Origin of the sequence: Rhizobium sp. R635, from assembly GCF_002211285.1 — a bacterium.
GTDB lineage: Bacteria > Pseudomonadota > Alphaproteobacteria > Rhizobiales > Rhizobiaceae > Rhizobium.
This window is the reverse complement of sequence record NZ_LOKX01000004.1, coordinates 54951-112145: the sequence shown is the minus strand read 5'-3', so window position 1 is coordinate 112145 and position 57195 is coordinate 54951. Positions and strand designations below refer to the sequence as shown.

Annotated in this window: 52 protein-coding genes (2 of these 52 running past the window's edge); 24 read left to right on the top strand and 28 right to left on the bottom strand. The window is 62.0% G+C overall.

The features are described from left to right. Nucleotides 1–536, bottom strand: the 5' portion of a protein-coding gene (locus ATY78_RS05470) for a DnaJ family molecular chaperone (protein WP_088681324.1). It extends 172 nt beyond the left edge of the window; only the first 536 of its 708 coding nucleotides appear in the window; it begins with the start codon at nt 534–536; the stop codon falls past the left edge of the window. A 392-nt stretch (nt 537–928) separates the two neighbouring features. On the opposite strand from ATY78_RS05470, the gene ATY78_RS05465 reads away from it, so the two are divergent. From ATY78_RS05465 to ATY78_RS05455, 3 genes are all read left to right on the top strand, one after another. Beyond that, nucleotides 929–2140, top strand: coding sequence for a pyrophosphate--fructose-6-phosphate 1-phosphotransferase (locus tag ATY78_RS05465; protein WP_088681323.1), 1212 nt, complete (start codon nt 929–931; stop codon nt 2138–2140). 57 nt (nt 2141–2197) lie between these two features. Beyond that, nucleotides 2198–2833, top strand: a complete 636-nt coding sequence (locus tag ATY78_RS05460) for a LysE family translocator (protein ID WP_088681322.1) — start codon at nt 2198–2200, stop codon at nt 2831–2833. A 145-nt stretch (nt 2834–2978) separates the two neighbouring features. Continuing rightward, the gene (locus tag ATY78_RS05455; RefSeq protein ID WP_088681321.1) at nt 2979–3920 is read left to right on the top strand and encodes a lytic transglycosylase domain-containing protein; all 942 of its coding nucleotides are present in this window, start codon (nt 2979–2981) and stop codon (nt 3918–3920) included. A 38-nt stretch (nt 3921–3958) separates the two neighbouring features. Here ATY78_RS05455 and ATY78_RS05450 read toward each other — a convergent pair whose 3' ends face one another. Beyond that, nucleotides 3959–5386, bottom strand: a complete 1428-nt coding sequence (locus tag ATY78_RS05450) for a serine hydrolase (protein WP_088681320.1) — start codon at nt 5384–5386, stop codon at nt 3959–3961. Nucleotides 5387–5576: 190 nt separating this feature from the next. On the opposite strand from ATY78_RS05450, the gene ATY78_RS05445 reads away from it, so the two are divergent. The 5 genes from ATY78_RS05445 (at nt 5577) to ATY78_RS05425 (ending at nt 10755) form a co-directional block, all read left to right on the top strand. Further along, nucleotides 5577–6821 (top strand): DUF3419 family protein, encoded by a 1245-nt coding sequence (locus ATY78_RS05445; RefSeq protein ID WP_088681319.1) that lies wholly within the window; start codon nt 5577–5579, stop codon nt 6819–6821. Next, nucleotides 6818–7492, top strand: a complete 675-nt coding sequence (locus tag ATY78_RS05440) for a class I SAM-dependent methyltransferase (protein ID WP_088681318.1) — start codon at nt 6818–6820, stop codon at nt 7490–7492. The genes ATY78_RS05445 and ATY78_RS05440 overlap by 4 nt, the downstream gene beginning before the upstream one ends. Nucleotides 7493–7619: 127 nt before the next feature. Then, nucleotides 7620–8417 carry a GH25 family lysozyme gene (locus ATY78_RS05435; RefSeq protein ID WP_088681317.1) on the top strand — a complete coding sequence of 266 codons (798 nt, stop codon included), beginning with the start codon at nt 7620–7622 and terminating at the stop codon, nt 8415–8417. 81 nt (nt 8418–8498) lie between these two features. Continuing rightward, on the top strand, nt 8499–9719 hold the full coding sequence (locus tag ATY78_RS05430; protein WP_088681316.1) for a lytic murein transglycosylase: 1221 nt from the start codon (nt 8499–8501) through the stop codon (nt 9717–9719). Nucleotides 9720–9849: 130 nt separating this feature from the next. Further along, complete coding sequence (locus ATY78_RS05425; protein WP_088681315.1) at nt 9850–10755, top strand: DMT family transporter; 906 nt, start codon at nt 9850–9852, stop codon at nt 10753–10755. A gap of 460 nt (nt 10756–11215) precedes the next feature. Here ATY78_RS05425 and metF read toward each other — a convergent pair whose 3' ends face one another. The 4 genes from metF to ATY78_RS05405 all read right to left on the bottom strand — a co-directional run bounded on the left by metF (nt 11216) and on the right by ATY78_RS05405 (nt 15797). Continuing rightward, entirely contained in the window at nt 11216–12118 is a 903-nt protein-coding gene (gene metF / locus ATY78_RS05420) for a methylenetetrahydrofolate reductase [NAD(P)H] (protein ID WP_088681314.1), read from the bottom strand. A gap of 1 nt (nt 12119) precedes the next feature. Then, complete coding sequence (locus tag ATY78_RS05415) at nt 12120–13145, bottom strand: metalloregulator ArsR/SmtB family transcription factor (protein ID WP_088681410.1); 1026 nt, start codon at nt 13143–13145, stop codon at nt 12120–12122. Nucleotides 13146–13308: 163 nt separating this feature from the next. Next, entirely contained in the window at nt 13309–14958 is a 1650-nt protein-coding gene (gene ettA / locus ATY78_RS05410; RefSeq protein WP_088681313.1) for an energy-dependent translational throttle protein EttA, read from the bottom strand. Between the two features lie 98 nt (nt 14959–15056). Then, on the bottom strand, nt 15057–15797 hold the full coding sequence (locus ATY78_RS05405) for a ribonuclease (protein WP_088681312.1): 741 nt from the start codon (nt 15795–15797) through the stop codon (nt 15057–15059). 158 nt (nt 15798–15955) lie between these two features. Here ATY78_RS05405 and ATY78_RS05400 point away from each other — a divergent pair, with 158 nt between their 5' ends. The 4 genes from ATY78_RS05400 to ATY78_RS05385 are packed head-to-tail and all read left to right on the top strand — an operon-like array spanning nt 15956 to nt 20749. Beyond that, nucleotides 15956–16921 carry an alpha/beta hydrolase gene (locus ATY78_RS05400; RefSeq protein WP_088681311.1) on the top strand — a complete coding sequence of 322 codons (966 nt, stop codon included), beginning with the start codon at nt 15956–15958 and terminating at the stop codon, nt 16919–16921. Next, the gene (locus ATY78_RS05395; RefSeq protein ID WP_088681310.1) at nt 16918–17874 is read left to right on the top strand and encodes a DMT family transporter; all 957 of its coding nucleotides are present in this window, start codon (nt 16918–16920) and stop codon (nt 17872–17874) included. The genes ATY78_RS05400 and ATY78_RS05395 overlap by 4 nt, the downstream gene beginning before the upstream one ends. Before the next feature lie 17 nt (nt 17875–17891). Further along, nucleotides 17892–19094, top strand: a complete 1203-nt coding sequence (locus ATY78_RS05390; RefSeq protein ID WP_088681309.1) for a CaiB/BaiF CoA-transferase family protein — start codon at nt 17892–17894, stop codon at nt 19092–19094. Then, nucleotides 19091–20749: a thiamine pyrophosphate-binding protein gene (locus tag ATY78_RS05385; protein ID WP_088681308.1), complete on the top strand. Its 1659-nt coding sequence runs from the start codon at nt 19091–19093 to the stop codon at nt 20747–20749. Before ATY78_RS05390 ends, ATY78_RS05385 begins: the two co-directional genes overlap by 4 nt. 40 nt (nt 20750–20789) lie before the next feature. Here ATY78_RS05385 and ATY78_RS05380 read toward each other — a convergent pair whose 3' ends face one another. From ATY78_RS05380 to ATY78_RS05370, 3 genes are all read right to left on the bottom strand, one after another. After that, the gene (locus ATY78_RS05380; RefSeq protein WP_088681307.1) at nt 20790–21134 is read right to left on the bottom strand and encodes a RidA family protein; all 345 of its coding nucleotides are present in this window, start codon (nt 21132–21134) and stop codon (nt 20790–20792) included. A 73-nt stretch (nt 21135–21207) separates the two neighbouring features. Next, complete coding sequence (locus ATY78_RS05375) at nt 21208–21546, bottom strand: TIGR01244 family sulfur transferase (protein WP_088681306.1); 339 nt, start codon at nt 21544–21546, stop codon at nt 21208–21210. A gap of 72 nt (nt 21547–21618) precedes the next feature. Next, the gene (locus ATY78_RS05370; protein ID WP_088681305.1) at nt 21619–22458 is read right to left on the bottom strand and encodes an aldose 1-epimerase family protein; all 840 of its coding nucleotides are present in this window, start codon (nt 22456–22458) and stop codon (nt 21619–21621) included. Nucleotides 22459–22713: 255 nt separating this feature from the next. Between ATY78_RS05370 and ATY78_RS05365 the strand changes: the two genes are divergently transcribed. The 4 genes from ATY78_RS05365 to ATY78_RS05350 all read left to right on the top strand — a co-directional run bounded on the left by ATY78_RS05365 (nt 22714) and on the right by ATY78_RS05350 (nt 26867). Further along, nucleotides 22714–24114: a L,D-transpeptidase gene (locus ATY78_RS05365; RefSeq protein ID WP_088681304.1), complete on the top strand. Its 1401-nt coding sequence runs from the start codon at nt 22714–22716 to the stop codon at nt 24112–24114. Nucleotides 24115–24280: 166 nt separating this feature from the next. Continuing rightward, nucleotides 24281–25249, top strand: coding sequence for an aliphatic sulfonate ABC transporter substrate-binding protein (locus ATY78_RS05360; RefSeq protein WP_245313490.1), 969 nt, complete (start codon nt 24281–24283; stop codon nt 25247–25249). A gap of 21 nt (nt 25250–25270) precedes the next feature. Then, nucleotides 25271–26110 (top strand): ABC transporter permease, encoded by an 840-nt coding sequence (locus tag ATY78_RS05355; protein WP_088681302.1) that lies wholly within the window; start codon nt 25271–25273, stop codon nt 26108–26110. Nucleotide 26111: 1 nt separating this feature from the next. Next, complete coding sequence (locus tag ATY78_RS05350; protein WP_088681301.1) at nt 26112–26867, top strand: ABC transporter ATP-binding protein; 756 nt, start codon at nt 26112–26114, stop codon at nt 26865–26867. A gap of 59 nt (nt 26868–26926) precedes the next feature. On the opposite strand, the gene ATY78_RS05345 is transcribed toward ATY78_RS05350, so the two are convergent. The 6 genes from ATY78_RS05345 to ATY78_RS05310 all read right to left on the bottom strand — a co-directional run bounded on the left by ATY78_RS05345 (nt 26927) and on the right by ATY78_RS05310 (nt 34823). Beyond that, nucleotides 26927–27625 carry a ParA family protein gene (locus tag ATY78_RS05345; protein ID WP_088681300.1) on the bottom strand — a complete coding sequence of 233 codons (699 nt, stop codon included), beginning with the start codon at nt 27623–27625 and terminating at the stop codon, nt 26927–26929. A gap of 501 nt (nt 27626–28126) precedes the next feature. Next, nucleotides 28127–29278, bottom strand: a complete 1152-nt coding sequence (locus tag ATY78_RS05330; protein WP_088681299.1) for an iron-containing alcohol dehydrogenase — start codon at nt 29276–29278, stop codon at nt 28127–28129. After that, complete coding sequence (locus ATY78_RS05325; RefSeq protein WP_088681298.1) at nt 29275–30660, bottom strand: aldehyde dehydrogenase family protein; 1386 nt, start codon at nt 30658–30660, stop codon at nt 29275–29277. Before ATY78_RS05325 ends, ATY78_RS05330 begins: the two co-directional genes overlap by 4 nt. Nucleotides 30661–30860: 200 nt before the next feature. Next, nucleotides 30861–32228 (bottom strand): glutamine synthetase family protein, encoded by a 1368-nt coding sequence (locus ATY78_RS05320; RefSeq protein WP_088681297.1) that lies wholly within the window; start codon nt 32226–32228, stop codon nt 30861–30863. A 147-nt stretch (nt 32229–32375) separates the two neighbouring features. Then, entirely contained in the window at nt 32376–33932 is a 1557-nt protein-coding gene (locus tag ATY78_RS05315) for an amino acid permease (RefSeq protein WP_190237396.1), read from the bottom strand. Nucleotides 33933–34052: 120 nt separating this feature from the next. Next, the gene (locus ATY78_RS05310; protein ID WP_088681295.1) at nt 34053–34823 is read right to left on the bottom strand and encodes an N-formylglutamate amidohydrolase; all 771 of its coding nucleotides are present in this window, start codon (nt 34821–34823) and stop codon (nt 34053–34055) included. A gap of 176 nt (nt 34824–34999) precedes the next feature. Here ATY78_RS05310 and ATY78_RS05305 point away from each other — a divergent pair, with 176 nt between their 5' ends. From ATY78_RS05305 to ATY78_RS05285, 5 genes are all read left to right on the top strand, one after another. Then, entirely contained in the window at nt 35000–35872 is an 873-nt protein-coding gene (locus tag ATY78_RS05305) for a MurR/RpiR family transcriptional regulator (RefSeq protein WP_088681409.1), read from the top strand. A gap of 187 nt (nt 35873–36059) precedes the next feature. Continuing rightward, nucleotides 36060–37163, top strand: coding sequence for an ABC transporter substrate-binding protein (locus ATY78_RS05300; RefSeq protein ID WP_088681294.1), 1104 nt, complete (start codon nt 36060–36062; stop codon nt 37161–37163). Nucleotides 37164–37234: 71 nt separating this feature from the next. Further along, nucleotides 37235–38128, top strand: a complete 894-nt coding sequence (locus tag ATY78_RS05295; protein WP_088681293.1) for an ABC transporter permease subunit — start codon at nt 37235–37237, stop codon at nt 38126–38128. Then, the gene (locus ATY78_RS05290; protein ID WP_088673195.1) at nt 38125–38913 is read left to right on the top strand and encodes an ABC transporter permease; all 789 of its coding nucleotides are present in this window, start codon (nt 38125–38127) and stop codon (nt 38911–38913) included. Before ATY78_RS05295 ends, ATY78_RS05290 begins: the two co-directional genes overlap by 4 nt. Nucleotides 38914–38925: 12 nt before the next feature. Then, nucleotides 38926–39987, top strand: a complete 1062-nt coding sequence (locus ATY78_RS05285; protein WP_088681292.1) for an ABC transporter ATP-binding protein — start codon at nt 38926–38928, stop codon at nt 39985–39987. A 350-nt stretch (nt 39988–40337) separates the two neighbouring features. Here ATY78_RS05285 and ATY78_RS05275 read toward each other — a convergent pair whose 3' ends face one another. The 5 genes from ATY78_RS05275 to ATY78_RS05255 all read right to left on the bottom strand — a co-directional run bounded on the left by ATY78_RS05275 (nt 40338) and on the right by ATY78_RS05255 (nt 45712). Then, the gene (locus ATY78_RS05275; RefSeq protein WP_088681290.1) at nt 40338–41339 is read right to left on the bottom strand and encodes an ABC transporter ATP-binding protein; all 1002 of its coding nucleotides are present in this window, start codon (nt 41337–41339) and stop codon (nt 40338–40340) included. A 10-nt stretch (nt 41340–41349) separates the two neighbouring features. Continuing rightward, entirely contained in the window at nt 41350–42411 is a 1062-nt protein-coding gene (locus ATY78_RS05270) for a Gfo/Idh/MocA family oxidoreductase (protein ID WP_088681289.1), read from the bottom strand. Then, nucleotides 42408–43247 (bottom strand): carbohydrate ABC transporter permease, encoded by an 840-nt coding sequence (locus ATY78_RS05265; protein ID WP_064694741.1) that lies wholly within the window; start codon nt 43245–43247, stop codon nt 42408–42410. Before ATY78_RS05265 ends, ATY78_RS05270 begins: the two co-directional genes overlap by 4 nt. Nucleotides 43248–43256: 9 nt before the next feature. Then, on the bottom strand, nt 43257–44204 hold the full coding sequence (locus tag ATY78_RS05260; protein ID WP_088681288.1) for a sugar ABC transporter permease: 948 nt from the start codon (nt 44202–44204) through the stop codon (nt 43257–43259). 248 nt (nt 44205–44452) lie between these two features. Then, nucleotides 44453–45712 (bottom strand): ABC transporter substrate-binding protein, encoded by a 1260-nt coding sequence (locus ATY78_RS05255; protein WP_088681287.1) that lies wholly within the window; start codon nt 45710–45712, stop codon nt 44453–44455. A gap of 523 nt (nt 45713–46235) precedes the next feature. On the opposite strand from ATY78_RS05255, the gene ATY78_RS05250 reads away from it, so the two are divergent. Further along, nucleotides 46236–47117, top strand: a complete 882-nt coding sequence (locus ATY78_RS05250) for an N-acetylglucosamine kinase (protein WP_088681286.1) — start codon at nt 46236–46238, stop codon at nt 47115–47117. Further along, entirely contained in the window at nt 47114–47878 is a 765-nt protein-coding gene (locus ATY78_RS05245; protein WP_088681285.1) for a GntR family transcriptional regulator, read from the top strand. Before ATY78_RS05250 ends, ATY78_RS05245 begins: the two co-directional genes overlap by 4 nt. Before the next feature lie 3 nt (nt 47879–47881). Here the strand turns inward: ATY78_RS05245 and ATY78_RS05240 are convergent, their stop codons facing one another. The 3 genes from ATY78_RS05240 to metH form a co-directional block, all read right to left on the bottom strand. After that, nucleotides 47882–48283: a type II toxin-antitoxin system VapC family toxin gene (locus ATY78_RS05240; protein ID WP_088681284.1), complete on the bottom strand. Its 402-nt coding sequence runs from the start codon at nt 48281–48283 to the stop codon at nt 47882–47884. Continuing rightward, nucleotides 48280–48513 (bottom strand): type II toxin-antitoxin system prevent-host-death family antitoxin, encoded by a 234-nt coding sequence (locus ATY78_RS05235; RefSeq protein WP_088681283.1) that lies wholly within the window; start codon nt 48511–48513, stop codon nt 48280–48282. The genes ATY78_RS05240 and ATY78_RS05235 overlap by 4 nt, the downstream gene beginning before the upstream one ends. Before the next feature lie 180 nt (nt 48514–48693). Continuing rightward, the gene (metH, locus tag ATY78_RS05230; protein WP_088681282.1) at nt 48694–52467 is read right to left on the bottom strand and encodes a methionine synthase; all 3774 of its coding nucleotides are present in this window, start codon (nt 52465–52467) and stop codon (nt 48694–48696) included. Nucleotides 52468–52728: 261 nt separating this feature from the next. On the opposite strand from metH, the gene ATY78_RS05225 reads away from it, so the two are divergent. Beyond that, a complete protein-coding gene (locus ATY78_RS05225; RefSeq protein ID WP_088681281.1) occupies nt 52729–53988 on the top strand; it encodes an AGE family epimerase/isomerase in 1260 nt (419 codons plus the stop codon). A 43-nt stretch (nt 53989–54031) separates the two neighbouring features. Here the strand turns inward: ATY78_RS05225 and ATY78_RS05220 are convergent, their stop codons facing one another. The 5 genes from ATY78_RS05220 to ATY78_RS05190 all read right to left on the bottom strand — a co-directional run. Then, on the bottom strand, nt 54032–54622 hold the full coding sequence (locus ATY78_RS05220; RefSeq protein ID WP_088681280.1) for a DUF2799 domain-containing protein: 591 nt from the start codon (nt 54620–54622) through the stop codon (nt 54032–54034). Nucleotides 54623–54773: 151 nt separating this feature from the next. Beyond that, the gene (locus ATY78_RS05215; RefSeq protein ID WP_088681279.1) at nt 54774–55397 is read right to left on the bottom strand and encodes a DUF2799 domain-containing protein; all 624 of its coding nucleotides are present in this window, start codon (nt 55395–55397) and stop codon (nt 54774–54776) included. A 133-nt stretch (nt 55398–55530) separates the two neighbouring features. After that, nucleotides 55531–56025, bottom strand: a complete 495-nt coding sequence (locus ATY78_RS05210; RefSeq protein ID WP_088681278.1) for a heme-degrading domain-containing protein — start codon at nt 56023–56025, stop codon at nt 55531–55533. Between the two features lie 360 nt (nt 56026–56385). After that, nucleotides 56386–56997 (bottom strand): flavin reductase family protein, encoded by a 612-nt coding sequence (locus tag ATY78_RS05195; protein ID WP_088681277.1) that lies wholly within the window; start codon nt 56995–56997, stop codon nt 56386–56388. A gap of 3 nt (nt 56998–57000) precedes the next feature. Further along, nucleotides 57001–57195, bottom strand: partial view of an aspartate/glutamate racemase family protein gene (locus ATY78_RS05190; protein ID WP_088681276.1) — the final stretch only. The gene runs 549 nt beyond the window's last position; only the last 195 of its 744 coding nucleotides appear in the window; its start codon lies beyond the right edge, outside the window; its stop codon occupies nt 57001–57003.

Genomic DNA, 57195 nt, shown 5'->3' with positions numbered 1-57195 from the left:
GAGGGCGAAACGCCGAGCACCTTATAAGGGTCGCCGCCGGACGAGACGTGGCGGGCGGCGATCTGCTCGAAGCGGGTCTCGCTCATCTGGAAGATCTCGGCGATATGGCTGAGGAAGTTCAGTTCCTTCTCGTGGATCAGCCCATCGGCCTTGGCGATGTGGAAGAGACCGTCGAGTACGTCTTCCAGCACCGGGCAATTGGCCGCGCAAGTGACGCAGAGCGTCGAGAGCCGCTCGGCATAGGCTTCATAGCCGGCGACGTCCTGGCGGGCGAGATTATAGAGCCGGGCGACGTTCTTCGCCTGATCCTCGGGAAATTCGAAGATTTCGCGGAAGGCTTCGACCTCTTTCTCGCTGACGATGCCGTCGGCTTTGGCCATCTTGGCCGAAAGCGCGATGATCGCCACGGAGAAAGCCACCTTGCGCCGGGTCTCGGGATCGCCTTCGAAAACCGTCCGGATAGCCTCGACCACCGCGGAGAGCGCATTGCCCGCGGTATTGCCAATGGCATTCAACAGTTTTTCCCAGAAGGACATCGAAAATCTCTCGCACGCTTGTCAAGTATGAGCAATCAGCTTGACCAAAGAATCGTAGCCTTTGCAAGGCGGCTATTGGTCGTAGGATCGAAAACAGTTTTCACGATTCGGTAATTATTGCAGCGCAGCAGGCGCTCGATCCGTTTCGCCCGATCGTCCGGGAGAGGATTGCCCGCACCAATCCTCCCTCAACGCCTAACCGCCGATTTCCACAAACTGTTCCCGATGAGCAGATCGCGCTTGAAACGATTATATCGACGCTTCGCGCCACCTTTGCCGTTCAACCCGGCAGAAAGGCGCATTTTTCGTAAATTCTTTACTTTACAGGGCCCTTTCCCTGCCGCATCCATGCGTTAGCTAACGCTGCCGCACTGAACACCATAGGAGGGATCATGGCCAAACAGAAAGTCGCAATGCTGACCGCCGGAGGCCTGGCGCCCTGTCTTTCCTCCGCCGTCGGCGGCCTCATCGAACGTTACAGCGACATCGCGCCCGAGATCGATATCGTCGCCTACAAGTCCGGCTACCAGGGCGTGCTGCTCGGCGACCGTATCGAGATCACCCGCGACATGCGCGAAAAGGCGCCGCTCCTGCACCGCTACGGCGGCTCGCCGATCGGCAACAGCCGCGTCAAGCTCACCAACGCCGCCGACTGCGTCAAGCGCGGCCTGGTCAAGGAAGGCGACAACCCGCTGAGGGTCGCCGCCGAGCGCCTTGCCGATGACGGCATCACCATTCTCCACACGATCGGCGGCGACGACACCAACACCACCGCCGCCGACCTTGCCGCCTATCTCGCCGCCAACGGCTACAATCTCACTGTCGTCGGCCTGCCGAAGACCGTCGACAACGACGTCGTGCCGATCCGCCAGTCGCTCGGCGCCTGGACGGCCGCCGAAGTCGGCGCGCATTTCTTCGACAATGTCAGCAACGAGCAGACGGCCGCACCGCGCACCCTCGTCATCCACGAGGTCATGGGCCGCCATTGCGGCTGGCTGACGGCGGCCACCGCCCGCGCCTATCTCCAGCGCACCAGCCGCAATCAGTATGTCGACGGCCTGATGATGGACGCGCATCTGAAGAGCATCGACGCCGTCTATCTGCCTGAAATGGCCTTCGACCTCGACGCCGAGGCCGCCCGCCTGAAGGACATCATGGACCGCACCGGCCACGCCACCGTCTTCGTCTCGGAAGGCGCCTGCCTCGACGCCATCGTCGCCGAGCGGGAAGCCGCCGGCGAAACCGTCAAGCGCGACGCCTTCGGCCATGTGAAGATCGACACGATCAATGTCGGCGCCTGGTTCCAGAAGCAGTTCGCCAGCCTCCTGAACGCCGAGCGCTCCCTCGTGCAGAAGTCGGGCTATTTCGCCCGCTCCGCGCCTGCCAACGCCGACGACCTCAGGCTGATCCAGAGCATGGTCGATCTCGCCGTCGAAAGCGCGCTCAATAAAGTCTCCGGCGTCACCGGCCACGATGAAGCGCAGAATGGTAAATTGCGCACTATAGAATTCCCGCGCATCAAGGGCGGCAAGGCTTTTGACCTGTCTACGGCATGGTTTGCCGAAGTCATGGACAATATAGGCCAGAAATACAAAGAAGCGTGATTGACGGATCGTTAATATGATGTCTTTGCTTCTTCCTGAGGAATAGGAGGAGACACCATGTCGCTTGAAGCCTGGATCGCTTTTGCGGCCGCATCCGCCATCATGCTGGCCATACCGGGGCCGACGATACTGCTCGTCGTCTCCTATGCGCTCGGCCATGGCCGCCGGACGGCGCTTGCGACGGTCAGCGGCGTGGCGCTCGGCGACTTCACTGCGATGACCGCGTCCCTCTTCGGTCTCGGTGCGGTGCTGGCCGCCTCCGCCACCCTCTTCACCGTCTTGAAGTGGATCGGCGGCGCCTACCTGATCTGGCTGGGAATCAAGCTCTGGCGGGCTCCCGTGATCGGCGAGCCCGTCGCCGACAACGACAATCTGCCGGAGGAAAAATCGCTCAAGATCTTCCTCCACGCCTATGTCGTCACCGCCCTCAATCCGAAGAGCATCGTCTTCTTCGTCGCCTTCGTGCCGCAGTTCCTCAATCCCGCCCTGCCCTTCTTCGGGCAGATGGCGATCATGGAAGCGACCTTCCTCGTGCTGGCGATCCTCAACGCCGCCACCTACGCATTTCTCGCCCATTCCGCTCGCGGACTGATTCGCAAGGCGAGCGTCCAGCGCGCGGTAAACCGCACCGGCGGCACCCTGCTGATCGCTGCAGGCGCCGTAACGGCCGGGTATCGCCGTATTGCGGCTTAAAAAACCGGGTATCGCGCTGTTGCAGCGTGGAAATAATCCGTGGTTGCCGGAATGCAACGAATAGGTTAATGGGGTCGTCGGGTTTAAGCTTTTTAGTAACTTTTATAACGCTGCCGGGGCGGCGCGATTTCACGAAAGTGACGGAATGGTAGCGATCGGATTGTCCGGCCTGAAACGCGGTCTTGTCGTTTCCACGGTGCTCTGCTGCGGCGTGATCACCGGCTGCACGAGCGTCGAATACACCTCTCAGGCCGAACTGACAGCTGCCCAGACCGTGGTGCCGACACCGAAGCCGGGCGAAGACGCGATGCTTGCCGCGGTCCCGACCGCCGAAGGCGCGGCCGGCCAGGCAATCGCAGGCGCCATGCTTCCCCAGGCAGGCCCGTCGCTCACCGCAACGGCGATGCCGGCGGTGACCGCATCCCAGCCAGCCGATCTCACCATGCAGGCCGGCATACAGCCGGCAGCCTATGCGCAGATCCCGCTGACGCCGGAGATGACGGCGATCCAGTCCGTCGTGCCGACGCCGCGCCCGGGTGCGCCGGCGCAGCCGGCAACGCAACTTGCCTTTGCCGCCACGCCGCAGAACAGCGCGCTTGCAGCGCTTGCCGCAGTCGACACCACGCCGCGCTCCATGGATTACGGCTTCGACGAATCCGGGCCGATCGATCCGCCGACGGCTCCCCCGATGTTTAGCGACGACGACAAGGACGATGCGCCGACCGTCGAGAAAAGCTTCGTCACCAAGCTCATCCAGAAATATTCGAAGATCTACGAAATTCCCGAGACGCTGCTCCACCGCATCGTCCATCGCGAGAGCCGTTACAATCCGAAGGCCTACAACAAGCGCGGCTATTTCGGCCTCATGCAGATCAAATACAACACCGCCAAATCCATGGGTTATGACGGTGCGCCGGGCGGCCTCTTCGACGCCGAGACCAACATCAAATATGCCGCGAAATATCTGCGCGGCGCCTGGCTCGTCTCCGACAACAGGGAAGACGACGCCGTCCGCCTCTATGCGCGCGGCTATTACTACGACGCCAAGCGCAAGGGCATGAACGACATCGCCCAAGGCAATTACTGACAGCCACGATTGAAATACGTTGAAGCGGAAGCGCCGGCCTATGGCTGCGCTTGCGTCCGCTGCTGCGATCCGGCCTGCTGCTGCGGCGCTCCCAATGGCGGCGAGACCGCCAGGATCGCCTTGAGAAGCGGCTGCGGCTGATAGTCGAGCCAGCTCGGCGTCAGGCCGAGCCTGACGATGACCAGATTGGCGGAAGGCACGATCGCCATGCTCTGCCCGTCATGCCCGCTCAGCCAGAACGTATCCTCCGGCAGCCCGAAGGCGGCGCTCGAGCCGCCGCCTGGAGCGAGCCAGGCCTGGCCCTGCGTATACCGGCCGTTCGAGGCTGCCGTCGGCGTGCGCATGGCGCCGACGAAACCCTCCGGCAACAGCCGCCGGCCGTTCCACACGCCGTCCTGCAGCAGGAACTGCCCGAAGCGCGCCCAGTCATGCGCCGTCGCATAGAGATAGGAGCTTCCGGCGAAGGTGCCGCGCGCATCGAGTTCGAACACGGCGCTCGTCATGCCGAGCGGCGCAAACAGCGCGTCGTGCGGATAGGCGAAGGCCGCCTGGGCGTTGCCGACCCTGTCCATCCAGATGCGCGACAAGAGCACCGCCGTGCCGCTCGAATAGCGGAACCGTTTACCGGGCGCCGCCTCCATCGGCGCATTGGCCGGCAGCGATACCATGTCGGGATCGAGATAGAGCATGCGCGTCACGTCGGCGACGTCGCCATAATCCTCGTTGAAGGCAAGGCCGCTCTCCATGCCGAGCAGGTCGGAAACCTTGATGTTCCCACGCGCATCGTCCTTCCACTGCGCCAGAAGATGATCGTCGTCGAAGGAGATCTTGCCGTCGAGCATCAGCCGGCCGAGGATTGCCGCATTCACCGTCTTCGTCATCGACCAGCCGATCAGCGGCGTCTTCGCCGAAAATCCCGGACCATAGGCTTCGGCGACGATGCGGCCGTCGCGCACCGCCACGATCGCCCGCATCGCCGGACCGGCAAGCTTGGCGTCGGCCAAGAGCGCGGCGATCTTCCCGTCCGGCTGATCACCGGCGCCCTCCCCCTCCGGCCACACCGCGTCGCTCGCCTGCATCCTGGCCGGCGCATCGAAGGGCACGGCATGCGCCGCCGCCTCGAAATCGCCGTCCGGCACGCTCGTGCAGCCGAGACCACTGCGATAGAGCGCGTAACTCGGCGCGAACAGCCCCATGAAGCGCGCCGTCACGCGGTCGTTGTCGCGGTCGACGCTGACGCGCATGAGCCGCAGCAGCGGATTTCCGGGCGCCTGGACGTCGTCCTGAAGCACATCGTCCGCGTCCCGGCCGGCGATGAAGACATTGGAGCAGACGATCTTGGCGGCGTAACCGTCACCGACGCGCAGGAGTTCCGGCGGCCGGACGAAGAGCCAGCCGGCGCCGGCGATGACGAGGAGAACGAGAAGGAGAGCAAACGCCTTCAGGATACGCAGGACAGATCGCATGGCATTCCTCCATGCCGGGAGAGAAGCAGGAATCGCGCCCGCGCGAAAGGGGGCGGCGCGAAGAAGGCCCGTCATGCCGATCACTTCACCGGGAGGGCGATGTATCCGAAGAGCGGCGCCCACAGGCCGCGTCATCAAACTGTAGCAGTGGCGCGCTACACGCCCTGAACGCTAAAAAGGTGACAGACTCATGTCAGAATTTGCACCGGATGCCGGCTTCCGCAAGAACCGGAAACTCAAGGACGCCCTTCTCCGCCACAAGGCTTTTTCGAAGGATGGTTTCTCCGAGCGCCTCTTCGGTCTTCTCTTCTCCGGCCTCGTCTATCCGCAGATCTGGGAGGATCCGGATCTCGACATGCAGGCGATGGAGCTGAAGCCCAACCATCGCATCGTCACCATCGGCTCCGGCGGCTGCAACATGCTCGCCTATCTCTCCAAGGCGCCGGCCTCGATCGACGTCGTCGATCTCAACCCGCACCATATCGCGCTGAACAAGCTGAAGCTCGCCGCCTTCAAGCATCTGCCCGATCACACCGATCTCGTCCGCTTCCTGGCGATGCCGAACGAGAAATCGAACAGCCGCGCCTTCGACCGGCATCTCGCCGAAAGGCTGGACGAGGCGACCCGCAGCTATTGGAACGGCCGCAAGTTCGGCCGCCGCCGCGTCACCGTCTTCGACCGCAACATCTATGAAACCGGTCTGCTCGGCCGCTTCATCGGCGCTGCCCATCTTCTGGCCCGCCTGCACGGCGTCAAGCTGCGCGAAATGACCAAGACCCGCTCGATCCGCGAGCAGCGCCAGTTCTTCGACGAGCAGATCGCGCCGCTGTTCGAAAAGCCGGTCGTGCGCTGGATCACCGGCCGCAAGAGCTCGCTCTTCGGCCTCGGCATCCCGCCGCAGCAATATGACGAGCTGGCAAGCCTCGCCGACGATCATTCGATCGCGCCGGTCTTGAAGCATCGCCTGGAAAAGCTCGCCTGTCATTTCCCGATGCGCGATAATTATTTCGCCTGGCAGGCCTTCGGCCGCCGTTATGCCACGGCAGAGGAAGGTCCGCTGCCGACCTATCTGAAGCCGGAGCACTATGAGGTGATCCGCGCCAATGTCGACCGCGTCAACGTTCACCATGCAAGCTTCACCGAGCTTCTGGCCCGCGAGCCGGCTTCCTCGCGCGATCGCTACATCCTGCTCGACGCGCAGGACTGGATGACCGACGGGCAGCTGAACGACGTCTGGCGGGAAATCACCCGCACGGCGCGCGAAGGCGCGCGCGTGATCTTCCGCACCGCCGCCGAAAAGAGCATCATCGAAGGCCGCCTGTCTGCCTCGATCCGCGACCAGTGGGATTATTTCGAGGAAAAGTCGCGCGAGCTGACCGCGCTCGATCGCTCGGCGATCTACGGCGGCTTCCATATTTACGGGAAGAAAGCGTGAGCGAGGCCGGCGCCGAGACGGTGGGAAAGAGCGATAACCATGCCAGCCTCATGGATGGCATGTACCGCTACCAGCGCCACATCTACGACCTCACCCGCAAATATTACCTCCTCGGCCGCGACAGCACGATCCGCAATCTCGACGTGCCCGAGGGCGGCACCCTGCTCGAAGTCGGCTGCGGCACCGGGCGCAACATGGCTTTGGCGCACAGGCATTTTCCGGGCGCCAAGCTGTTCGGCCTCGACATTTCCCAGGAAATGCTGATCTCGGCCCGCAAGACCTTCGCCACCAAGGCGACCATCCCGGAATTCCGCGTCGCCGACGCCACGGCGTTCACACCGCGCGAATTCGGCGTCAGCGGCTTCGACCGCATCCTGATCTCCTATGCCCTGTCGATGATCCCGGACTGGGAGCGTGCCGTCGATGCGTCGATCGCCGCGCTCAATCCCGGCGGCCAGCTGCACATCGTCGATTTCGGCCAGCAGGAAGGCCTGCCGCGCTGGTTCCGCCGCATGCTGCAGTCCTGGCTTGCGAAGTTCCACGTCACCCCGCGCCGCGACCTGCGTGAGGTTCTGGAAGCCCAGGCCGATGAGCATAATGCGCGCCTGGTATTCGAAACCGTCGGCGGCGGTTATGCCTGGCGGGCGGCTATTATCAGCAAGCGCTCATAATTCGCTTGAAACTAACCGATTTTTTACGTTGATATGGTGAAAAGAGGGTTATTCCTCTGCTGGACTCGTTTTTCTCGAAGGTCAGGCTGTGGGGCAAAGAGATCATTCGGTTCACGACGGGATACCCATGCGCCGGCTTTTGTTTTGCGTTCTGCCTCTAGCTATCATGCTGGCCGGCTGCTCCTCCTCCGGTCAAGACTATCTCGAAACCGCATCGATAAAGCCGAAAACCCGCTTTCAGGACACCGATCCGCAGAATTTCGGCCCGAAACATCCCCAGCAGAACGCCATCCACGGCATCGATATCTCCAAATGGCAGGGCGATATCGACTGGAGCACGGTGCGGAATTCCGGCGTCGCCTTCGCCTTCATCAAGGCGACGGAAGGCAAGGACCGGCTCGATCCCCGCTTCGACGAATACTGGCGCGAGGCGCGCGCCGCCGGCATCCCGCACGCCCCCTATCATTTCTATTATTTCTGCTCCTCGGCCGACGAACAGGCCGACTGGTTCATCCGCAACGTGCCGAAGGAGGCGATGCGCCTGCCGCCGGTGCTCGATGTCGAGTGGAACGCCGAATCGAAGACCTGCCGCTATCGTCCCGACCCGGAAACGGTGCGCTCGGAAATGCAGCGTTTCATGAACCGCCTGGAAGCCTATTACGGCAAGCGCCCGATCATCTACACCTCGGTCGATTTCCATCGCGAAAATCTCGCCGGCTATTTCCAGGATTATCATTTCTGGGTCCGCTCGGTGGCAAAACACCCGGAAGTGACCTATTCCGACCGCCGCTGGGCCTTCTGGCAATATACCTCGACCGGCGTTATTCCCGGCATCAAGGGACCGACCGACATCAATGTCTTTGCCGGCAGCGCAAAGAACTGGAACAATTGGGTCGCGGCCGTTTCCAAGGATAGAAATTCTTAGTAACGTCTTCCAATCTTTCTTGCTTCCGTCACATTCCTCTGTGAAAGCGACGGGCATCCATTTGCTATAAGGACAGCATTCATGCACCGCTCGCTCGCAAGCCGCTCTGCACTCGCCCTCCTGTTTGCCCTCGCTCTCGCAGGCGGCGCAGCCGCCCAGCAGGCGCCCGCGGCCTCAGCCCCGGCGGCACCCTGCGGCGGCGATCTCTCCGCCTTCCTCCAGGGCGTCAAGGCCGATGCGGTCGCCGCAGGCGCCAGCGCCGCAGCCGCCGACGAGGCGCTGGCCGGCGCTGAAATCGATCCCAAGGTTCTGAGCCGGGATCGCGCCCAGGGCGTCTTCAAGCAGACCTTCCTCGAATTCTCCCAGCGCACCGTCAGCCAGGCCCGCCTCGACATCGGCCGCCAGAAGATGAAGCAATATGCCGACGTCTTTGCCCGCGCCGAGCAGGAGTTCGGCGTTCCCTCAGGCGTCATCACCGCCTTCTGGGCGATGGAAACCGATTTTGGCGCCGTCCAGGGCGATTTCAATACCCGCAACGCCCTGGTGACGCTGTCGCACGACTGCCGCCGCCCGGAACTCTTCCGCCCGCAGCTGATCGCCCTCATCGAGATGGTCCAGCACGGCGATCTCGACCCCGCCACCAACACCGGCGCCTGGGCCGGCGAGATCGGCCAAGTCCAGATGCTGCCGCGCGACATCATCGCCTATGGCATGGATGGCGACGGCGATGGCCATGTCCGCCTTAAGCAGAGCGGCCCGGACGCCATCCTGACGGCGGCGAAATTCATCCAGCATCTCGGCTTCGAGCGCGGCCAGCCCTGGCTGCAGGAAGTCACCCTGCCCGACAGCCTGCCCTTCGAGAAATCCGGCCTTGGCGGCACGATGAAGGCCGCCGAATGGTTCGCGCTCGGCGTCAAGCCGCGCGACGGCAACACCGCTTTCGGCGATCTCGAAGGCGACCTCGTGCTGCCGCAGGGCCGCATGGGACCGGCCTTCATCGCCTATCCGAATTTCAAGATCTATCTCGAATGGAACAAGTCGTTCATCTATACGACGTCGGCCGCCTATTTCGGAACCCGCCTTTCCGGCGCCCCGACCTATCTCAAGGGCGTACCCGAGCAGGGCCTTTCCAACGACCAGATGAAACAGCTGCAGACGAAGCTGGATTCGCTTGGCCATGATGTCGGCGAGATCGACGGCATCCTCGGTTCCGGCACGCGCGTCGCGATCCAGAAGGAACAGCAGCGCTTGGGCATGCCGGCCGACGGCTGGGCGACGCCCGCCCTCCTCAACGCCCTCTGATCGCTGCTGACAGCTTGCCGCCACCCGCTTTGCAAGAAACGGGTGGCGCGATGCGCCGCCTCAGCTAAGACTTCCAGTGAAGAATCGATGCCGTTTCGGCAGCGATTCGGTTTGCTATGGAGGACGCGGCTTGGACAGCAGAATGAATGCCTGGACCTGGGGACTGCTGGTCCTGCTCGGCCTGATCTGGGGCGGCTCCTTTTTCTTTGCCCGCATCGCCGTTGAGCACGTGCCGCCGCTGACGCTCGTCTTCCTCCGGCTGCTGCTCGCAGCGCTCGCCCTGCATGTCTATATCGCCGGCCGTCTCGACATCTATTCGATCCTCAGTGACCGCTGGCGCGAGTTCCTGATCCTCGGCATCATCAACAATGTCCTGCCGCATGCCTTGATCTTCTTCGGCCAGACCCGCATCGGCGCCGGTCTTGCGGCGATCCTGAACGCGACGACGCCGATCTGGACCGTGCTCATCGCCAATTACCTCACCTCGGACGAAAAGCTGTCTTCGGCCAAGATCGCCGGCTGCCTCGTCGGCCTCGCCGGAACGATCGTGCTGATCGGCCCCGGCATCTCCGGCGGCAGCGAAGCCCCGCTCTGGGCGCTGCTGCTGCCGGTGCTCGCCGCCGTCTCCTACGGTTTTGCCGCCACTTACGGCAAACGCTTCAAGGGCGTCCCCGCCCCCGTCACGGCCGCCGGCCAGTTGACCGCCTCCTCGCTGGTCGCGCTGCCGCTGTCGCTGCTGGCCGATCGCCCCTGGACACTGGCTGCGCCGCCGCTCGATGCGCTGCTTGCCATCCTGGCCCTGGCGCTGCTGTCGACCGCCTTCGCCTACATTCTCTATTTCAGGATCATGGCAATGGCCGGCGCCACCAACGCTTCGCTCGTCACCCTGCTGGTGCCGCCGGGCGCCATCCTTCTCGGCGTTCTCTTCCTCGGTGAAAGGCTCAGTCTCGCCGAATTCGCCGGCATGGCGCTGATCGGTTTCGGCCTCGTCATCCTTGATGGCCGCGCCTATCGCCTGCTGGTGAAGCCTGCCTGACGGCCTGGTTGCAGTTTTCCTATGTTTTCAACCTGTTGCGGGCTTGCCATGTTTTGGGCGCATAGATGAATCCACGATCGCCTGATTTAACGCCGTGTTAAAATGTGTGAAGAAAAATTTTCTTGAAATTATCGTTTTATATCAATGACTTGGGAAAACGATGTTCGACTTATCCACCGGCCATTTCGGCAGCGCAGCATAGAATCCGCTTCCCAACCGACATATTTCAGACATAATATCCGGCGGTTAACGCGAGGAGACAGACATGGGACTCACGCAATCCTTGAATGTTCTGTTGGTCAGTGCAGCGTTTGCTTTCGTCCTATCCATGCTCTTCATTTGAGCCGGGATGACGGATGCGGAACGCTGATAGTGCCTAAACTCCCCTGATCAATCCGCCAAAGAAAAAGCGCATGTCCCGCCCGACATGCGCTTTTTCACTTTTGAACGTCTGAAACGATCAGGCGGCAGCGCCCGCGCTCTTCGGCGACCGGCGGGAGAAGCCGAGATTATCGAGCACGGCGGAAACCAGCGGCGCACGGTTCATCGTGTAGAGATGGAACTCGTCGAGGCCGCGCCGGACGAGATCCTCGATCTGCTCAGCAGCGACGTCGGCCGCAACCTTCGCCCGTTCCTCGGGCTTGTCGTCGAAGCCCGCGAAGCGTTCGTCGAGGAAGGCGGGGATGACGGTGCCGCAGGCGCCGGCGAAACGCTTCAGCTGCGTCAGGTTCTGGATCGGCATGATGCCGGGCACGATCGGGATCGAGATGCCGGCGGCGCGCACCCGCTCCAGGTAGCGCTCGAAATTGTCGTTGTCGAAGAAGAATTGCGTCAGCGCGCGGTCGGCGCCGTTGTCGGCCTTGCGCTTCAGCATGTCGATATCGGCGGCGGTATCGCGGCTTTCCGGGTGCTTTTCCGGATAGGCGGAGACCGAAATCTCGAAATCGGCGATCGACTTGAGGCCGGCCACCAGTTCCGCCGCATTGGCGTAACCGCCGGGATGCGGCTGATAGGGCGCGCCGGCGCCGCCGGGTGCGTCACCGCGCAACGCCACGAAATGCTTGACGCCGACCTTGCGGAACGTATCGATCATATGATGCGTTTCTTCCTTCGTCGCACCGACGCAGGTGAGATGCGAGGCGGTGGCAAGCGGCGTCTGCGACAGGAAGCGCGTGACGGCCGACAGCGTCGGCGCCTTGGTGGTGCCGCCGGCGCCATAGGTCACCGACACGAAATCCGGCTCCCAATCCTGCAGCTTGGCGACGGTGTCCCAGAGCTGCCCTTCCATCTCTTCCGATTTCGGCGGAAAGAATTCGAAGGAGATCCCGAAGTTGCGCCCGCGTGCTTCGTTTTTCAAAGCCATGTCATACTCTCCCGGCAAATGTAGGTTCGGCGCCTTCGCTCGTCTGCGAAGCCATGAGACGCCTCGGATCACGCGCGAGCCAGACGGTGACCGTCAGCCCCTGCCCGCCCTGCTGACCCGGATGAAGATCGACGACCTGCTCGACGTCGAGCCCGGCCTTGCGCAGCCAGTCGGACATCGCCTGGTGCGAAAAGCCGAGACGGACATGGGCATGTTCGTCGCGGAGATATTCGAGCGTGTGCGGTGCGAGGTCGATGACCACGAGCCGCCCGCCCGGCCGGAGCATGCGCGCCGCTTCCGCGATCGCAATCTCCGGCTGGTCGAAGAAATGCAGCACCTGATGGATCGTCACCAGGTCGAAATCCTGCCCCTCGAACGGAAGGTTCAGGATATCGGCGTGGCGGACCGTCGCCTTGGTGATGCGTGATTTGTCGAGATTGGCGCGCGCCACGCTCAGCATATCGCGGCTGGCGTCGACGCCGATAGCCCGGCGGTAAAGCCCGGACAGGAGCTCCAGGATGCGGCCGGTGCCGGTGCCGAGATCCAGCAGTGAATCGATCGGCTGGTTGCCGAGCAGCCGGATAACGGCGGCATCGACCTCCTCGTCGGCCGCATGCAGGCGGCGAAGCTCGTCCCATTCCGCGGCGTTGCGGCTGAAATAGGCCTGCGCCCGCTCGGCCCGCTGCCGCTTGACCTGCGAAAGCCGCTCGCCGTCGCGAAGGATGGTCGGATCGTTCTCGGAGACATGTCTCAGCAGCGCCCGCACCAGCATGGCCGCCTTGCCGTCCTGCTTGAGCCGGAAATAGGCCCAGGCACCCTCCTGATAGCGTTCGATCAGTTCGGCTTCGCCGAGCAGCTTCAGGTGGCGGGAGATACGCGGTTGGGATTGGCCGAGGATTTCGGTAAGATCGGTCACCGTCAGGTCGCCGCCATCGAGAAGCGCCAGAAGACGCAGACGCGTGGGTTCGCCGGCCGCCTTCAAGACGTCCACCAGCCCATCCAGTCCCAGCTTCAAAGGTTCGCTCATCATCGGCCCAATCAAGATATAAAGATATCTTTATGTGATTTGAAAAGCGGTGGCAAGCGGCAATTCGCACTCTCCGCGAAATTGCCTACTCAAATTGCGACAGGGCCAGACATGAAAAAGCCCCGGTCGAACCGGGGCTTTCGCAAGCGGAAATGAAGCAGGATCAGCGTGTCAGGCGCTTATGGGCCTGGCTGCCCGGGTTGAGCGCGTCCGGGCCGAGGCGGCGGATCTTGTCCTGCTCGTAATCCTCGAAGTTGCCTTCGAACCATTCGACATGGCCCTCGCCTTCGAACGCCAGGATGTGCGTTGCCAGACGGTCGAGGAACATGCGGTCGTGGCTGATGATGATGGCGCAGCCGGCGAAATTCTCGAGCGCGTTTTCGAGAGCGCCCAGCGTTTCCGTATCGAGGTCGTTGGTCGGTTCGTCGAGCAGCAGAACGTTGCCGCCGGCCTTCAGCATCTTGGCGAGGTGCACGCGGTTGCGCTGGCCGCCCGAGAGATTGCCGACCTTCTGCTGCTGGTCGCCGCCCTTGAAGTTGAAGGCGCCGCAATAGGCACGCGAGTTCATGTCGAACTTGCCGAGCTTGATGATTTCGGCGCCGCCGGAGATTTCCTCCCAGACCGTCTTGTCGGCGGCCAGCGCGTCGCGGCTCTGGTCGACATAACCGAGATGCACGGTCTCACCGATGCGGACCGAACCGCTATCCGGCTTTTCCTGGCCGGTGATCATCTTGAACAGGGTCGTCTTGCCGGCGCCGTTCGGGCCGATGATGCCGACGATGCCGCCCGGCGGCAGCTTGATCGACAGGTCGTTGATCAGCGTGCGGCCCTCGAAGCCCTTGGTGATGCCTTCCAGCTCGATGACCACCTGGCCGAGACGCTCGCTGACCGGGATGATGATCTGCGCGTCGCCGGGACGCTGCTTTTCGGCGGCCTCGACCAGCTGCTCGTAGGACTTGATACGTGCCTTGGACTTTGCCTGACGGGCCTTCGGGCTGGAAGCGATCCATTCCTGCTCGCGGCTGATCGCCTTCTGGCGGGATGCTTCTTCGCGGTTTTCCTGCAGCATGCGCTTGGCCTTGGCCTGCAGGTAGGCGGAGTAGTTGCCTTCGTAGGGGATGCCGCGGCCGCGGTCGAGTTCCAGGATCCAGCCGGTGACGTTGTCCAGGAAGTAGCGGTCGTGGGTAATCATCATCACGGCGCCGGGATAGTCGCGCAGATGCTTTTCGAGCCAGGCGATGGTTTCGGCGTCCAGATGGTTGGTCGGTTCGTCGAGCAGCAGCAGGTCCGGCTGCGACAGCAGCAGGCGGCAGAGCGCGATACGACGGCGCTCACCACCGGAAAGGCTGGTGACTTCGGCATCGCGCGGCGGGCAGCGCAGGGCTTCCATCGCCATCTCGACCTGGCTTTCCAGATCCCAGAGGTTCTGGCTGTCGATGATGTCCTGGAGCTTGGCGCCCTCTTCCGCCGTCTCATCGGAATAGTTCATCATCAGCTCGTTGTAGCGATCGACGATAGCCGTCTTGGAGGCAACGCCTTCCATGACGTTCTCGAACACGGTCTTGCTGGGGTCGAGTTTCGGCTCCTGCTCGAGATAGCCGACCGTGGCACCCTCGGCGAGCCAGGCTTCGCCGGTATATTCCTTGTCCTGGCCGGCAATGATGCGCAGCACGGTGGATTTACCGGCGCCGTTCGGGCCGAGGATGCCGATCTTGGCATCGGGGTAGAAGGAAAGGTGGATATTCTCCAGGATCTTCTTGTTGCCGTAGGCCTTGTTGAGGCCGGACATGTGGTAGATGAACTGACGTGCCATACTGCGCTGCTCCGGGCGGGAAACTTCGATTGTGCCGCTATGTAGGCGAAACAGCGCCTGCGGGCAACGCCGAAACCCGGTTTACGCAGGATTTCCGGTCAGAAGCCCGCAGCGTCGACGACGCCCTCATTGCAGCCGAACGAGGTTTTTCCCGCTCCCTGGATCAGATCACCGAGCGCCGCGGTTTTTGCCGATGCCGTCCCCGCGTCCTGGGAAAGCCCGATCGTCAGCTCGCTGATCATCCTGACATTGCCGGCCCGGCGGCAGCTCATCTTGACGCGGTCGCCGGCCCCCGGGCCGAAGCTCTTATCGAAAGCCGCCTTGATCGCCTCGGCCTTGACCGTCTTGCCGATATTGGCGGCAAAGAGATCGCGCACCGCCGAGGCATTGAGCGCGGTCAGCAGATGCATGCTGACGCCGAAATAATCTTCCGCACTCATCTTCGTGCAAGTGCCGTGCTTGACCCATTCATGCCGGTCCAGGCCGGATTGCGTGCCGGGCATCGCTTTTGCGAGGGCGGCTTGCGTCTCGGACGCCAGCGTCACCGCCGGCAGCTTGTTCCAGTCGCCGTCCTTGTCCACGCTTTTCTGGTCGTCGCTCACGCCGCAGTAGTCCTGCTTCATCGGCCAGAGCCCGTGCAGCGAGAAGTTCGTCGCATCAGGACGCTCACCGGTCTGGCTCGCACATTCGGCTTTCTTCTGGTTGGTCTGGCAGAAGGCGGGCTGCCAGCTCGCAGCCAGAATGAAGCGGGTGCGCCCGCCGCCCTCCTGCGCCGTGGCGGCGCCGGCAAGAACCATCGACACGGCAAACGCCAGGGAACGCAACTGCATGCTGATCATTTCAACCCCCAAAAGAACAATACAGGAACAAATAAGCACGAAGCATGAAAGCCCGCAACCCTGAATCGCAGCAAGGCCGTAAAATTGTTATCGGATAAATCAAACGCTGATGTTGCATTTACTGGCCGATCTGGTCTCTTGCAACAGGGAGGATCCGCATGTTTTCAGATACGCAAAGGCTGGCCTTGCCGGAGGCGTCGCTCGCCTATCACCATGCCGAGGCTGCCGCGCCGGCGCGCGGCATCCTGTTGATATCGCATGGGCTCGCCGAACATTCGAAGCGCTACCGCGTCTTTGCCGAGACGATGGCCGCGCGCGGCTATCACGTCTACGCCCATGATCATCGCGGTCATGGCGAGACGACGGCGCCCGACGCGCCGATCGGCCGCTTCGCCCGGCGCGGCGGCGTCGAAAGGGTGATCGGCGACGTCATCGCCATGCGCGCCCACGCAACCTCCCGTCATCCGGGCCTGCCGGTGATCCTCTTCGGCCATTCGATGGGCGGCCTCATTGCCCTCAATGCCGCGGTCACGGCTCCGGGCGACTTCGACGCCGTCGCCGTCTGGAACTCGAATTTCGCCGTCGGGCTTGCCGGCCGCGCCGCCCAGGCAATCCTGCTGGCCGAGCGCATGCTGAAGGGCTCCGACGTGCCGAGCGGACTTCTGCCGAAACTCACCTTCGGCGCCTGGGGCAAATCGATTCCCGGCCGCCGCACCGAGTTCGACTGGCTGTCGCGTCTTCCCCATGAAGTCGACAAATATGTCGCCGATCCGCTCTGCGGCTTCGACGCCTCGGTCTCCCTCTGGCTCGACGTCTTCGAGCTGACCTTCCGCGCCCCGCAGAAGGTCCGCCTCGACCGGCTGGCGCGCGACATGCCGATCCATCTCGTTGGCGGCGGAGAGGACCCGGCAACGGAACGTGGAAAAGCCATTCTCTGGTTGTCAAACCATTTGAAAGGCCACGGCTTCTCCCGTATCAGCACCGTGATATATCAGGATATGCGGCACGAAACGCTGAACGAGATCGGCGCGGAGGCGGCAACCGCAGCTTTCGCGGACTGGTGCGACGAAACCACCGCCGGATCGCAAACGGCCAAATCCTGGGCAATAGGGATTCCATCATGAGCAGCACGACCGCCCGCCCCGCTTCGCCCACCTCCGAGGTGACGACGGGACTCGCGCTGATGTTTCTTTCGGTGATGTTCTCGCCGCTCATCGATATTTTCGCCAAGCTTGCCGTCGTCACCGTCCCCTCCGCCGAGGTCACTGCCGGCCGCTTCGTCGTGCAGGCGCTCTGCATGCTGCCGATCGTGCTATGGCGGCGCAGTTTTGCCGATTTCTCCTGGCGCCAAAGCCTGTTCCATGCCATCCGCGGCGCGATCATCACCATCTCGATGATCTCTTTCGTCACCACGCTGAAATACATGGCGGTCGCCGACGCGATTGCGATTTTCTTCGTCGAGCCGATCATGGTGACGATCCTTGGCGGCATTTTCCTGAAGGAAACCATCGGCTGGCGGCGCTATACGGCCTGCGGCGTCGGCTTCTTCGGGGCGATGCTGATCATCCAGCCGAGTTTCGAGGAGGTCGGCTACATCGCGCTCCTGCCCGTCGTCAGCGCACTCTGCATCGCAATCTTCGTCCTGATGACCCGCGTCCTCTCGCATAGGGAAGATCCCTGGGCGATGCAGTTCCAGATGGGTATCTGGGGTCTCGTCTTCTGCGCGCTCCTGCTTTTTATCGGCAACGGAAGCGGCTCCGATCTCTTCGACCCCGTCATGCCCGTGGGCAGCGCTTGGTTCTACGTCGCCGGCGTCGGCGCCATGGCCGCAATCGCCGGCATCTTTGGCGTCTATGCCTATCGCGCCGCCCCGGCCTCGACGCTGGCGCCGCTGCAATATTTCGAGATCGTCTCGGCGACGATCTTCGCCTGGCTGGTTTTCGGCGACTTCCCGAATGCGATCAAATGGCTCGGCATCGTTATCATCATGGCGTCGGGCCTCTATATCCTGTGGCGCGAGCGCCGCTTTGCTTCAAAGCCCGTATCCGATACATCTGAGGTGACGCTGGCGCCGTAGAGATTGCCGGGAGGAACATGACGGAGACCACGACCAAAAAGCCGCCGCTCGCCGGCATCAGGGTGATCGAGCTTGCCCGTGTGCTCGCCGGCCCCTGGGCGGGGCAGATGCTTGCCGATCTCGGCGCCGATGTCATCAAGGTCGAAAATCCCGACGGCGGCGACGATACGCGCCAATGGGGTCCGCCCTTCGTCGAAGGGGCGGACGGCGAAAACCTCTCGGCCGCCTATTACCACGCCGCCAATCGCGGCAAGCGCTCCATTACCGCCGACCTGAAGAGCGAGGAGGATCAGGATCTCGTCCGCCGCCTCGTCGCCACCGCCGACGTGGTGATCGAGAATTTCAAGCTCGGCGGCCTCGTCAAATACGGGCTCGATTACGACAGCCTGCGGAGGGTGAACCCGAAGCTCGTCTATTGCTCGATCACCGGCTTCGGCCAGACCGGCCCCTATGCCAGCCTCGCCGGCTACGACTACATCGTCCAGGGCATGTCCGGCTTCATGTCGATCACAGGCGAGCCGGGCGGCCAGCCGATGAAAGCGGGGGTGGCGATCGCCGATATCTTCACCGGCATCTATGCCGTCTCGGCGATCGAGGCCGCGCTGATCCACGCGCTGAAATCGGGCGAAGGCCAGTTGATCGACATGTCCCTGCTCGACGTGCAGTCGGCCGTGCTCGCCAATCAGAACATGAACTATCTGATCTCCGGCGCCGCACCCACCCGCCTGGGCAACGCCCATCCCAATATCTCGCCCTATGAGGTCGTGCCGGCAGCCGACGGTTATCTCATCCTCGCCGTCGGAAACGATGGCCAGTTCCGCCGCCTCACCACCATCCTCGGCCTGGAGACGATCGCCGATGACGAGCGTTTTTCCACCAACAAGGCCCGCGTCGCCAATCGCGGCGAGGTGCGCCGCCTCATCTCCACCGAGACGCTGAAATGGCAGAAGGCGGATCTCCTGAAGGCCTGCGAGGAGAATGCGGTTCCCGCTGGCGCGATCAACACGATCGAAGAGATGTTCGCCGATCCGCAGGTGCAGTCCCGCGGCCTGCGCATCGATCTTGCCGATGCCGCCGGCACGATCATCCCAGGTGTCCGGACGCCGATCGTTCTGTCCGAGACGCCGTTGCACTATGTCAGGCCGAGCCCGCGCCTCGGCGAACATAACGAAGAAATTCTGGCGGAACTCGAAGAGAGCGAGAGGAAGGCATCGTCATGAAGAAGAGCGGCGGGGCACTGATCGTCGAGGCGCTGAAGGCGAACGGCGTCAAACGCCTCTCCTGTGTGCCGGGAGAAAGCTTCCTCGCCGTCCTCGACGCCCTGCGCGACAGCGATATCGACGTTCTCGTCTGCCGCCAGGAAGGCGGTGCTGCGATGATGGCGGATTGCTGGGGCCGGCTGACCGGCGAACCCGGCATCTGCATGGTGACCCGCGGCCCCGGAGCCACCAATGCCTCCGCCGGCCTGCACATCGCCAAGCAGGATTCGATCCCGATGATCCTCTTCATCGGCCAGGTGCAGCGGGAGGCGCGTGAACGAGAGGCCTTCCAGGAGGTCGAGTTCCGCCGCGCCTTCACCGAATTCGCCAAATGGGTGGGCGAGATCGACGATGCCGCCCGCATTCCCGAATTCGTCACCCGCGCTTTTGCGATTGCCACATCGGGTCGCCCCGGCCCCGTCGTGCTGACGCTGCCGGAGGACATGCTGCGCGACGAGGTGGAAGCGCCGCGCGCCAGGCGCTACGCCAGCGTCGAAGCCCATCCCGGCCGCAGGCAGATCGACGATCTCTATCTGCGCCTCCTGAAGGCCGAGCGGCCGATGGTGATCCTCGGCGGCACGCGATGGGATGCCGATGCGGTTGCCGATTTCCAGGCCTTCGCCGAACGCTTCCAGCTGCCCGTCGGCTGCTCCTTCCGCCGGCAGATGCTGTTCGACCATCTCCACCCTTGTTATGCCGGCGATGTCGGGATCGGCATCAATCCCGCGCTGGCCAAGGAGATCAAGGAGAGCGACCTGCTGATCCTGCTCGGCGCCCGCATGTCCGAGATGCCGTCTTCCTCCTACACGCTGATCGATATCCCCTACCCTCAGCAATCGCTGGTCCATATCTATCCCGACGCTTCCGAGCTCGGCCGCATCTACCGTCCGGATCTTCCTATCTGCGCAGCCCCTGCCGATTTCGTCGCCGCACTCGCCGATCTGGAAGCCCCGGCCGAGCCGCACTGGGCAGAGCGCACCCGGCGCATGCACCAGGCCTATCTTTCCTGGTCGAAGCCGCCGGCGACCGGCCCGGGCGCCGTCCACATGGGACCGATCATGGAATGGCTGGAGGCCAATACCGGGCCGGACACGATCTTCACCAACGGCGCCGGCAACTACGCCACCTGGCTGCACCGCTTCCATCGTTTCCGCCGTTTCGACACGCAGGCCGCCCCGACCTCCGGCTCGATGGGTTACGGCTTGCCGGCCGCGGTGGCCGCCAAGCGGCTCTTTCCCGAGCGCGAGGTCATCTGCTTTGCCGGCGACGGCTGCTTTCTGATGCACGGCCAGGAATTCGCCACCGCCATCCGCTACGACCTGCCGCTCATCGCGATCGTCGTCAACAACGGCATGTACGGCACGATCCGCATGCATCAGGAGCGCGAATATCCCGGCCGCGTCAGCAGCACCGATCTGACCAATCCCGATTTCGCAGCCCTTGCCCGCGCCTATGGCGGCCACGGCGAAACGGTGGAAAGCACGGAGGAATTCGCCCCCGCCTTCGAGCGGGCGCGAGCGAGCGGCAAGCCGGCAATCATCGAGGTGAAGCTCGATCCGGAAGCGATCACGCCGACCCGGACGCTCTCGGAAATCGCGCAAACAAAAAGCCGGTGAGAGACTCACCGGCTTCAAGCAATCTTAAATCTGTGCGACCTTAGTCGAGCGCGGCCGTGACGATGAATTCGACCTTGTACTTCGGCGCAGCGAGCTTGGCTTCGCTGGTGGCGCGGGCCGGCGGGTTTGCCGGGTCGATCCAGGCTTCCCAGGCTGCGTTCATTTCGCCGAAATAAGCAATGTCGGAGAGATAGACGAGGGTCTGCAGGATCTTCGACTTGTTGCTGCCGGAAGCGGCAAGCAGACGGTCGACCTCGGCAAGCGCAGACTTGCACTGATCGGTGACGCTTTCGCCTTCGCCGACCTGGCCTGCGAGATAGATCGTGTTGCCGTGAATGACGGCGCCGCTCATGCGCGCGCCGACGTCGATACGCTTAATGCTCATTATAGTCTCCTTGGTGAATGAAAGGGCGCGGCGCCAAGGCGCAGCGCCGGGAAATCAGCGCCCGGAACGGGGCTCAGCTGCGGATATGATGCGTCTTCTGGTAGATCGCCGTCGAGCGGGCGCCGGAGCGGCAATAGCCGAGCATCGGCCGCGGGAATTCGTCGAGCGCATCGACCATGCCCTGCACCGCTTCCTCCGTCACGCCCATCGGTCCAACAGGCACATGGGCGATATCGAGACCGAGCTCTTTGGCGCGCGCCTCGATGGCGGAAAACGACGTCTGGTCCGGGCTTTCATGATCGGGGCGGTGGCAGACGATCGATTTGAAGCCCAGCGCCTTGATCTCATCGAGGTCTTCGAGCGTGATCTGACCCGAAACCGAATATTCATCGTCGATCTGGCGAATATCCATCGTCTTGTCTCCTCATAAATCGTGGGCTGAAGGTCTACGACGGTAGCCCGGCAAGCGTCAACAACACTTCGCTTACACGAAGGCAAAGGTCAGCGCATAGCTGCGGCTCTCGCCGGGCGCCAGCATGTTGAACTCGCCGGCCGCCTCGAGCTCGTCACGCAACACCCAGCGATGCGAAACCGGCTCGATGCCGATGATATGGGCCGGCGCCTTCTGGTTCCGCCAGATCTGCAGATAGGGCAGCGTATCGGCGCGGAAACGCACGCGCAGCGTCCTGCCGCCGATCGCGGCGATCGGACCGAGCCTGACTTCCGCAAAGCCCTCCTCCGTCGCCGGCGCATGAACGCAGAAGATGCCGCCCGGCTCTTCGCCGAAGGTCCAGGGAAAGCCGCCATTCTCCAGCATCCGGCCTTCCAGGCGCGTGCCCTCGTCCAGCCATTTGCCGCCAGTGTTCATATGATACATCAGGAAGGTCGGCACCGTCTGGTCGCTGGTGTTGACGACCCGGTCCTCGAGCCGCACCTCGCCGGTCGCTCCATCGATCCGCCACAGCCGCTCGATGCGCTGCGGCAGTCCCTCGACGGTCACGATGTCGATATCGGCGCGGCATTCGGCATTGCCGTTCTCGAATTTCGTCCACAGCACCTTGGCTGCATGGCCGGAGGCCGATCCGTGCAGCGGATAGACTTTGCCGTCGGCCCGGCCGGGGATCGGCTGGCGATGGCGGATATGGTCAGGCCCGCAGGTGAAGAGGAAACCTTCGAGCGAGTGATCGATTCGCGGATCGCCATCGTCGGGAATGGCCCGCTTCGGCGCGATATCCACGCCTTCGACGATGCATCCGCCGATATCCAGCACCGATGTTTCGTCCAGCATCAGGCGCGGCCCGCTTGCGGCGGCAAATTCGATCATCTCGGGTCTCCTTAGGGAATTATCGGCGGCGTAGGGTTAGGTTTCCCACCGCTCTTCGTCAATCGGCGCCGTTCCCGTCTTGTGTTTCTGCCGCAACCATGGATTTTGCGGAACTGACGCGGAGACGCAAACGTTTATGAGTAAAAGGAAATCTTAGTGATTTTCATATTTTGTTCAGCACGGTTTCATAAATTCCACACTAGCGTCAAAATTGACGGGTGTGTGTCTGCCCAGTCACTGTTCGAGGTGTGAGACGTGAATCGCTTTTTGAAGACGGCATTTTCCGTTGTGGCCGTGCTGGCAGCCTTTGCCGCCGCAGCGCCCGAGGCAGGCGCGCAGCAGTTCCGCGATCGGCGCCAGGGCGACATCGTGCTGGTCACGCCGAACGGCGAAATCCTCGACTATATCCCATCAGGCTTTGCCTATGCCCGCGATCGCAGCGGCAACCGCGTGCTGATCGACGCCTACGGCAATATCGTCGCCACCGAGATGCGCGCCCGCGGCTATTATCCGCCGCGCCCCGGCTCGCGCGAGGTCGATAACGGCCAATACGGCAACGATCCCTATTATGCCGATGACAACGGCTATGGCGATACGCGTTATTCCGAGCGCGGCCCCGTAACCGGCGGCATCCCGCGCGATGCGGTGATTGAGCGCCAGCCGCTCGGCGAGCAGCCCTATCCCGAGGATAACAGCATCGGCAATCCGCAGCCTGGCGACGACTATGCCTCGATCGACCCCGATCAGCAGATCCCGCCCGCCGATGCGCCGAAGGCCGCACCCGAAGAGCCCGTGATCACGCTGAAGAACAAGTCGAAGCCCGAGATCGTTGCGCTGCAGGTCTTCCTCGACCGCGCCGGCATCTCTCCCGGCGTCATCGACGGCCATATGGGCTCGAACGTCACCAAGGGGATCTATGCCTACGACCAGATGACCGGATCGAAGCTCGACCCCAACGACACCGACGCCATTCTCGAAGAGCTGCGCATGAACGGCGGCCTGCCGGTCGTCAGCTATACGATCACGCCCGCCGACGCCGCCGGCCCCTTCGTCGCAGAAATCCCGGAAGACTATTCGCATAAGGCTCTGCTGCCGTCGCTCGCCTATACCTCGACCACCGAAATGCTGGCCGAGCGTTTCCACATGGATGAAGCCTTCCTCAAGGAGATGAACCCCGGCGCCGATTTCAGCGTTCCCGGCACGGTGATCAAGGTCGTCAATCCCGGCGAAGCGAAAACAGGCGAAGTTGCCCGCATCATCGCCGACAAGGGCCGCAAGCAGGTCTTCGCCTATGACAGCGCCGGCAATCTGCTCGCAGCCTATCCGGCCTCGATCGGCTCCAACGACACGCCCTCCCCGTCCGGCACGGTGACCGTCGAGCGCGTCGCCCTCAATCCCGGCTATACCTACAACCCGAAGATCAATTTCCAACAGGGCGCCAACGACAAGATCCTCAACATCCCCCCAGGCCCGAACGGCCCGGTCGGCACCGTCTGGATGGCGCTCTCCAAGCCGACCTACGGCATCCACGGAACGCCCGAGCCTTCGAAGATCGGCCGCACCCAGAGCCACGGCTGCATCCGCCTGACCAACTGGGACGCGACCGAGCTTGCCAAGATGGTCAAGCCGGGGGTGACGGTCGAATTCGTGGATTGACGAAGACGCGGGCGGGATCGGCGCCGCCCGCCATTTGACACAACAATCTAGCGCCGCCCACGACGGCAGTTCAAATTTGCTTCTCCTCTCCCAAAGTTTGGAACCTGAGAGCACGCCAAAAGCTATTAAATCTGTAGATTTTCCTCCATAACACTTTGGAGGTCCCATGAAATCGTTTGTTCGTTTGGCGTTGAGCGCTTTGACGGGTTTGTTCGCAGTCGGGATGGCGCAGGCTGCCGATATCTCGGAAATTCGGGTGGACTGGGCGACGTACAACCCGGTCAGCCTCATCCTGAAGGATGAACGTATCCTGGAAAAGGAATTCGAAAAGGACGGAATCAAAATCACCTGGGTCCAGTCCGCCGGCTCCAACAAGGCGCTGGAATTCCTGAATGCCGGCTCCCTCGACTTCGGCTCGACCGCGGGTGCGGCGGCATTGATCGGCCGCATCAACGGCAACCCGATCAAATCCGTCTATGTCTATTCCCGTCCGGAATGGACCGCACTCGTCACGCGTAGGGATACCGGTATTGCCAAGGTCGAGGACCTCAAGGGCAAATCCATCGCCGTAACGCGCGGCACCGATCCGCATATTTTCCTGGTGCGGGCGCTTGCCGATGCTGGCCTCACGGAAAAGGATGTTTCGCTTGTTCTGCTCCAGCATGCCGACGGCCGCCTTGCGCTGAAGCGCGGCGACGTCGACGCCTGGGCCGGCCTCGATCCGATCATGGCTTCCGCCGAGATCGAAGATGGCGACGTGCTCTTTTATCGCAAGCCGGAAAACAACAGTTGGGGCGTTCTCAACGTGCGTGAGGAGTTTGCCGCTGCCCATCCCGATCTCGTCAAGCGCGTGCTTGCTTCCTACGAAAAGGCACGCGCAGAAGCCTTGAAAGATCCGGCCAAGCTCAAAGCCGCGCTCGTCACCGCCACCAAGCTGCCCGAGACCGTGATCGATCGCCAGTTGGAGCGCACGAATCTCGGCTATTCCGTGATTGGCGATGCGCAGCGCGAGACGATCGAAGCCGCAGGCCTCGCTTTGCAAAAGGCCGATGTCATCAAAGCGGATGTCGATGTTTCCAAGGCGGTATCGGCCCTGATCGATCCCAACTACGCCTCCGCCGCCCTCGGCCAGTAACGCGATAGGAAACCCATTCTCATGTCGTTGGTCGACATCGCGCTGTCATGGCGCAATACCGAAACAGCAAGGGAAACCCGGCCACGCCGGGTTTTGCCTTTCAGTCATCCGATCGTCGGCATCCTATTTCCAGTCGCGTTGTTTGCCACCTGGGAGATCCTGGTCCGCACCGGGCTGGTCGGAGGCCGTTTGATGCCCCCGCCTTCGAAAATCCTCCATACGGTCTATGCACTCGCGGCATCGGGCGATCTGACGACGCATGTCGGCGCGACGCTGCGCAGAGTAGCAATCGGATTTGCCTTCGGCTCGTTGGCTGGAACGGCGCTCGGGGCGCTGACCGGCTATTCCAGGCTGCTCGCACGCCTGCTCGACCCGACGCTGCAGGCGCTCAGAGCCATTCCGTCGATCGCCTGGGTGCCGCTGTTCATCCTGTGGTTCGGCATCTTCGAGGCCTCTAAAGTCACCTTGATCGCCGTCGGCGTCTTCTTCCCGGTCTATCTCGGGGTCTACGGCGCCGTCATCGGCGTCGACCGGCGCATCGTCGACGTCGGCCGCGTCTTCCGGCTTTCGGGGTTCGAACTCATTCGCTTGATCCTGCTGCCGGCGGTTCTTCCGGATTTTGTCCTGGCGCTGCGCGCCGGCCTCGGTCTCGGTTGGATGTTCGTCGTTGCAGCGGAGTTCATGGGCGCGTCGGAGGGCCTGGGTTATCTTCTGGTGGATGGTCAGCAGCTCGGGAAACCGGATCAGATTCTGGCTGCCATCTTGATCTTCGCCGTCGTCGGCAAAGCGACCGACAGCCTGCTCCTGATTGCAAGCACGCCGTTCCTGCGCTGGCGCGACAGCCATACGAGCGGGATCTGACATGCTCGATATAAGCTCTCTATCCAAGATCTATCCCAACGGAACGCACGCGTTGCAAGACTTTTCCCTGAATATCGGAAAGGGCGAACTGGTCGCGGTCATTGGCGGGTCGGGCTGCGGCAAAAGCACTCTACTGAGGCTGTTGTCTGGCCTGGAAGCGCCCACGCAGGGCGAAATCAGCCTCAAGGGACGGCGGCTGACGGAGCCGGACCCGCTGGTGAATATCGTTTTCCAGGAGCCTCGCCTCTTTCCCTGGCTGACGGTCGCCGACAATATCGGTTTCGGCCTGCGCCATCTCTCAGGCAGCGAACGCGACGAGCAGGTATCGGCGGCCCTGGAGAAGATCGGCCTTCGCGGCTACGAGAAACGCTGGATCAAAGAGCTGTCCGGCGGGCAGGCTCAGCGTGTGGCCTTGGCGCGCGCCCTCGTGACGAAGCCGGCCGTGCTTTTGCTGGACGAACCCTTCTCCGCGCTCGATGCGATGACGCGTGTCGAACTGCAAGATCATTTGATCGATCTCTGGCGTGTGAATGCCACGACGATGCTGCTCGTCACCCACGATATCGAAGAGGCGGCGTTTCTGGCGGATCGGGTGGTCGTGATGCGCCCCTGGCCAGGGCGCATTCTCGAAGTGGTCGATATAGGCTTGCCGCGGCAACGCAATCGCATGTCGGACGAACTGGCCTCAGTCAAAAGACGCCTGTCCGACCTTCTGGCCTACTCCCTCAATGAGGGTGGGCGCTCCGCAAGCGCCTGAAAGACGAAATGCGTCACGGGACAAACCGGACGCATTTCATTGGAGAAAGCGGAAAACTGTCAGGCTGCCGTCGCCATCCGGGCCGAGGCCGTCAGCCTGACCGGCAGCTTGCGCATCATTTCCTCGGCGAAACAGGTGGCGTTCTCACGCGCCTTGTCGAGATTGCTGACGCGTGTCGGGTCGATCGTGTGCAGCGTGCCGCCACAGTCGAAGATGTCGCGGAAAGCCGAGCGTTCGATGATCGCGGTGTCCAGCACCGGCACGTGCCGCTCGCTGAGCAGCGACTTGACGAGTTGCAGCGCCCGCGTCGTCACCATCGAGTTGACGCGGGTCAGCACCACCGAATGGCCGATCTTGATGCCCGCCTTCTCGTCCAGATACTGCAGCAGTTCGAGCACCTGCGCCCCGCCCCGCGCATCCATCGCACAGCCCTGGATCGGGATCAGCACGTGGTCGGAAAGGCCGACGGCGGTAGCGAGCAGCGGGTTGCGCGCGCCCGGCAGGTCGACGATGAAATAGTCGGTATTGTGCTTGTTCTCGCTGATATGCTGCGGCAGCGAGGCGGTAGTCACGAAATCGATCACCGAAATATTGGGCACATCGCCGGAGATCTCATGCCAGCGTGAAATCCAGTGCTGCGGATCGGCATCGAGAATGGTGACGCGATAACCCTTGCGGGCAAGCTCGGTCGCGAGCAGCAGAACTGCGGTCGTCTTGCCGGCGCCGCCCTTGGTGTTTGCGAAAGTAATGACTGGCATGTTCGGTCCTCGGAGGAAAAATGGCGCGAGCCGGAATCGCTCTTTTTACGCACCGTCGGAGCATCGTGCGGTTAACCCATCCTTTCCAATCATGGTTAACAAAATCAAAACGCGCGCGGCGAAATTGCAGTCGGTATTTTTCACATCCCTAAAACTAGAGCCTTTCCGGGTTAGATTGCAGCATTCTGTTGGCTCAAACGGAGTCGGATGGTCGACCGGCCGGCGCACGTCGTAGCCCAGATCTACGGCCAAGCCGGCCGGTCGATCAGCCGGCCCGTTTCAGCCAACCCGAAGGGCCGGGCATGTTTCCGCCAGGATCAAAGGCGATCGGCTCGGACGTACCAAGAGGTATGCCCTTCGCCAATCGCCTTTGCCCTGACGAAAACCTGCTTCGGCAGAATGCTGCAATCTAACCCGGAAAGGCTCTAGGGATGCCGCCGATACAAAAAAGCCCGGAGAGCCAATGGCTTCCGGGCCAGTTTGAAGGTCCGCCTCAAGCTTTCAGAAGCAATCCCTGAACAGCGCCTTGGTGTTTTCGAGCGTCATCGCCACCGGGTTGCCGCCCGCACTCGGATCTTCGATCGCCATGGCCGACAATTCGTCGATGCGGTCGGGTGCAATTCCCATCGCCGTCAGCGTATCCGGCACGCCGAGCTCGGAGCGGAGCTTCAGCACATAATCGTAGAAGCCGTCGAAACCGCCCGAAATGCCGAGATAGGCGGCCGCCCGGCCGATCTTCTCCTCGATCGCGGCGCGGTTGAAGCGCAGCACCGCCGGCATGACAACCGCATTGGTCATGCCGTGATGGGTGTTGTAGACGGCGCCGATCGGGTGCGACAGCGCATGGATGGCGCCGAGGCCCTTCTGGAAGGCGACCGCGCCCATGGCGGCGGCAGCCATCATGTTGGCGCGGGCTTCGAGATCGGTGCCCTCCCGATAGGCGCGCGGCAGGAATTCCTTGACGAGCCGCATGCCTTCGAGCGCGATGCCGGCCGACATCGGGTGATAGAAGGGCGAGGAATAGGCTTCCAGGCAATGGGCGAAGGCATCCATGCCGGTGCCGGCGGTGATGATCTTCGGCATGCCGACCGTCAGTTCCGGATCGGAGATGACGACGCCGGGCAGGAACTTCGGATGGAAGATGATCTTCTTCACATGCGTTTCGGAATTGGTGATGACGCTGGCGCGCCCGACCTCCGAGCCGGTGCCGGCCGTTGTCGGCACGGCGACGATCGGCGCGATACCATCGAGGCTCGCGCGCGTCCACCAGTCGCCGATGTCTTCGAAGTCCCAGACCGGCCGCGTCTGGCCGGCCATGAAGGCGACGCACTTGCCGAGATCGAGGCCTGAGCCGCCGCCGAAGGCGACGACGCCGTCATGACCGCCGTCCTTGAAAGCCTTGACGCCGGCTTCGAGGTTCTTCTCGTTCGGGTTCGGATCGACATCGGCGAAGATCGCCCGGCCAAGGCCGGCATCTTCGAGGATATCGAGCGCATTCTTGGTGATCGCCATCGAGGCGAGGCCGCGGTCGGTGACGAGCAGCGGCTTTTTGATGCCGAGGCTCTTGCAGGCGTCCGCCAGTTCCTTGATGCGGCCCCGGCCGAGCTTGACCGATGTCGGATAGCTCCAATTTGCGGTGATGTTGCTGCTCATGCTGTGACTTTCTTCAGGTGGAAGGATTTCGGGCGAGTCAGATTCTGGAAACCGATGATCGACAGCGAGCCGCCACGGCCGGTCTCCTTGACACCGGTCCAGCAGAGCGCCGGATCGAGATAGTCGGCGCGGTTCATGAAGACGGTGCCGGTCTCGATCTCGCGGCCAAGCCGCGCCGCCCGCTCGACATCCTTGGTCCAGAGCGAGGCGGTCAGCCCGTACTGGCTGTCGTTCATCAGGGCGAGTGCCTCCTCGTCGCTCTTCACCTTCATGATGCCGACGGCCGGACCGAAAGTCTCCTCGCGCATGAAGGCCATGGAATGGTCGACATCGACGAGAACCTCAGGCGCGAGATAGGCACCGCCGTCATCCTGGGGGAAAAGCTTGGGGTCGACGAGCGCCTTGGCGCCCTTCGCGACCGCATCGGCGATCTGCTCGCGCACCACCTTGGCGAAACGCTTGTTCGCCATCGGCCCGAGCGAAGTTTCCGGATCGAGCGGATTGCCGAGCTTGTAATTCGAAACCCAGGCAACCGATTTCTCGACGAAGGCGTCATAGAGCGATTCATGCACATAGATGCGCTCGATGCCGCAGCAGCACTGGCCGGAATTATAAGTGGCGCCGTCCATCAGCGTATCGACGGCAGCATCGAGATCGGCGTCTTCCATGACATAACCCGGATCCTTGCCGCCGAGTTCGAGGCCAAGGCCGGTGAAGGTGCCGGCAGCGGCCCGCTCCATCGAGCGGCCGCCTTCGACCGATCCGGTGAAGTTGACGAAATTGAAGCTGCCGGCGGCAATCAGCGCCGACGTGGTCTCATGGTCGAGGAAGACGTTCTGGAACACATCCTCGGGAACGCCGGCCTCGATAAAGGCCTGCACCAGCCGTTCGCCGACGAGCAGCGTCTGCGAGGCATGTTTCAGCACCACCGTATTGCCGGCCATCAGCGCCGGCGCGATCGTGTTGATCGCCGTCATGTAGGGATAGTTCCAAGGTGCGACGACGAAGACGACGCCATGCGCTTCGCGCTCGATGCGGCGCTCGAAACGGTCGCTCTCCTCGACGACGACAGGCGCCAGCGCATCCGCCGCAATCGAGGCGACATAGTTGGAGCGCTCGTTGAAGCCCTTGTATTCGCCGCCGTATTTGATCGGCCGGCCCATCTGCCAGGCAAGCTCCGGCACGACGACATCGGACATCTCGTTCAGTCGTGCGGCGCCCTTCAGGACAAGCTGGACACGCTCTTCAAGCGGCCGTTTCGCCCAGGCCTTCTGCGCCTTGCAGGCGCGCGCCACCACGTCCTTGGCGGCGTCGAGCGAAAGTGCCGCGCGCTCCGCGTAAACCGATCCGTCGACCGGTGAAATGCATTGGATCATTGCCATGATCGTTTCCTGTCCTCGTATCATTCAAAATTCAGGTGGGCGACGGCCCCTTATCCGCCTGCCGGCACCTTCTCCCCGCAAGCGGGGCGAAGGGGGATGGCCGCGACCTCTCCGTTCCTCGCCAACATCTCGCAGGGCACGTCCCCTCTCCCCGCAAGCGGGGAGAGGGTTAGGGTGAGGGGCAAACCCGCAAAATGCTATTAAGCTCTTTCGAACCCGCGCGCCACTTCCCAATCGGTGATGCGGCGGTCGTATTCTTCCTGCTCCCATTCGGCAGCACGGGTGTAATGGTCGATGACGTCGTCGCCGAAGGCTTTGCGCAGCATTGCCGATTCCGTCATTTCAGTCGTTGCCGCGCGCAGCGTGCGCGGGATTTCGCGAATGTCCTTGCCGCCATAGGCGTCACCGACGAAGGGAGCTTCGAGCTCCAGCTTGTTCTCGATGCCGTCGATACCGGCGGCAAGCAGCGCGGCAAAGGCGAGATAGGGATTGAGATCGGAGCCGCCGACGCGGCATTCGATACGGATTCCCTTGGTCTCCTCGCCGCAGAGGCGATAGCCGGCAGTGCGGTTGTCCTTGCTCCAGATCGCCTTGGTCGGCGCGAAGGTGCCGGCCATGAAGCGCTTGTAGGAATTGATGTAGGGCGCCAGGAAATAGGTGATCTCGCTCGCATGGGCGAGAAGCCCGGCGATGTAATTGTGCATCAGCGGCGACATGCCGTATTTGCCGGTGTGATCGAAGAACAGCGGCTTTTCCTCGAGGCTCCAGAGCGACTGATGGATATGCGAGGAACTGCCGGCGGCATTGTAGTTCCACTTGGCGAGGAAGGTGATGGCCTTGCCCTTCGACCAGGCGATCTCCTTGCAGCCGTTCTTGATGATCGCGTGCCGGTCGGCCATGGCGAGCGCATCGGCATAACGCACGTTGATCTCCTCCTGGCCGGCGGACGCCTCGCCCTTGGAGTTCTCGACCGGAATGCCCGCGCCCTGCAGCCCGGTGCGGATCGCCCGCATCACCTCTTCTTCCTTCGTGGTCTGGAAGATGTGATAGTCCTCGTTATAGGCGCTGGCGAGCTTGAGGTTGCGGTAGCCCGCGGTATGCGCCGCCTCATAGCTCTGGTCGAACAGGAAGAATTCCAGCTCGGAGGCCATATAGGCCTTCATGCCCATGTCTTCGAGGCGCTTCACCTGCTTCTTCAGGATCGCGCGCGGCGAATGGGCGACCTCTTCATGGGTGTGATGGTCGAGCACGTCGCAGAGCACGAGCGCCGTGCCCTCGAGCCAGGGAATGCGGCGCAGCGTCGCAAGATCCGGCTTCATCGTGTAGTCGCCGTAGCCCTTCTCCCAGCTCGTCGCCTTGTAGCCGGAGACGGTCTCCATCTCCATGTCGGTGGCTTGCAGGTAGTTGCAGCTGTGCGTTTCCTTCCAGGCGCTTTCGACGAAATATTCCGCCTGGAAACGCTTGCCCATCAGCCGGCCCTGCATGTCCACCTGGCAGGCCAGAACCGTATCGATGCGCCCCTCGGCAACATCCTTCCTGAGATCGTCGATTGTGTAGCTGCTGCTCATGATTGATCCGCCTGAAATTGGAATTGAGAAGATCGGGGCAACGAAATCGCATGCGCTCGGCCGGATGATGGCCTGATGCCTTTTCGTTGAACCGGTGATGGGGCCGCAGGATGCGGCCCCGCCATTGGAGAGGGAAGCCCCGATGCCTTAGCGTTCGCCGCTTTCGCCGACGGCTGCTTCGGCCGCTGCGATCTCGGCCTGGCGTTTTGCCACATCGGCGCCGATCGGCGGCCCCTTGAAGCGCCGGCTCTCGAAGCCGAACCAGACGATTGCGGTGACCACGAGGAAACCGACGGTGATGTAGAGCGCCCATTCGTTCGGCGGCTGGATGCCGAGAATGAAGATCAGGACCATCGCGATGATCGTCAGCACGGCAAAGAGCTTGAAGATCCCTTCGCCGAGGTTCCACGGCCCCATCTTGTCCCACTTCGACGTGCCCCAGGCGAAGAGGCCGAGCGTGATCGGGATCGCGAAGGAGAAGAACAGGAAGATGACCGTGCACGAGACGACGATCGTGTAAACCGGCGTGTCGCCGATCGTAACCAGCGAGGAGCCCCAGACGAACAGCACCGACAGGATCGAGCCGGTCCAGATCGCAGCCACCGGGGTGCGGTACTGCGGGCTGACCTTCGACAGCGCCTTGGAGGCCGGCAGGCCGCCGTCACGCGAGAAGGCGAAGATCATGCGGGAGACCGAGGTGACGGTTGCAAGGCCGCACAGCCACTGGCTGACGAGGATCGCCAGATAGAGGATGTCCTTGACGATCGGGTTCACCTGGCTGTCCATCGCCCAGAAGAACACGTTCCAGCCCTGTTTTGCCGCATCGTCCATGTTCGGCAGCATGAGCACGAAGGCGCACAGCATGATATAGCCGAAAAGCGCCGACCACAGGACCGAAGCGACCATGCCGCGCGGCACCGACTCGGCGGCCTTGACGGTTTCTTCCGACGTATGCGCCGAAGCGTCGTAGCCGGTGATCGTGTAGATCGGCAGCAGAAGGCCGAGCAGGAAGACCCAGGTGCCCGAGGTGGACGGCCAGACGTTGCCGCCGACTTCGCCGGAATAATTAGCGAAGGTGAAGAGGCGGCCGAACTCGTAGGAGGGGGCTGCGAGCAGGCAGACGACCGCGAGCGCGATCGAGCTTGCGAAGATCAGATAGCCCGAAAAATCGGTCAGCTTCGCGGTCAAGCCGATACCCATGTGGTTCACCAGCGCCTGCGCGCCGGTGATGATCACCAGGAACAGGATGCGCACCGTCGTCGTGTCAGTCAGCCCGAGATAGGTGGTGCCGAAGGAACCCATGAAGAAATAATAGGTGCCGACGTTGATGGCGCCGAGCACGGTGACGAGACCGAGCAGGTTGAACCAGGCGGTCAGCCAGCCGGTGAAGCGGTTGCCGAGGATCGAGCCCCAGTGATAGAGGCCGCCGGCCGTCGGATAGGCGGAGCTGATCTGCGCCATGGCGACGGCAAAGACGAGCGAGATGAAGCATCCCACAGGCCAGCCGATGCCGATCGCCGCTCCGCCGGCGCCCGAAGTCGCCTGCGCCAGCGAATTGATGCCGCCGGAGAGGATGCAGATGATGGAGAATGATACGGCGAAGTTCGAGAACGAACTCATTCGCCGTTCGAGTTCCTGGGCATAGCCCATCGAATGCAGGATGTGCACATCCTGCTTCTTATCAAGTTCGGTATAGTCCGACATGACTTCCCCCTGTTCACGACCGGCCGCGGAATTGCGGGCCGGTCCAGTGCCAATTGCCCGCGGCATTTTCGCCATGCGGACGTCCGCAGATTAACTGCTCCCTCGGGTCTTCTTTTTTATTCAGGATTCCAGGCTGTGCTGGAGAAGTCCTGTCAGATAGTCGGCCATGACCCCTTGGCCGCCATCGTCTGCGATGAGGTCGTTGCGGACCTCGATCATCACATTGCGCAAGCCGTTCGAAAGCCCGTGCAGGATCAGCGTGTGGGTCACGCCATCCTCCGGCCCGTAAGGCTGGTTGCGTTCAGTCCTGTAAAGCGGCGCGTCGGCCGCAGCGTCCAGCATGCGGTCGGCAAGCCGGCTGTCTTCGTCGTGCAGTATGCCGAGTTCGACGGCGCGTTGCCGGCCGTGATAGATCGGCGTGAAGCTGTGCATCGTCACGATGACGGTATCCTGCCCCCTCGCCCGCCGATCGCGGATCAGCCCGCGAATGGCGTCGTGGAAGGGCACGTAAAGCGCATCGGTGCGCGCCAGGCGTTCCCCGGCACTCAAATCCTTGTTGCCGGGAATGGCATAGACCTCGCTGGTCTCCGGCATGGCGCCCGGTGAACTGGGCGGCCGGTTGCAGTCGTAGATGAGCCGGGAGAAGCGCTGGTAGACGAGCGTTGCGTCGAGTGCTTGCGATATGCCGCGGGCAACGGCGAGCGCGCCCGGATCCCAGGCGATATGGCTCGACAGCGCTTCGCTGGGCAGGCCGAGGTCGCCGAAGGTGGCAGGAAGCGTTTTCGACGCATGCTCGCAGACGAGCAATACCGGGCTCCGGCCTTCGATGCGCTCGATCCCGACGCAATCGCCGTCCGCTTCGCTGAGGATTTTCGGCCGGGCCAGCACCAATGGCGCCACTCCTATCCCTTAATAAAATATTTATAAGAAAAGAATTCTTCAGGTTTCGACGAGTGTCAAGCGGCCACTGAAAATTTCTTTTCATGACAGCAGTTGACATGGATTATGACAGCGTTGTTAACTTTGGTTGGGAAAGTGGCGCTAGACCATCCCGGGGAGCAAAATTGGTGACAGTTGCGTCAAAGACGGTTTCGGACGTCATACATTCGCATTTCGGGCTGTTGACGCGCGCCGAAAAGCAACTGGCTGAGAGCCTTCTCGACAATTATCCAGTGTCCGGCCTCGGCAGCATTACCACCATCGCCGAGAATGCCGGCGTGTCCACCCCGACCGTCGTGCGCATGGTGCAGAAGCTCGGTTTCAAAGGCTATCCGGATTTTCAGGCGCACCTGCATCTGGAAGTCGAGGCGACGATTTCCAACCCGATTGCCAAGCACGATCGCTGGGCGCAGAATGCCCCGGGAACCCATATCCTCAACCGCTTCGCCGATGCCATCATGGGCAATCTGCGCCAGACGCTGACCGATCTCGACACCGCGACCTTTGACAGCGTCGCCTCGCTGCTGTCGGACCGCAAGCGCGGCCTCTATTTCGTCGGCGGCCGCATCACCGGCGCGCTGGCCGAGTATTTCTTCACGCATATGCAGGTCATCCGGCCGGCAACGACCCTGCTCTCGTCGAACTCCAGCAGCTGGCCGCAATATGTTCTCAACATGAATGCCGGCGACATCCTGATCATCTTCGACATCCGTCGTTATGAGCAGGAAATGGTGAGCCTTGCCACCGCCGCCCGCAAGCGCGGCGCCGAAATCGTCGTCTTCACCGATCAGTGGAACTCGCCGGCCGCCAAACTTGCGCGGCACGCTTTCCGCGTCCGCATCGAAGCGCCGTCGGCCTGGGATTCGTCGGTCGTCACCCTTTTCATCGTCGAGGCTCTGATCGAGGCCGTCCAGAATTCGACCTGGGACGAGACGAAGGAGCGCATGAAGACGCTTGAGGGCTTGTTCGAGCAGACCAAGCTTTTCCGCAAACCGGGTTAGGAGGACAAGATCAAAGAGAGGAAAAACAATAGCGGGCTTGGCGAAAGTGAACGATGCCGTCGCAAATGAAACATCTGTCACAAGCGCCTGCTATTCCGGCAAAATTAACGTCATCCAACCGTCACACAAGCTTCATGTAAGCTGATTAACAGCATCGCCAGACACTGAAACCCGAAGGAGAACAACAGTGATCTCTAACATTTCTCGACTGCTGTCGCTTTCTACTGCGATGATCGTGGCTTCGACCGCGATCGCCGCCGCAGAACCGAGCGCGGAACTGATCGCCGCCGCCAAGAAGGAAGGCACGCTGACCACGATCGCTCTGCCGCATGACTGGTGCGGCTATGGCGAAGTCATTGCCGGCTTCAAGGCCAAGTATGGCCTCGAAGTCAACGAACTGAACCCGGATGCCGGCTCGGGCGACGAAATCGAAGCCATCAAGGCCAACAAGGGCAACACCGGCCCGCAGGCTCCCGATGTCATCGACGTCGGCCTCTCCTTCGGCCCGTCCGCCAAGAAGGACGGCCTGATCCAGCCTTACAAGGTATCGACCTGGGATTCGATCCCGGATACCGCCAAGGATGCCGAAGGCTACTGGTACGGCGACTATTACGGCGTTCTCTCGTTCCTCGTGAACAAGGATCTCGTCAAGGAATCGCCGGCTGACTGGGCCGACCTGAAGAAGGGCGACTACGCAAACAGCGTCGCTTTGGCAGGTGATCCGCGCACCGCCAACCAGGCCGTTCAGGGCGTCTATGCCGCCGGTCTTTCCGCATCCGGCGGTGACGCCGCCAAGGCAGGCGAAGAAGGCCTGAAGTTCTTCGCCGAACTCAACAAGGCCGGCAACTTCGTGCCTGTCGTCGGCAAGGCTGCTCCCTTCGCGCAGGGCTCCACGCCGATCATCGTCGCCTGGGACTACAACGCCCTTTCCTGGGGTGAAGGCCTGAAGGGCAATCCTCCGTTCGAAGTCGTCGTTCCGAAGACAGGCGTCGTCGCCGGCGTTTACGTCCAGGCGATTTCCGCCTTCGCTCCGCACCCGAACGCTGCCAAGCTCTGGATGGAATACCTCTATTCGGACGAAGGTCAGCTCGGCTGGCTGAAGGGCTATTGCCACCCGATCCGCTTCAACGATCTTGCCAAGAACAACAAGATCCCGAAGGACCTGCTCGACAAGCTGCCGCCGGCAGCAGCCTATGAAAAGGCTGTCTTCCCGACGCTCGAAGAACAGGCTGCCGGCAAGGAAGCCATCACCAAGAACTGGGATTCCGTCGTCGGCGCCAACGTCAAGTAACATCCAATCCGGCCTCCCCGCCCCAAAGGCGGGGAGGTTTTCTCACTCCGACGCCCCAGGATGAGCTTTTCATGAGTACCGTTTCAACGCCGATGGTGGGCAGCACCCCCTTGATCAACAAAGACCGTGTGATCGACTGGCTGGGTATTGCGCCCTTCATTATTTTCTCTCTGCTGTTCCTGATCATCCCCACGCTTTATCTCGTGGCGGGCGCGTTCCTGACGCCCGAGGGCAATTTTACGCTGAAGAATATCGGCGATCTCTTTACGCCATCGATCATGAGCGCTTACTGGATCAGTATCCGCGTCTCGGTGGCATCCGCTCTCGGCGGCGCACTCATCGGCTTCTTTCTCGCCTGGGCCGTCGTGCTCGGCGGCCTGCCCGCCTCGGTACGCTCGACGCTTCTGACCTTCTCCGGCGTCGCCTCGAATTTCGCCGGCGTGCCGCTCGCCTTCGCCTTCCTCGCAACGCTTGGCCGCACCGGCCTCGTGACGGTTTTCCTGCGGGAATGGTTCGGCTTCAATCTCTATGGCACCGGCTTCAACCTGCTGTCCTTCCTCGGCCTCACCATCACCTACATGTATTTCCAGATCCCGCTGATGGTGCTGATCCTGACGCCGGCGCTTGACGGCATGAAGAAGGAATGGCGCGAAGCCTCTGAGATCCTCGGCGCCACCAACCGTCAATATTGGACGATGGTCGCCCTGCCGATCCTCTGGCCGAGCCTGCTCGGCACGACCCTGCTGCTCTTCGCCAACGCCTTCGGCGCCATCGCCACTGCCTTCGCGCTGACCGGCAGTTCGCTGAACATCGTGCCGATCCTGCTCTACGCGCAGATCCGCGGCGACGTCCTGCACAATGCCAACCTCGGTTACGCCATCGCGCTCGGCATGATCGTCATCACAGGCGTGTCCAATATCCTTTACCTCATGCTGCGCATGCGCGCCGAGCGGTGGCAGAAATGAAAACACAACGTCTCGGAGCCTGGATCGCCATCATTCTCGGCGCATCCTATTTCATCATCCCGCTGATCGGCACCATCGAATTTTCGCTGCGTATGCGCCGCGGCGAATACAGCCTCGATGCCTATCAGTCGGTTTTCTCGGACGCTCAGTTCCGCGAGACCTTCGGCTACTCCATGCTGATGGCGTTGCTCACCATCGTCTTCGGCATGCTGCTCGTCGTGCCGACGGCCTATTGGGTGCGCCTGCGCCTGCCGCAGATGCGCCCGGTCGTCGAGTTCATCACGCTGCTGCCGCTCGTCATTCCGGCGATCGTCATCGTCTTCGGCTACCTCAGAATGTACAATTCCTCGTCCTACCTGCCGCTGACGGGGTCGACGACAGGGACCAACGCCCTGCTGGTCTTCTCCTATATCACGCTGTCCCTGCCCTACATGTACCGCGCCGTCGATACCGCCATGCGCGCCATCGATGTGCGCACGCTGACGGAAGCGGCCGAAAGTCTCGGCGCCCGCTGGACGACCATCATGTTCCGCTGCATCTTCCCGAACGTGATGAGCGGCGTACTCTCCGGCGCCTTCATCACGCTGGCGATCGTCATGGGCGAATTCACCTTCGCCGCCCTGCTCAACCGCCCGGCCTTCGGCCCCTATCTGCAGCTCGTCGGCGCCAACAAGGCCTATGAGCCTTCGGCGCTCGCCGTCATCGCTTTCTCGATCACCTGGCTCAGCATGGGCCTGCTCAACCTCGTTTCCCGCTTCGGCAAAGCCCGCCCGGCAAAGGCTTAAGGTAACCGGCTCATGTCTTTTCTCACACTGAACAACATCCAGAAGTCCTTCGGCCCGGTCCAGGTCGTCAAGAATTTCAACATGAACATCGAGAAGGGTGAGTTCATCTCCTTCCTCGGGCCGTCGGGCTGCGGCAAGACGACCGTCCTGCGCATGATCGCCGGCTTCGAAACCCCGACCGGCGGCACTCTGACCATCAACGGCAAGGACCAGAGCGCGCTGAAGCCGAACCAGCGCAATATCGGCATGGTCTTCCAGGCTTACGCTCTCTTCCCCAACATGTCCGTGCACGACAACGTCGCCTTCGGCCTCAAGGTCGCCGGCGCGCCGAAGCCCGAGATCGACGCCCGCGTCAAGGAAATGCTCGGCCTGATCAAGCTCGATCACCTGGCCGATCGTTACCCCTACCAGCTGTCGGGCGGCCAGCAGCAGCGCGTCGCGCTTGCCCGCGCGCTCGCCGTCAAGCCGCAGGTGCTGCTGCTCGACGAGCCGCTCTCGGCCCTCGACGCCAAGATCCGCGTGTCGCTGCGCGAGGAAATCCGTCAGATCCAGCAGCAGCTCGGCATCACCACCGTCTTCGTCACCCACGACCAGGAAGAGGCTCTGTCGATCTCCGACCGCATCGTGGTGATGAATGCCGGCAAGGCCGATCAGATCGGCTCGCCCTTCGAGATCTACAACAAGCCGGCCACGCGCTTCGTCGCCTCCTTCGTCGGCACGCTGAACCTGATCGAGGCCAAGGTCGTCGACCCCGACACCAACCTCATCCAGATCGGCGATCAGAAGATCACGCTGAAACAGTCGGTCGCAGCCCACAAGGCCGGCGAAACCATCTCGCTGGCACTGCGCCCGGAAGCAGGCTCGCTCTCCGACACCGCCAGAAGCGACACCGCCCTGACCGGCCAGGTCGTCTCGGCCCACTTCCTCGGCTCGGTCATCCGCACCCGCATGAATGTCGGCGGCAACGTCATCTCCTTCGACATGTTCAACAGCCCCGGTGTGACCCCGCCGCAAGCCGGCGAAACCGTAACCCTCCGCTTCATGGCCGCCGACCTGCTCGTTATCAGCGATTGATATTTGCGGGATACCGCTCATGAAAAAGGCGCCGCAAAACGGCGCCTTTTTGTTATTCGGAATGATGTAGGAGACGCCAGCCTTGGGACGAAGGCATGGCCACGAATCTCTTCTCCCCAGCGGGGAGAAGGTGCCGGCAGGCGGATGAGGGGGCCACACGGCACAGCATTGATCGTCCTGCTCCCGGCACAACAATAACAAATGTTCTGCCGTGTGGCCCCCTCATCCGACCCTTCGGGCCACCAACCGGGGTCGAGCCGCGGGTCTCGACCCGTCCTTCGGACCCCCGCTGGGGAGAAGAGGGAACCAAGTCGCCTGCCCACGGCTGAACGATTGATGTTTAAGATCCCTCAGCGGATCGCCCGATCATCCGCATCGAAGCGATGCACGCGCGACTGGTCCGGCGTCGCGTAGACGATCTCGTCGGGCTCATACTGATGCTCGCCGAAGAGGCGCGCCGTCAGCAGGCCGCACTGCTCGGATTCCAGATAGATGATCGTATCGGCGCCGAGATGCTCGACATGCACGACCTTCGCGGCCCACGTCCCCTGCTCACGCGACAGCGTCATATGTTCCGGCCGCACCCCGATCGTCTTGGCGCTGTGATCGCCGACCTTCTCGCCCGCGATGAAATTCATCTGCGGCGAGCCGATGAAGCCGGCGACGAAGACGTTGGCCGGGCGATTGTAAAGCTCCATCGGCGAGCCGATCTGCTCGATCGCGCCGGCATTCAGTACGACGATCTTGTCGGCCAGCGTCATCGCCTCGACCTGGTCGTGGGTGACGTAGATCATCGTCGCCTTCAGGCTGCGGTGCAGCCGGGCGATTTCGAGCCGGGTCTGGACGCGCAGCGCCGCATCGAGGTTCGACAGCGGCTCGTCGAACAGGAAGAGCTCCGGCTCGCGAACGATGGCGCGGCCGATCGCAACGCGTTGGCGCTGGCCGCCTGATAGTTCGGCCGGCCGGCGTGCGAGATAGGGCGCGAGAGACAGCATGCCGGAAGCCTTGCCGACGCGCTTGTCGATCTCGTCCTTGGGCGTACCGGCCTGCTTGAGGCCAAGCCCCATATTGTCCTTGACCGTCAGATGCGGATAGAGCGCATAGGACTGGAAGACCATGGCGATGCCGCGCTTGGCTGGCGGCGTCAGCGTCTCATCTCGGCCGTTGATGACGACGGCGCCCGAGGTGACGTCCTCGAGGCCGGCGATGCTGCGCAGAAGCGTCGATTTCCCGCAGCCGGACGGCCCGACGAAGATGACGAATTCGCCGTCCTTGACCTCGAGGTCGATGCCTTTCAGCACCTCATGCGTGCCATAGGTCTTGCGGATGGATTTGAGTTGAAGCGATCCCACTGTCTTTCCCTTACAATCTGACCGGCTGGCCGGTACGCACGCTCTCGTCGGCGGCAAGGCAGATGCGCAGCGACGCCACCGCATCCGCCATATGGCGATCGAGGTTCAGATCCTCGCGGATCGCCCTCAGCATGAAGGCCTGTTCCAGGTCGCAGAGCGCCTGATGACCGGGCTCGCCCGTCATCTGCATGTCCTGGTCTGGCCGGATGAACTTGCCGTCCGGGCCGGTTTCGGCCGTATGCAGACGGATCACGGAGGTCTTGGTGTGCGTATCGATATCGTCGGACTTGGCGTTCGGATCCATGACGATCGACACCGCCCCCTTCGGCGACATCACGTCCTTCACGAAGAAGGCGGTCTCCGAGATCATCGGCCCCCAGCCGGCTTCGTACCAGCCGACCGAACCGTCTTCGAACAGCACCTGCAGCTGTCCGTAATTATACATGTCGGCTGCGATCTCATCGGACAGGCGCAGCCCCATGCCGCGCACCTCGACGGCGCTGGCGTCGGTGATCTGGCACATGACGTCGACATAATGCACGCCGCAATCGACGATCGGCGAAGTCGTGCGCATCAGCGACTTGTGCGTCGCCCAGGTCGGGCCACTGGACTGCTGGTTGAGATTCATGCGGAAGACGTAAGGCGGACCGAGCTTGCGCGCCTCCTCGATCAGCTTCGTCCAGGACGGGTGATGCCGCAGGATATAGCCGATCACCAGCTTGCGTCCGGCCTTCTCAGCCGCCGCCACGACCCGCTCGGCATCCGCGACGGTGGTCGCCAGCGGCTTCTCGACGAAGACGTCGCAGCCGGCCTCGAAAGCGGCGACGGCATAGTCGGCATGGCTGTCGGAATAGGTGTTGATCGAGCAGAGATCTGGCTTCAGCTCCGCAAGCGCCGTCGCGAAGTCGGAGTGAACAGTATAGCCCTGCAGTTCTGGCTCCAGCTTCGGCACCGAGCGGTTGACGAGACCGACGATCTCGAAGCCGGGATTGTTGTGATAGGCGAGCGCATGGCTGCGGCCCATGTTGCCGAGGCCGGCAACGAGGACGCGGATCGGTTTCTCCTGGCTCATTTGACCGCTCCCGAGGTGATGCCGCGGATCAGCTGGCGCGAGAAGATGACGTAGAGGACCAGGATCGGCAGGATGGCGAGCGAGAGCGCCGCCAGCACCGCATTCCAGTTGGTGACGAACTGGCCGATGAAGATCTGCGAGCCGAGCGTCACGGTCTTGGTGCTTTCCGCAGGCGCCAGGATCAGCGGGAACCAGAGGTCGTTCCAGATCGGGATCATCGTGAAGACAGCGACCGTCGCCATGGCCGGGCGCACCAGCGGCAGCACCAGGCGGAAGAAGATCGCATATTCGGAGAGGCCGTCGATGCGTCCGGCATTCTTGAGATCATCCGAGACCGTGCGCATGAATTCCGACAGGATGAAGATCGCAAGCGGTATGCCCTGCGCGGTATAGACGAGGATCAGCGCCGTCAGCGTATTGACGAGGCCGGCCGCCACCATGCCCTGCAGGATCGCCACCGTGCCGAGACGGATCGGGATCATGATGCCGATCGCCATATAGAGGCCGAGCAGCATATTGCCGCGGAAACGGTATTCCGACAGCGCGAAGGCCGCCATGGCGCCGAAGAGCAGCACCAGCAGGATCGAGACGATCGTGACGATGAAGCTGTTCTGGAAATAGGTGGCGAAATCGCCCTGCCCCAGCACCGTCTGGTAGCCGACGAGGCTGAAGGTCGACGGCGTCGGGATCATCAGCGGCTCGCGGAAGATCGAGGCGCGATCCTTGAACGAGTTGACGATGGTCAGGAACACCGGAAACAGCGCGACCAGCGTATAGGCGCCGAGCGCCAGATGCACGAGGCCGGTGCGGATGGGAGATGTGCGTGCCTTGGACATGCGCGCTCCTCAGAACTGGTAGCGACGCATGCGCCGCTGGATGACGAAGAGATAAAGCGAGACGCCGGCGAGAATGATGAGGAACATTACGGTCGCAATCGTCGCGCCCATCGAGCGGTCGCCGAGCTGAAGCTGGAAACCGAAGAAGGTGCGGTAGAGCAGCGTGCCGAGAATGTCGGTCGACATATCGGGCCCGGCAAGCGCGCCCTGCACGGTGTAGATCAGGTCGAAGGCATTGAAATTGCCGACGAAGGTCAGGATCGAGATGATGCCGATCGCCGGCAGGATGAGCGGCAGCTTGATCTTCCAGAACTGCGCCCAGCCGGTGACGCCGTCGCATTCCGCCGCCTCGATCACCTCTTCGGGGATGCTGAGAAGTGCTGCATAGATCAGCATCATCGGAATGCCGATATATTGCCAGTTCGAGATCAGCGACACCGCGATCAGCGCCGAACCCGGCTTCCCAAGCCACGGCGCGAACAGGAATTTCAGACCGATGAGATCGAGCATCCAGGGCGCCACACCCCAGATCGGCGACAGGATCAGCTTCCAGATGAAGCCGACGATGACGAAGGAGAGCAGTGTCGGCAGGAATATCGCCGTGCGGTAGAAGGCGACACCCCTAAGCTTCGGCACCGAAAGCAAGGCTGCAAGCGCAATGCCGATCGGGTTCTGCACGCACATGTGGATGACGAAGAAGATCAGGTTGTTGACGAGCGCGTTCCAGAAATCATGCGCCCAGCGCGGATCGCCGAACAGAACCTTGAAATTCGCCAGGCCGACGAAGGCAGGCTGCCCATCGACCGTATTGTAGAGCGAGAGCCTCAGCGTTTCGATGAGCGGCAGCACCATGACGGCGGAATAGACGATCACCGCGGGCAGCATGAAGACGAAGATGTGCCAGCGCACCGGGCGCTTGATCGGGACGATATCGGCCGCGTTGTCGGTTTCGCTCATGGCTTTTGCCTTGTTGTTAGATAGATCTTGGAGCCGGGAAGTTGGACTCTTATGCATCGTCAAGATGCCTCTTCGCTAAGGCGAACCGCCATGCCTCGGCGTGACGAAAGACCCCTTCTGGCCTGCCGGCCATCTTCCCCACAAGGGGGAAGAAGACTCGCGGAACGATCCCCTCCCTGCCGGAACCGCGCATTTGCGGCCGGCTAAGCCCCTCCCCTTGTGGGGAGGGGTTGGGGAGGGGTTTCACATCACTTGGCCGGCTTGTACCAGCTGTCGAGGCCCTTCTGCAGCTTTTCGGCGGCAACCGCAGGCGTATCCGTGCCGTTGATCACGTTGGCCGATTCCACCCAGGTCTCGTTTTCGAGGTTCGGCGTGCCGCGCGACAGGATCTGGTAGGTCGAGCGCACGGTCGACTTGTACGGGCCGCGCCAGGAGACGAATTCCTGGGCAAGCGGATCGGACATCTTCACCGGGTTGGAGTTCAAGCTGAAGAAGCCCGGCAGGGAGTTCGCATAGATGTCGGCGAACTCGGGCGAAGCGACCCAGCTCAGGAACTTCTTGGCTTCCTCGGCATGCGTGCTCTTGGCGTTCAGGGCAACGCCGATATCCGGATGATCGGAGATGTAGCCCTGGTCGCCGGCCTTCGGAACCGGCGGCGGGAAGGCGCCCATCTTGAACTGCGCCTGCGTGTTGAAGAGCGCGATTTCCCAGGAGCCGGCAGGGTAGATGGCGGCGCGGCCGAGGGTGAAGAGGTTCTGGCTGTCCGAATAGGTCTGGGCTTCGAAACCGTCGCCGAGATAGGGCTTCCACTTGGCAAGCTCTTCATAGGGCTTGACCCAGTCGGCATCCGTCAACTTCTGCTTGCCGGCGATCAGGGCTTCACGGCCTTCCTCACCCTCCCAGTAGTTCGGGCCGATGTTCTGGTAGCCCATGGTCGCGGCTTCCCAGAGATCCTTCGTGCCCATGGCGAGCGGGATATAGGTGCCGTCGGCCTTGATCTTGTCGAGGGCTGCGAAGAACTCGTCTTCCGTCTTCGGAATTGATATGCCGAGCTTGTCGAAGGCATCCTTGTTGTAGATGAAGCCATGGATGACCGAAGCCATCGGCACGCAGAAGGTGGACTTGCCGTCGTCGGTCGACCAGGCCGCCTTGGCGACCGGCGAGAAGTTCTCCATGCCCGGCAGGCTGGTGATGTCGACGAGCTGCTTCTTGTTGAAGAGTTCGAGCGAGGCGTCGAACGGACGGCAGGTGATGATGTCGCCTGCGGAGCCGGCATCGAGCTTGGCGTTCAGCGAAGCGTTGTATTCGGTCGGCGCGGTCGGCGAGAAGACGATCTTGATGCCCGGGTTCTTGGCTTCGAACGCCGGGATGATCTTCTCCTGCCAGATCTGCAGGTCGTCGTTGCGCCAGCTTTCCACAGTCAGCGTGACATCGGCGGCGTGGACGAGACCTGCCGACGTCAGCAGGCTGGAGGCAAGCAGGAAGCTTTTCAGAGCAGTGTTTTTCATTTCCCTCTCCTGTTTAGCGCCGATAGGCGCCGTTTTCGATCTGAAACAAGCAATTGGCGTGCATGAGGAAACACCCAACGCCCCTTGGAGGGCCGCCAGCAACTGCCGGCCCCGAAAGCTCGATGGACGCGAAGGCGGATCGCCTGCGGCCGTATTGCGCGCGTTTCGGTGACCTGCACCGGACGCGCTGAAATGATGGGAAAGCCGATGCCCGCCTGAATTCCACCGCCGGCCCGACAGGCCGCTGGCATTCTGGCAATCATCCTCGAAGCGGTTCCGGCTTGGCTTTGCTGCCGATTTTCGTAGGCTTCGAAATGCTGTTCCCTTTTGTCGAATTAAGTCCAAAAAAATACCAATTGTCCAGCCAAATTTTAACTTTTCGCCACAACAAACTTCATTAAAAAATTTTATCAAGTAAAATCAATATGATAAAAAGATAAAATTTCTCCGCAATTCCCACTTGGTAAATGGTATTTTTTTGGTATTGTAGGAAAACCAAGGGGAACGGCGTATCGGAGGCCCGATGACGGAGCTTGCAATCGGCATAGATGGCGGCGGAACGAGCTGCCGGGCAGCGGTCGCGGATAAAGACGGCAATGTCCTCGGCCGCGGCAAGGCAGGCCCCGCCAACATTCTGTCCGACCTGGAAAACTCTCTCCTCAACATCGTCGAATCCGCCCGGCAGGCGCTCAGCGACGCCGGTCTCGACGCCGAAGCTGTGACCTCGGCAGTATCAGTCGTCGGCGTCGCCGGCGCCAATGTCATGGATTACGGCCAGCGAATCGAAAGAGCCCTGCCCTTTGCCGAAGGCCGTGTCGTCACCGACGCCCTGATTTCCCTGCAGGGCGCGCTCGGCGATGCCGACGGCATCGTCGGCGCCTTCGGCACCGGCTCGGTCTATAATGCGCGAAGAGATGGCCGGCTGAACGGCATCGGCGGCTGGGGCTTCATCGTCGGCGACCAGGCAAGCGGCGCCCGCCTCGGCCGCGACCTCATGGAACACGCGCTGCTCGCCCATGACGGGGTGCGCTTGGGATCGGCGATCACAGAAGCGATCATGGCCGAATACGGCAACGACCCGGAGCGCATCGTCGATTTCGCCCATACGGCGCGGCCGACGGATTTCGCCCGCTACGCGCCCATGGTCTTCAAGCACGCCGCCGAAGGCGATGTGGTTGCGATCGGCATCGTCAAGGATGCCGCAACGGCGATCGGCGAAAGCCTCGACGCGCTGCTCTGGCCGGAATGCCCGTCCATCTGCCTGCTCGGCGGCCTTGCGGAAGCCTACGAGCCCTGGCTTTCCCGCTACAAGCCGCTGCTCGCCAGGCCGAAGAACGATGCGCTGCAGGGCGCGGTGGAACTTGCGGTCAAGCTCCTGAACGATCAGCAGAAAGGTGCGGCATGACCGACGATCTCGCCACCCTCCTGTCCCTGCAGCGGCTACAAGCGGCCGGCACCGGCCCGCTCTATGTCAAGCTGCGCCGCACGCTCGAAGAAGCCGTGCGCACCGGTACGCTCGGCCACGGCGATGCGCTGCCGCCCGAACGCGACATCGCCGAATTCGCCGCCGTCAGCCGCGTCACCGTGCGCAAGGCGATCGACGAACTCGTCGCCGACGGACTGCTGGTGCGCCGCCATGGCTCGGGCACCTTCGTCGCCAAGCCGGTTTCCAAGGTCGAACAACGCCTGTCGCAACTCACCTCCTTTACAGAGGATATGGCGCGCCGTGGCATGTCGTCCCGCTCCGAATGGCTGCACAAGGGCGTCCACACCCCCTCGCCCGACGAGATGATGATCCTCGGCCTCGGCACCGACGTGAAGGTTTCACGCCTCTCCCGCCTGCGCATCGCCGACGACCAGCCATTGGCAATCGAAAACGCCAGCGTCTCCGGCGAATTCCTGCCCGACCCCTCCGCCGTCACCAATTCGCTCTACGCCGAACTCGAACGCCTCAACGTCCGTCCGGTGCGCGCCGTACAGCGCATTTCGGCGACCAATATGAAGGAAGCCGACGCCCAGCTTCTCGGCGTCCCCGTCGGTGCGGCCGGCCTGTCGATCGAGCGCATCTCCTATCTCGGTTCCGGCCGCGCCGTAGAATTCACCCGCTCGCTCTATCGCGGCGATGCCTATGACTTCGTGGCCGAGCTGACGATTGGGGTCACATAAGCCCTACCAGAAACGGGCGATCCAAAGTTGATTTCCGGCGAGTTCATCGAAGACCACGTCGGCGGAGATGATCGGTATCCCATTCTCCATGGCAGTCGCAGCGAGAAACCGGTCGAACGGATCACGATGCGCCCAGTCCATTGTGGCTGCGGCCAGACAGACGTCCGCGGTCAATGCGGCTGCAATGGCGCCCTGCTCCTGCAACAAGTCCGGCAGCCGGCTGACGAAAGGCTGCATCTCCGGCCATTTGCCGAGACGCACCTTCTGTCCGATTTCAAACAGGGATATCGGGCTGACAAGAATGGTCTCAGCCTTTTCGATCAGAGCGATCGCCTTGGCCGAGAGCCGCTTGTCGCCTGTCAGCGACCACGCCCAGGCATGGGTGTCGAGCAGAAGCGAATTCACTCGATCCCTTCCCAGGCCGCGACTTCGCTTTCCTCAATAGGCTCGAAAAAGTCCGGCCCATCTCCAGCAACCTGCCCTTTGAGCAGACCGATCTTGAAGGAAGACTGCACGATCGGAATTATCTTCACGACAGGCTTGCGCCCCTTGGCGATCACCACTTCCTCACCGGAAAGGGCGGCATCAATCAATTTCGACAGATTGGTCTTTGCCGCATGAATGGTCACTTGCATCGCAGCCCTCATTAGCTAACTTGGCTAAGAATATCATGCCGATCTCGATTCCGCTATCGAATTCAAACAGCCGGACTGGGGGAATTATCGAGCCACATCAAAAGCATGAAGCCGGAAGGTGAATCACTTTCCGGCTTCATTGTCTCTTGATTCATCACATTAAGAACGGCGAGCGCGTCTCTACGCCGCGTCCTCAATCTCCTCATCCGCCTTGCGAGGCACGTAGTTCAGCACCGGCCCAAGCCACCGCTCGACCTCGGAAATCTCCATGCCCTTGCGCTTGGCATAGTCTTCCACCTGGTCGCGCTCCACCTTGGCGACGCCGAAATAATAGGAGTCGGGATGGCCGATATAGATGCCGGATACGGATGAGCCGGGCCACATCGCATAGCTCTCCGTCAGCTTCACCCCTGCGGTTTTTTCCGCATCGAGCAGCTTGAAGAGCGTCGCCTTTTCCGTGTGATCGGGCTGGGCGGGATAACCCGGCGCCGGGCGAATGCCGGCATAGGCTTCACCGATGAGATCCTCGTTGCTGAGGTGCTCATCCCTTGCATAGCCCCAATATTCGCGACGCACCTCTTCGTGCATGCACTCGGCAAAGGCTTCGGCGAAGCGGTCGGCCAGCGCCTTGACGAGGATCGAGGAATAGTCGTCGTTCGACCGCTCGAAACGTTCGGCGATGGCGATTTCCTCAATGCCGGCCGTCACCACGAAGCCGCCGACATAATCCTGCACGCCGCTCGTGACAGGCGCGACGAAGTCCGACAGCGCCACATTCGCACGCCCGTCCCGCTTCGAGAGCTGCTGGCGAAGTGTGTAGAAAGTGGCAAGCTCCTGGCTGCGACTTTCGTCCGTGAAGAGGCGGATATCGTCGCCGACGGCGCCGGCCGGCCAGAAGCCGATGACGGCGCGCGGGCGGAACCACTTCTCGTCGATGATCTTCTTGAGCATGGCCTGCGCATCGGCCCACAGCGCACGCGCCGCCTCGCCCTGCTTCTCGTCTTCGAGAATGGCCGGGAAACGGCCGCGCAGTTCCCAGGTCTGGAAGAACGGTGTCCAGTCGATGTATCTGGCGAGTTCCGCCAGATCGTAATCCTCGAACACCCGCGTGCCGAAGAACTCAGGCTTCGTCGGCTTGTAGGCCGACCAGTCGACCTTATGCGCATTCTCGCGAGCCCGCGACAGAGGCAGGCGCACCTTCTCCGCTTCGCTGCGGGCATGGGCAGCCGCCACCTTGGCATATTCGGCCCTGACATCGTCGACATAGCCCTGCCGCGTTTCCGGCGAGAGCAGCGCCGAGACGACGCCGACGGCGCGGCTCGCATCGGTCACGTAGATCGCCTGTCCCTTGTCGTAGCCGGGATGGATCTTCACGGCGGTATGCACGCGGCTGGTCGTGGCGCCACCGATCAGCAGCGGGATATCGAAGCCCTGCCGCTCCATTTCGGCCGCGACATGCACCATTTCGTCGAGCGACGGCGTGATCAGGCCGGAAAGGCCGATGATATCGACCTTTTCGGCAATCGCCGTTTCGAGGATCTTCGTCGCCGGCACCATGACGCCGAGGTCGACAATCTCGTAATTGTTGCAGGCAAGCACGACGCCGACGATGTTCTTGCCGATATCGTGCACATCACCCTTGACCGTCGCCATCAGGATCTTGCCTGCCGACCGCCGTTCCTCGCCGCCATTGAGGCGCTTTTCCTCTTCCATGTAGGGCAGCAGCACTGCGACCGCCTGCTTCATGACACGCGCCGACTTGACCACCTGCGGCAGGAACATCTTGCCGGAACCGAACAGGTCGCCGACGACGTTCATGCCGGCCATCAGCGGCCCTTCGATGACGTGCAGCGGCCGGGCGGCCTGCTGGCGCGCCTCCTCCGTATCGGCTTCGATATATTCGGTAATGCCGTTGACCAGCGCATGTTCGAGACGCTTCTCGACGCTCCATTCGCGCCAGGAAAGGTCCTGGACGCGGCCTTCCCTTGCGCCGGCGCCGCGGAAACGCTCGGCCACTTCGAGCAGCCGCTCGGTGCTGTCGGCGCGGCGGTTCAGCACCACGTCCTCGCAGGCCTCGCGCAGCTCGGGATCGATGTTATCGTAAACGGCGAGCTGGCCGGCATTGACGATGCCCATGTCCATGCCCGCCTGGATGGCGTGGTAGAGGAACACGGCATGCATCGCCTCGCGCACCGGCTCATTGCCGCGGAACGAGAAGGACAGGTTGGAGACGCCGCCGGAGATATGCACGAGCGGCATGCGCTCACGGATCGTCCGCGTCGCTTCGATGAAGTCGACGCCGTAGTTATTGTGCTCTTCGATACCGGTCGCGACCGCGAAGATATTCGGGTCGAAGATGATATCCTCGGGCGGGAAGCCGATCTTTTCCGTCAAGAGCTTGTAGGCGCGCGTGCAGATCTCGACCTTGCGGTCGTAATTATCGGCCTGCCCCGTCTCGTCGAAGGCCATGACGACGACGGCAGCGCCGTAATTGTGCAGAAGCCGCGCCTGGGCGAGGAAGTTCTCCTCGCCTTCCTTCAGCGAGATCGAGTTGACGATCGGCTTGCCCTGCACGCGCTTCAGGCCGGATTCGATGATCGAAAATTTCGACGAGTCGATCATGACGGGCACGCGGGCGATGTCGGGCTCGGCGGCGATCAGGTTGAGGAACTCAACCATCGCCTTTTCGGAATCGATCAGGCCCTCGTCCATGTTGATGTCGATCACCTGCGCGCCGTTCTCGACCTGGTCGCGCGCGACATCGAGTGCTGCCGTGTAATCGGCATTGGTGATCAGCTTGCGGAACTTCGCCGAGCCGGTGACGTTGGTGCGCTCGCCGACATTGACGAAAGGAATGTCCTTGGTCAGCTCGAAGGGTTCGAGACCGGACAGCGACATGAACGGGCGATGCTCGGGGATTGGCCGCGGCTTGTACTTCGCCACGGTCTCGGCAATCGCCCTGATATGTTCCGGCGTCGAGCCGCAGCAGCCGCCGACGATATTGACCAGGCCTTCGCGCGCGAAGCTGTCGATCTGCGCCGCCATCAACTCCGGCGTTTCGTCGTACTGGCCGAACTCGTTCGGCAGGCCGGCATTCGGATAGGCGCAGATGAAGGTATCGGCAACGCCCGAAAGCTCCTGCAGATGCGGGCGCATCGCATTGGCGCCAAGCGCGCAGTTGAGGCCGATCGTGAAGGGATTGGCATGGCGCACCGAGTTCCAGAAAGCCGAGGGCGTCTGGCCGGAGAGCGTGCGGCCGGAAAGGTCGGTGATCGTGCCGGAGATCATCACCGGCAGGCGCACGCCCTTGGCCTCGAAGCGCTCCTCGCAGGCGAAGATCGCGGCCTTGGCGTTCAGCGTGTCGAAAATCGTCTCGATCAGGATGATGTCGGCGCCGCCGTCGATCAGCCCGTCGATCTGTTCGCCATAGGCGTCACGCAGGTCGTCGAAAGTGACGGCGCGGAAACCGGGATTGTTGACGTCGGGCGAGATCGAGGCGGTGCGGTTGGTCGGGCCGATGGCGCCGGCGACGAAGCGGCGGCGGCCGTCCTCGCGCTCGGCGCGGATTGCCGCGCGGCGCACGATCTCCGCACCTTCCTTGTTCAGCGCATAGACCTCGCCTTCCATCTGGTAATCGGCCTGCGCGATGCGGGTCGAGGAGAAGGTGTTGGTCTCGAGGATATCGGCGCCGGCCTTGGCGTATTTGTAATGGATCTCTTCGATCGCATCCGGCTGGCTCAGGATCAGAAGGTCGTTATTGCCCTTCTGATGGCAGGCGCAGCCGATGAAGCGCGTGCCGCGAAACTGGTCTTCATCATAGCCCAGCCCCTGGATCTGCGTGCCCATGGCGCCGTCGAGAACAAGGATGCGTTCGCTCGCAGCTTTCTTCAAAGCCGCGAAAACTTCACTGCCGTCACGCTTGCCCCCTTCGGGACCAAAGAGATTATCGAACACGGGAGGGCTCCTTGACGTCGTAAGACCAGACTTCCAAATCACATAAAGATATCTTTATGTCAATATATGCCTGGCGATTTCCTGCTTTTCAAGCCTTGAGCGCTGCGCCTCTTTTCAGAGGAGCAACATCTTGAATCTGCGCGCATTGCGCCAACCGAAACCGCTTCCGATTTCCAAGCAGGCGCGCTAATCGGATGACAGACTCGCCCGACCTCTATATAGGCGTTTGCGACATCGTGCGCACGAAATCGGAGGAGTATCATGGCACCTGCAACCGCCAAGGCCACACTCGGAAACTGGACGACCCGCGCCTATCATCGCGGCTGGCTGCTCGCCCAGGCCAACGGCCTCTTCGATTTCTTCCAGCACAATTCCATCAACCCGAAGGGCGGCTTCTACGATCTCGACGACACCGGCAAGCCGCTCGATGCCGAGGGCCAGGTTCGCGGTATCCACATCGCGGCGCGCGCGGTGCATTGTTTCTCGATCGGGGCCCTGCTCGGCCGTCCCGGCGCCTCCGACGTCGTCGACCACGGCATGGATTATATCTGGAACCATCATCGCGACCGCAAGAACGGCGGTTACTTCTGGTCTCTCGACAATAATGGTCCCGTCGATTCCAACAAGCAGGGCTACGGCCATGCTTTCGTTCTCTTGGCCGCCTCATCCGCCAAGACGATCGGCCATCCGCTCGCCGACGGCATGCTCGCCGACATCACCGAGATCCTGAACACCAAGTTCTGGGAACCGCGCCATGGCGCGATCGCCGAAGAATTCACCGCCGACTGGCAGCCGCTCGACGGCGGCGTCTATCGCGGCCAGAATTCCAACATGCACCTGACCGAAGCGCTGATGGCCGCCTTCGAAGCCACCGGCGACAGGCAATACCTGACCAAGGCCGAAAGCATCGCCGATCTCGTCATCCGCCGTTCGGCCGGTTCGGTCGACTGGCGCGTCGCCGAACATTTCGATGCCGAATGGAACCTCGATAAGGATTACTACCATCCGAACGAAATGTTCCGCCCGGCCGGCACGACGCCCGGCCATTGGCTGGAATGGGCCCGCCTCATCCTGCAGCTCTGGGCGCTCGGCGGCAAACGCATCGAATGGATGCCGGATGCGGCGAAAGCCCTTTTCGAGCAATCCATGGTCCTCGGCTGGGACAACGACAAGGGCGGCTTCTTTTATACGCTCGACTGGGCGGATAAACCGGCCAAGCGCAACAAGCTCTGGTGGCCGGCCTGCGAAGGTGCTGCCGCCGCACACTTCCTCAACGAGCACCTGCCGAGCGACTATCACGAGGAATGCTACCGCAAGATCTGGAACGTCATCGAGCGCGCCTTCATCGACCACAAGAACGGCGGCTGGCATGAGGAACTGACGGAAGACCTCGTGCCCTCGCACTCTCTCTTCCCCGGCAAGGGCGACATCTACCACGCCCTCCAGGCCTGTCTCATTCCGCTCTTCCCGGCGACGGGCAGCCTGACGAAAGGCATCCTGGAGGCCGGCGGCAGGCTCTGAGGCGAAAGCCTCACGAGCCCCGTGCGGTATTTTGCATTTACAGCTAGCTCTCGAACAGACGCACCGCTATATCTGCATCATTGAGGTCGCGTCGCACACGATCCTCTTCGTCGCGTATATCGCGAAGTTTCCGTTCAAGGTCTTGCACAATCGCCCTATTGGCATAAGAACTTGCTTCCGCAGGATCTTTCTTCATCTTTTCCTGCAGCTCTTCAAGCTCTTCTTCCTTCTCTTCATAGTCGTCTTCAAGCTGCGCCAGCTTCGATTTGAGCGAATACTGACGATAGCCGACCTCGTGGCCGCGCAGGAACTCTGCTTCAGTGTTGGGTAGGCATAGACCGTTATAACCGCGCCCGTGCTGTCCTTGCCAGAGACCGCTCTCCGCTGTGCAATAGCGCAGTAGGCCTTTCTTGTAGCCTTGGTTCCAAAGAGTGATGTCCGGGACGACCTTCACTCGTTTGCAGGACTTGATATGCCCTTCAAACCGCGCTTGCGGCAGATAACCGTTGAAGCCGTCGGTGAAACCTATCCCTTTCCAATCCCCGGCAAGGCAGTCCTTCTTGGAGATCGTGTAGCAGGAGGTCAGGAGCAGACTGATGCCGAGGGCGGCAAGGACGAAAAACAAACGCAGCATAACGCTCTCGAATTTAGAACAAAACAAGAACGAAATAACAGTTCCACACCCGTTCGTCTACGGACGCACGTCAGTTTTGGCGATTTTATTTTATCGCGAAGGAACAGCCTCTCCGGTCAAGTCGAGACCGATAGCAAGCTCCGAAGCCGGATCAATAACCCGGCGCAGGCAATGCGACGTTCGGATTCCGCTGGAACCACTCGACATCCTCGTTGACGCGGTCGAGATCGTCCTGCACGTCGCGCTGGTCGCGGCGAATGTCGTGCATGTCGTCTTCCAGATCCTCGATCCGCCGGCGCAGTTCGGATCTCTCCTCGTCCTTGGCGTCTCTCAGCTTGTCGGAAAGCTCGTCGATGCTGATTTCCTTGGAGCTGTAGTCGTTCTGCATCGAGGTGAGGCGTTGCTGCAGGCCATACTGCTTGGCTCCGAGGTTGAAGCCGCGCAGGAAGCCCGGTGCCGTTTCCGGCGGGCAGACATTGGCATAGCCGCTGCCCGCTTGGCCGCGGGCAAGTCCGCTGAGCGGCGTGCAATAGCGCACGAGGCCCGTCTGATATCCCTGGAACCAGATCGTCTGGTCGGGGACGATCTTCACCCGCTCGCAGGATTTCGCATGCGCCGCGAAGCGCTGCTGCGGCTCATAGCCCGCCGCGCCGTCACTCTCGCCGATCACCCGCCAATCGGCGGCGACGCATTCCTCCTTGGAAAGCGTGTTGCAGGAGACGAGAAAAAGACCAAAACCGATGGTGGCGGAAAGCGCGAGGAACAGGCGGATCATGGTGTCCCGGGTGAGGTTAAGGAGGGCAGTGCCGCACCTTAACCGCGGGACAAGCGCACGTCACCGGAGGGAAGCCACGATTTTGCAGTTTTCGTGGCTTTTTTCTGTCAAAATTGGGGCAGAAACCACCAGATCAAAACGAGGCGAGCCGCAGCGTGTCCAGATCCTTCGCCAGCATCAGCGCCAGAGCCTCGACGACGAGATTGTGGTCATCGCGCTGCGGCAGACCGGAGACCGTGACCGCACCGATGCAGCCCGTGCCCCTGACGTTGATCGGGAAACTGCCGCCATGCGGGGCATAATCGTCACCGGAAAGCCCGTTGTCTTCGATCGTCTTGCCGTCCTTCCGGAGCTTCAGGCCGGAAGCATAGCTACTGCGGAAATAGCGCAGCACCATGTTGCGCTTGCGGCGGACCCAGTTGACATTGTCGGGCGTCACACCCGGGAGCGCCGCATAGAAAACCGGCATCGAATGCAAGGTCACGTCGATCGCGATGCCGAGACCGCGCTCGGTGCCTAGCTCCTGCAAAAGCTTGCCGAGCTGCCATGCCGTCGTGAGATCGAAGGCGTCGAAGCTCAGCGCCTCTTCCTGCTCCGCGATCCGGCTGAGATCGTTCTCTATGGTCATGGAAAGCCTCCTCTGCCGCATTGATCCGCCGCAGACCATTCTCGTAGGAGGCGAAAAAGTAAAGCAAAAACTTGGATCTGCCCCCAGAGCCTTTCCGGGTTAGATTGCAGCATTCTGTTGGCTCAAACGGAGTCGGATGGTCGACCGGCCGGCGCGCGTCGTAGCCCAGGTCTACGGCCAAGCCGGCCGGTCGATTAGGCGGCCCGTTTCAGCCAACCCGAAGGGCCGGGCATCTTTCCGCCAGGATCAAAGGCGATTGGCTCGGACGTACCAGGAGGTATGCCCTTCGCCAATCGCCTTTGCCCTGACGAAAACCTGCTCCGGCAGAATGCTGCAATCTAACCCGGAAAGGCTCTAACATCAGAGCCTCGGCGTGAGCATCTCGAAACGGTCGCGAATGGTGGCGCAGGTATCGCCGCCGAGCCTTGCGATGGCGTCGATGGCAGCCGGATCGACATGCAGTCTCTCGGGATCGACGACGCCGTCGCGGTAATGCGCATAGACGATCTCGCCCATGATGATCTGCCGCGAGCGGCCGAGCTCCAGCGTTACATGCCGCCTGCATTCGAAGGCGGCCGGCGCCTCCGCGATGAAGGGAGAGGCCACCTTCTCACCCGGCATCGCCGTCAATCCTGCCTCCTTCAGCTCATCGACCCCGCGCGGATATTTGGCGCCGCAGACATGCATGGCCTCGGCGATGGCGAAGGAGACGATGTTGACCGTGAAGACCTCGGTCATGCGGATATTGTGGCCGGTGTCCTTGAACGACATATCGGCATTGTTCTCGACACCGATCGCCAGGATCGGCGGATCGGCAGAGAGGCAATTGAAGAAGCTGAAGGGCGCGGCGTTGATCCGCCCGTGCTCGTCGACCGTCGTCACCAGCGCGATCGGCCGCGGAATGATCGTGCCGATCATCAGCTTGTAGCGTTCGCGCTCGCCGAGCTGCGTGAAATCGAAGGAAACGGCCATGGCTCAGCCGGCCGGCCGCGCCGGTGCGAAGGCGCTCATCGCCCCGGTGAAAACTTTCGGCAGCGGCGAAGCATAGGAGCCGCGTTTGCTGGTGGAAAGCCCGAGCGACACCAGCGCCTCGGCCTGCTTGACGGCGGCCGCGACACCATCGACGACAGGCACGCCGTAGATTTCCTGCAACTCCCTTGCGAGATCCGT

Excerpts from the sequence above, each read along its gene's own strand:
- ATY78_RS05465 (WP_088681323.1), top strand. The coding sequence starts at position 929 with ATGGCCAAACAGAAAGTCGCAATGCTGACCGCCGGAGGCCTGGCGCCC.
- ATY78_RS05270 (WP_088681289.1), bottom strand. The coding sequence starts at position 42,411 with ATGAGCCAGGAGAAACCGATCCGCGTCCTCGTTGCCGGCCTCGGCAAC.
- ATY78_RS05405 (WP_088681312.1), bottom strand. The coding sequence starts at position 15,797 with ATGATCAGCATGCAGTTGCGTTCCCTGGCGTTTGCCGTGTCGATGGTT.
- ATY78_RS05385 (WP_088681308.1), top strand. The coding sequence starts at position 19,091 with ATGAAGAAGAGCGGCGGGGCACTGATCGTCGAGGCGCTGAAGGCGAAC.
- ATY78_RS05400 (WP_088681311.1), top strand. The coding sequence starts at position 15,956 with ATGTTTTCAGATACGCAAAGGCTGGCCTTGCCGGAGGCGTCGCTCGCC.
- ATY78_RS05290 (WP_088673195.1), top strand. The coding sequence starts at position 38,125 with ATGAAAACACAACGTCTCGGAGCCTGGATCGCCATCATTCTCGGCGCA.
- ATY78_RS05315 (WP_190237396.1), bottom strand. The coding sequence starts at position 33,932 with ATGTCGGACTATACCGAACTTGATAAGAAGCAGGATGTGCACATCCTG.
- ATY78_RS05320 (WP_088681297.1), bottom strand. The coding sequence starts at position 32,228 with ATGAGCAGCAGCTACACAATCGACGATCTCAGGAAGGATGTTGCCGAG.
- ATY78_RS05390 (WP_088681309.1), top strand. The coding sequence starts at position 17,892 with ATGACGGAGACCACGACCAAAAAGCCGCCGCTCGCCGGCATCAGGGTG.
- ATY78_RS05445 (WP_088681319.1), top strand. The coding sequence starts at position 5,577 with ATGTCAGAATTTGCACCGGATGCCGGCTTCCGCAAGAACCGGAAACTC.
- ATY78_RS05330 (WP_088681299.1), bottom strand. The coding sequence starts at position 29,278 with ATGAGCAGCAACATCACCGCAAATTGGAGCTATCCGACATCGGTCAAG.
- ATY78_RS05250 (WP_088681286.1), top strand. The coding sequence starts at position 46,236 with ATGACGGAGCTTGCAATCGGCATAGATGGCGGCGGAACGAGCTGCCGG.
- ATY78_RS05235 (WP_088681283.1), bottom strand. The coding sequence starts at position 48,513 with ATGCAAGTGACCATTCATGCGGCAAAGACCAATCTGTCGAAATTGATT.
- ATY78_RS05370 (WP_088681305.1), bottom strand. The coding sequence starts at position 22,458 with ATGATCGAATTTGCCGCCGCAAGCGGGCCGCGCCTGATGCTGGACGAA.
- ATY78_RS05395 (WP_088681310.1), top strand. The coding sequence starts at position 16,918 with ATGAGCAGCACGACCGCCCGCCCCGCTTCGCCCACCTCCGAGGTGACG.
- ATY78_RS05415 (WP_088681410.1), bottom strand. The coding sequence starts at position 13,145 with ATGAGCGAACCTTTGAAGCTGGGACTGGATGGGCTGGTGGACGTCTTG.
- ATY78_RS05285 (WP_088681292.1), top strand. The coding sequence starts at position 38,926 with ATGTCTTTTCTCACACTGAACAACATCCAGAAGTCCTTCGGCCCGGTC.
- ATY78_RS05455 (WP_088681321.1), top strand. The coding sequence starts at position 2,979 with ATGGTAGCGATCGGATTGTCCGGCCTGAAACGCGGTCTTGTCGTTTCC.
- ATY78_RS05360 (WP_245313490.1), top strand. The coding sequence starts at position 24,281 with ATGAAATCGTTTGTTCGTTTGGCGTTGAGCGCTTTGACGGGTTTGTTC.
- ettA (WP_088681313.1), bottom strand. The coding sequence starts at position 14,958 with ATGGCACGTCAGTTCATCTACCACATGTCCGGCCTCAACAAGGCCTAC.
- ATY78_RS05265 (WP_064694741.1), bottom strand. The coding sequence starts at position 43,247 with ATGTCCAAGGCACGCACATCTCCCATCCGCACCGGCCTCGTGCATCTG.
- ATY78_RS05380 (WP_088681307.1), bottom strand. The coding sequence starts at position 21,134 with ATGAGCATTAAGCGTATCGACGTCGGCGCGCGCATGAGCGGCGCCGTC.
- ATY78_RS05245 (WP_088681285.1), top strand. The coding sequence starts at position 47,114 with ATGACCGACGATCTCGCCACCCTCCTGTCCCTGCAGCGGCTACAAGCG.
- ATY78_RS05450 (WP_088681320.1), bottom strand. The coding sequence starts at position 5,386 with ATGCGATCTGTCCTGCGTATCCTGAAGGCGTTTGCTCTCCTTCTCGTT.
- ATY78_RS05325 (WP_088681298.1), bottom strand. The coding sequence starts at position 30,660 with ATGGCAATGATCCAATGCATTTCACCGGTCGACGGATCGGTTTACGCG.
- ATY78_RS05255 (WP_088681287.1), bottom strand. The coding sequence starts at position 45,712 with ATGAAAAACACTGCTCTGAAAAGCTTCCTGCTTGCCTCCAGCCTGCTG.
- ATY78_RS05430 (WP_088681316.1), top strand. The coding sequence starts at position 8,499 with ATGCACCGCTCGCTCGCAAGCCGCTCTGCACTCGCCCTCCTGTTTGCC.
- ATY78_RS05355 (WP_088681302.1), top strand. The coding sequence starts at position 25,271 with ATGTCGTTGGTCGACATCGCGCTGTCATGGCGCAATACCGAAACAGCA.
- ATY78_RS05210 (WP_088681278.1), bottom strand. The coding sequence starts at position 56,025 with ATGACCATAGAGAACGATCTCAGCCGGATCGCGGAGCAGGAAGAGGCG.
- ATY78_RS05225 (WP_088681281.1), top strand. The coding sequence starts at position 52,729 with ATGGCACCTGCAACCGCCAAGGCCACACTCGGAAACTGGACGACCCGC.
- ATY78_RS05460 (WP_088681322.1), top strand. The coding sequence starts at position 2,198 with ATGTCGCTTGAAGCCTGGATCGCTTTTGCGGCCGCATCCGCCATCATG.
- ATY78_RS05195 (WP_088681277.1), bottom strand. The coding sequence starts at position 56,997 with ATGGCCGTTTCCTTCGATTTCACGCAGCTCGGCGAGCGCGAACGCTAC.
- ATY78_RS05345 (WP_088681300.1), bottom strand. The coding sequence starts at position 27,625 with ATGCCAGTCATTACTTTCGCAAACACCAAGGGCGGCGCCGGCAAGACG.
- ATY78_RS05260 (WP_088681288.1), bottom strand. The coding sequence starts at position 44,204 with ATGAGCGAAACCGACAACGCGGCCGATATCGTCCCGATCAAGCGCCCG.
- ATY78_RS05295 (WP_088681293.1), top strand. The coding sequence starts at position 37,235 with ATGAGTACCGTTTCAACGCCGATGGTGGGCAGCACCCCCTTGATCAAC.
- ATY78_RS05220 (WP_088681280.1), bottom strand. The coding sequence starts at position 54,622 with ATGCTGCGTTTGTTTTTCGTCCTTGCCGCCCTCGGCATCAGTCTGCTC.
- ATY78_RS05215 (WP_088681279.1), bottom strand. The coding sequence starts at position 55,397 with ATGATCCGCCTGTTCCTCGCGCTTTCCGCCACCATCGGTTTTGGTCTT.
- ATY78_RS05375 (WP_088681306.1), bottom strand. The coding sequence starts at position 21,546 with ATGGATATTCGCCAGATCGACGATGAATATTCGGTTTCGGGTCAGATC.
- ATY78_RS05435 (WP_088681317.1), top strand. The coding sequence starts at position 7,620 with ATGCGCCGGCTTTTGTTTTGCGTTCTGCCTCTAGCTATCATGCTGGCC.
- metF (WP_088681314.1), bottom strand. The coding sequence starts at position 12,118 with ATGGCTTTGAAAAACGAAGCACGCGGGCGCAACTTCGGGATCTCCTTC.
- ATY78_RS05350 (WP_088681301.1), top strand. The coding sequence starts at position 26,112 with ATGCTCGATATAAGCTCTCTATCCAAGATCTATCCCAACGGAACGCAC.